Source organism: Microbacterium sp. NPDC079176 (assembly GCF_040686675.1).
GTDB lineage: Bacteria > Actinomycetota > Actinomycetes > Actinomycetales > Microbacteriaceae > Microbacterium.
Genome location: NZ_JBFBLM010000002.1, coordinates 255,876 through 310,673, shown reverse-complemented (window position 1 = coordinate 310,673; position 54,798 = coordinate 255,876). Strand labels below are relative to the sequence as shown.

At 67.6% G+C, this 54,798-nt stretch carries 55 protein-coding genes and 1 tRNA gene (1 of these 56 cut by a window edge); 22 read left to right on the top strand and 34 right to left on the bottom strand.

Features of this window, described 5'->3' with window-relative positions:
- Positions 1-47 precede the first annotated feature (47 nt).
- Positions 48-1,646 carry an ABC-F family ATP-binding cassette domain-containing protein gene (locus AB0P11_RS05515; protein ID WP_053096429.1) on the bottom strand — a complete coding sequence of 533 codons (1,599 nt, stop codon included), beginning with the start codon at positions 1,644-1,646 and terminating at the stop codon, positions 48-50.
- Between the two features lie 197 nt (positions 1,647-1,843).
- Between AB0P11_RS05515 and AB0P11_RS05510 the strand changes: the two genes are divergently transcribed.
- The 4 genes from AB0P11_RS05510 (at position 1,844) to AB0P11_RS05495 (ending at position 5,827) form a co-directional block, all read left to right on the top strand.
- Complete coding sequence (locus AB0P11_RS05510; RefSeq protein WP_053096431.1) at positions 1,844-2,464, top strand: DedA family protein; 621 nt, start codon at positions 1,844-1,846, stop codon at positions 2,462-2,464.
- Positions 2,465-2,469: 5 nt separating this feature from the next.
- Positions 2,470-3,735 carry a sensor histidine kinase gene (locus tag AB0P11_RS05505; RefSeq protein ID WP_363520408.1) on the top strand — a complete coding sequence of 422 codons (1,266 nt, stop codon included), beginning with the start codon at positions 2,470-2,472 and terminating at the stop codon, positions 3,733-3,735.
- Positions 3,732-4,400 (top strand): response regulator transcription factor, encoded by a 669-nt coding sequence (locus AB0P11_RS05500; protein ID WP_053096436.1) that lies wholly within the window; start codon positions 3,732-3,734, stop codon positions 4,398-4,400. Before AB0P11_RS05505 ends, AB0P11_RS05500 begins: the two co-directional genes overlap by 4 nt.
- A 110-nt stretch (positions 4,401-4,510) precedes the next feature.
- Positions 4,511-5,827: an acyltransferase gene (locus AB0P11_RS05495; protein ID WP_363520404.1), complete on the top strand. Its 1,317-nt coding sequence runs from the start codon at positions 4,511-4,513 to the stop codon at positions 5,825-5,827.
- On the opposite strand, the gene AB0P11_RS05490 is transcribed toward AB0P11_RS05495, so the two are convergent.
- The 3 genes from AB0P11_RS05490 to AB0P11_RS05480 are packed head-to-tail and all read right to left on the bottom strand — an operon-like array spanning position 5,774 to position 7,633.
- A complete protein-coding gene (locus tag AB0P11_RS05490) occupies positions 5,774-6,325 on the bottom strand; it encodes an energy-coupling factor transporter transmembrane component T (protein ID WP_363520401.1) in 552 nt (183 codons plus the stop codon). The genes AB0P11_RS05495 and AB0P11_RS05490 overlap by 54 nt on opposite strands.
- A gap of 38 nt (positions 6,326-6,363) precedes the next feature.
- Positions 6,364-7,056, bottom strand: a complete 693-nt coding sequence (locus AB0P11_RS05485) for an energy-coupling factor ABC transporter ATP-binding protein (protein WP_285363221.1) — start codon at positions 7,054-7,056, stop codon at positions 6,364-6,366.
- Positions 7,046-7,633, bottom strand: a complete 588-nt coding sequence (locus tag AB0P11_RS05480; protein WP_363520399.1) for a biotin transporter BioY — start codon at positions 7,631-7,633, stop codon at positions 7,046-7,048. The genes AB0P11_RS05485 and AB0P11_RS05480 overlap by 11 nt, the downstream gene beginning before the upstream one ends.
- A 57-nt stretch (positions 7,634-7,690) precedes the next feature.
- Between AB0P11_RS05480 and AB0P11_RS05475 the strand changes: the two genes are divergently transcribed.
- Positions 7,691-8,305, top strand: a complete 615-nt coding sequence (locus AB0P11_RS05475) for a TetR family transcriptional regulator (protein ID WP_363520396.1) — start codon at positions 7,691-7,693, stop codon at positions 8,303-8,305.
- Here AB0P11_RS05475 and AB0P11_RS05470 read toward each other — a convergent pair.
- Genes AB0P11_RS05470 through sufB form a run of 7 tightly spaced genes read right to left on the bottom strand, consistent with a single transcriptional unit; the run spans position 8,253 to position 14,850 of the window.
- Positions 8,253-9,638 (bottom strand): MFS transporter, encoded by a 1,386-nt coding sequence (locus tag AB0P11_RS05470; RefSeq protein ID WP_363520393.1) that lies wholly within the window; start codon positions 9,636-9,638, stop codon positions 8,253-8,255. The two genes, AB0P11_RS05475 and AB0P11_RS05470, sit on opposite strands and share 53 nt — an antisense overlap.
- The gene (locus tag AB0P11_RS05465; RefSeq protein WP_363520390.1) at positions 9,635-10,789 is read right to left on the bottom strand and encodes an aminotransferase class I/II-fold pyridoxal phosphate-dependent enzyme; all 1,155 of its coding nucleotides are present in this window, start codon (positions 10,787-10,789) and stop codon (positions 9,635-9,637) included. The genes AB0P11_RS05470 and AB0P11_RS05465 overlap by 4 nt, the downstream gene beginning before the upstream one ends.
- Positions 10,790-10,791: 2 nt before the next feature.
- Complete coding sequence (locus AB0P11_RS05460) at positions 10,792-11,121, bottom strand: metal-sulfur cluster assembly factor (RefSeq protein WP_053096448.1); 330 nt, start codon at positions 11,119-11,121, stop codon at positions 10,792-10,794.
- A 10-nt stretch (positions 11,122-11,131) separates the two neighbouring features.
- Positions 11,132-11,902 (bottom strand): Fe-S cluster assembly ATPase SufC, encoded by a 771-nt coding sequence (gene sufC, locus AB0P11_RS05455; RefSeq protein WP_053096451.1) that lies wholly within the window; start codon positions 11,900-11,902, stop codon positions 11,132-11,134.
- Positions 11,903-12,229, bottom strand: coding sequence for a non-heme iron oxygenase ferredoxin subunit (locus tag AB0P11_RS05450; RefSeq protein WP_053096453.1), 327 nt, complete (start codon positions 12,227-12,229; stop codon positions 11,903-11,905).
- Complete coding sequence (gene sufD, locus AB0P11_RS05445) at positions 12,226-13,431, bottom strand: Fe-S cluster assembly protein SufD (protein WP_187249747.1); 1,206 nt, start codon at positions 13,429-13,431, stop codon at positions 12,226-12,228. The genes AB0P11_RS05450 and sufD overlap by 4 nt, the downstream gene beginning before the upstream one ends.
- The gene (sufB, locus tag AB0P11_RS05440; protein WP_053096457.1) at positions 13,432-14,850 is read right to left on the bottom strand and encodes a Fe-S cluster assembly protein SufB; all 1,419 of its coding nucleotides are present in this window, start codon (positions 14,848-14,850) and stop codon (positions 13,432-13,434) included.
- 232 nt (positions 14,851-15,082) lie between these two features.
- Here sufB and AB0P11_RS05435 point away from each other — a divergent pair, with 232 nt between their 5' ends.
- Positions 15,083-16,186, top strand: coding sequence for a COX15/CtaA family protein (locus tag AB0P11_RS05435; protein ID WP_056278886.1), 1,104 nt, complete (start codon positions 15,083-15,085; stop codon positions 16,184-16,186).
- Positions 16,187-16,258: 72 nt separating this feature from the next.
- Positions 16,259-16,702, top strand: coding sequence for a hypothetical protein (locus tag AB0P11_RS05430; RefSeq protein WP_363520385.1), 444 nt, complete (start codon positions 16,259-16,261; stop codon positions 16,700-16,702).
- On the opposite strand, the gene AB0P11_RS05425 is transcribed toward AB0P11_RS05430, so the two are convergent.
- Positions 16,648-17,553, bottom strand: coding sequence for a heme o synthase (locus AB0P11_RS05425; protein ID WP_363520853.1), 906 nt, complete (start codon positions 17,551-17,553; stop codon positions 16,648-16,650). The two genes, AB0P11_RS05430 and AB0P11_RS05425, sit on opposite strands and share 55 nt — an antisense overlap.
- A gap of 366 nt (positions 17,554-17,919) precedes the next feature.
- Between AB0P11_RS05425 and tkt the strand changes: the two genes are divergently transcribed.
- Genes tkt through pgl form a run of 6 tightly spaced genes read left to right on the top strand, consistent with a single transcriptional unit; the run spans position 17,920 to position 26,019 of the window.
- Complete coding sequence (gene tkt / locus AB0P11_RS05420) at positions 17,920-20,016, top strand: transketolase (protein ID WP_285363381.1); 2,097 nt, start codon at positions 17,920-17,922, stop codon at positions 20,014-20,016.
- The gene (gene tal / locus AB0P11_RS05415; protein WP_053096462.1) at positions 20,013-21,125 is read left to right on the top strand and encodes a transaldolase; all 1,113 of its coding nucleotides are present in this window, start codon (positions 20,013-20,015) and stop codon (positions 21,123-21,125) included. Before tkt ends, tal begins: the two co-directional genes overlap by 4 nt.
- Entirely contained in the window at positions 21,122-22,729 is a 1,608-nt protein-coding gene (locus AB0P11_RS05410; RefSeq protein ID WP_295101028.1) for a glucose-6-phosphate isomerase, read from the top strand. Before tal ends, AB0P11_RS05410 begins: the two co-directional genes overlap by 4 nt.
- A gap of 22 nt (positions 22,730-22,751) precedes the next feature.
- Complete coding sequence (gene zwf, locus AB0P11_RS05405; RefSeq protein WP_053096466.1) at positions 22,752-24,302, top strand: glucose-6-phosphate dehydrogenase; 1,551 nt, start codon at positions 22,752-22,754, stop codon at positions 24,300-24,302.
- The gene (locus AB0P11_RS05400; RefSeq protein WP_056278888.1) at positions 24,299-25,234 is read left to right on the top strand and encodes a glucose-6-phosphate dehydrogenase assembly protein OpcA; all 936 of its coding nucleotides are present in this window, start codon (positions 24,299-24,301) and stop codon (positions 25,232-25,234) included. The genes zwf and AB0P11_RS05400 overlap by 4 nt, the downstream gene beginning before the upstream one ends.
- Complete coding sequence (gene pgl / locus AB0P11_RS05395; RefSeq protein ID WP_200955172.1) at positions 25,234-26,019, top strand: 6-phosphogluconolactonase; 786 nt, start codon at positions 25,234-25,236, stop codon at positions 26,017-26,019. The genes AB0P11_RS05400 and pgl overlap by 1 nt, the downstream gene beginning before the upstream one ends.
- Before the next feature lie 12 nt (positions 26,020-26,031).
- Here pgl and AB0P11_RS05390 read toward each other — a convergent pair whose 3' ends face one another.
- The gene (locus AB0P11_RS05390) at positions 26,032-27,015 is read right to left on the bottom strand and encodes a DMT family transporter (RefSeq protein ID WP_053096472.1); all 984 of its coding nucleotides are present in this window, start codon (positions 27,013-27,015) and stop codon (positions 26,032-26,034) included.
- Between the two features lie 61 nt (positions 27,016-27,076).
- Between AB0P11_RS05390 and def the strand changes: the two genes are divergently transcribed.
- Both def and AB0P11_RS05380 read left to right on the top strand, forming a co-directional pair.
- Positions 27,077-27,643 carry a peptide deformylase gene (gene def / locus AB0P11_RS05385; RefSeq protein ID WP_072591388.1) on the top strand — a complete coding sequence of 189 codons (567 nt, stop codon included), beginning with the start codon at positions 27,077-27,079 and terminating at the stop codon, positions 27,641-27,643.
- 122 nt (positions 27,644-27,765) lie between these two features.
- Positions 27,766-28,278: a septum formation family protein gene (locus tag AB0P11_RS05380; protein ID WP_233277329.1), complete on the top strand. Its 513-nt coding sequence runs from the start codon at positions 27,766-27,768 to the stop codon at positions 28,276-28,278.
- Between the two features lie 147 nt (positions 28,279-28,425).
- Here the strand turns inward: AB0P11_RS05380 and AB0P11_RS05375 are convergent.
- From AB0P11_RS05375 to dusB, 5 genes are all read right to left on the bottom strand, one after another.
- A tRNA-Asn gene (locus AB0P11_RS05375) sits at positions 28,426-28,501 on the bottom strand.
- Positions 28,502-28,597: 96 nt separating this feature from the next.
- The gene (locus tag AB0P11_RS05370) at positions 28,598-29,371 is read right to left on the bottom strand and encodes an ATP-binding cassette domain-containing protein (protein WP_187249757.1); all 774 of its coding nucleotides are present in this window, start codon (positions 29,369-29,371) and stop codon (positions 28,598-28,600) included.
- A gap of 36 nt (positions 29,372-29,407) precedes the next feature.
- A complete protein-coding gene (dnaG, locus tag AB0P11_RS05365; RefSeq protein WP_056278891.1) occupies positions 29,408-31,273 on the bottom strand; it encodes a DNA primase in 1,866 nt (621 codons plus the stop codon).
- On the bottom strand, positions 31,273-32,667 hold the full coding sequence (locus AB0P11_RS05360; protein ID WP_187249759.1) for a deoxyguanosinetriphosphate triphosphohydrolase: 1,395 nt from the start codon (positions 32,665-32,667) through the stop codon (positions 31,273-31,275). Before AB0P11_RS05360 ends, dnaG begins: the two co-directional genes overlap by 1 nt.
- Positions 32,657-33,811, bottom strand: coding sequence for a tRNA dihydrouridine synthase DusB (gene dusB / locus AB0P11_RS05355; RefSeq protein ID WP_053096491.1), 1,155 nt, complete (start codon positions 33,809-33,811; stop codon positions 32,657-32,659). The genes AB0P11_RS05360 and dusB overlap by 11 nt, the downstream gene beginning before the upstream one ends.
- A gap of 59 nt (positions 33,812-33,870) precedes the next feature.
- Between dusB and AB0P11_RS05350 the strand changes: the two genes are divergently transcribed.
- Complete coding sequence (locus tag AB0P11_RS05350; RefSeq protein ID WP_053096494.1) at positions 33,871-34,365, top strand: glutathione peroxidase; 495 nt, start codon at positions 33,871-33,873, stop codon at positions 34,363-34,365.
- Here AB0P11_RS05350 and AB0P11_RS05345 read toward each other — a convergent pair.
- Positions 34,362-35,054, bottom strand: a complete 693-nt coding sequence (locus tag AB0P11_RS05345) for a DsbA family oxidoreductase (RefSeq protein ID WP_053096496.1) — start codon at positions 35,052-35,054, stop codon at positions 34,362-34,364. The two genes, AB0P11_RS05350 and AB0P11_RS05345, sit on opposite strands and share 4 nt — an antisense overlap.
- A gap of 53 nt (positions 35,055-35,107) precedes the next feature.
- On the opposite strand from AB0P11_RS05345, the gene AB0P11_RS05340 reads away from it, so the two are divergent.
- A complete protein-coding gene (locus AB0P11_RS05340; protein WP_363520375.1) occupies positions 35,108-35,719 on the top strand; it encodes an AAA family ATPase in 612 nt (203 codons plus the stop codon).
- On the opposite strand, the gene AB0P11_RS05335 is transcribed toward AB0P11_RS05340, so the two are convergent.
- Both AB0P11_RS05335 and recO read right to left on the bottom strand, forming a co-directional pair.
- Positions 35,659-36,462 (bottom strand): isoprenyl transferase, encoded by an 804-nt coding sequence (locus tag AB0P11_RS05335; protein ID WP_363520372.1) that lies wholly within the window; start codon positions 36,460-36,462, stop codon positions 35,659-35,661. The two genes, AB0P11_RS05340 and AB0P11_RS05335, sit on opposite strands and share 61 nt — an antisense overlap.
- Positions 36,459-37,205 carry a DNA repair protein RecO gene (gene recO / locus AB0P11_RS05330; protein WP_053096502.1) on the bottom strand — a complete coding sequence of 249 codons (747 nt, stop codon included), beginning with the start codon at positions 37,203-37,205 and terminating at the stop codon, positions 36,459-36,461. The genes AB0P11_RS05335 and recO overlap by 4 nt, the downstream gene beginning before the upstream one ends.
- 34 nt (positions 37,206-37,239) lie before the next feature.
- On the opposite strand from recO, the gene AB0P11_RS05325 reads away from it, so the two are divergent.
- Positions 37,240-37,935 (top strand): TRIC cation channel family protein, encoded by a 696-nt coding sequence (locus AB0P11_RS05325; protein WP_053096504.1) that lies wholly within the window; start codon positions 37,240-37,242, stop codon positions 37,933-37,935.
- Between the two features lie 69 nt (positions 37,936-38,004).
- Here the strand turns inward: AB0P11_RS05325 and leuA are convergent, their stop codons facing one another.
- Positions 38,005-39,759: a 2-isopropylmalate synthase gene (leuA, locus tag AB0P11_RS05320; protein WP_053096506.1), complete on the bottom strand. Its 1,755-nt coding sequence runs from the start codon at positions 39,757-39,759 to the stop codon at positions 38,005-38,007.
- A 196-nt stretch (positions 39,760-39,955) separates the two neighbouring features.
- Between leuA and AB0P11_RS05315 the strand changes: the two genes are divergently transcribed.
- Complete coding sequence (locus AB0P11_RS05315) at positions 39,956-40,594, top strand: hypothetical protein (protein ID WP_285363232.1); 639 nt, start codon at positions 39,956-39,958, stop codon at positions 40,592-40,594.
- Here AB0P11_RS05315 and AB0P11_RS05310 read toward each other — a convergent pair.
- The 12 genes from AB0P11_RS05310 to lepA all read right to left on the bottom strand — a co-directional run bounded on the left by AB0P11_RS05310 (position 40,591) and on the right by lepA (position 52,603).
- The gene (locus tag AB0P11_RS05310) at positions 40,591-41,541 is read right to left on the bottom strand and encodes an NADP-dependent oxidoreductase (protein WP_363520366.1); all 951 of its coding nucleotides are present in this window, start codon (positions 41,539-41,541) and stop codon (positions 40,591-40,593) included. The genes AB0P11_RS05315 and AB0P11_RS05310 overlap by 4 nt on opposite strands.
- 80 nt (positions 41,542-41,621) lie before the next feature.
- Positions 41,622-42,518, bottom strand: a complete 897-nt coding sequence (gene era, locus AB0P11_RS05305; protein ID WP_053096511.1) for a GTPase Era — start codon at positions 42,516-42,518, stop codon at positions 41,622-41,624.
- The gene (locus AB0P11_RS05300; protein ID WP_053096513.1) at positions 42,511-43,806 is read right to left on the bottom strand and encodes a hemolysin family protein; all 1,296 of its coding nucleotides are present in this window, start codon (positions 43,804-43,806) and stop codon (positions 42,511-42,513) included. The genes era and AB0P11_RS05300 overlap by 8 nt, the downstream gene beginning before the upstream one ends.
- Positions 43,803-44,261, bottom strand: coding sequence for an rRNA maturation RNase YbeY (ybeY, locus tag AB0P11_RS05295; protein WP_053096515.1), 459 nt, complete (start codon positions 44,259-44,261; stop codon positions 43,803-43,805). The genes AB0P11_RS05300 and ybeY overlap by 4 nt, the downstream gene beginning before the upstream one ends.
- A 16-nt stretch (positions 44,262-44,277) precedes the next feature.
- On the bottom strand, positions 44,278-45,303 hold the full coding sequence (locus tag AB0P11_RS05290) for a PhoH family protein (protein WP_230100781.1): 1,026 nt from the start codon (positions 45,301-45,303) through the stop codon (positions 44,278-44,280).
- Between the two features lie 61 nt (positions 45,304-45,364).
- Positions 45,365-45,712, bottom strand: coding sequence for an HIT domain-containing protein (locus AB0P11_RS05285; RefSeq protein ID WP_363520361.1), 348 nt, complete (start codon positions 45,710-45,712; stop codon positions 45,365-45,367).
- 44 nt (positions 45,713-45,756) lie between these two features.
- A complete protein-coding gene (locus tag AB0P11_RS05280) occupies positions 45,757-46,485 on the bottom strand; it encodes a 16S rRNA (uracil(1498)-N(3))-methyltransferase (protein ID WP_363520358.1) in 729 nt (242 codons plus the stop codon).
- A 14-nt stretch (positions 46,486-46,499) separates the two neighbouring features.
- The gene (gene dnaJ / locus AB0P11_RS05275) at positions 46,500-47,615 is read right to left on the bottom strand and encodes a molecular chaperone DnaJ (RefSeq protein ID WP_053096522.1); all 1,116 of its coding nucleotides are present in this window, start codon (positions 47,613-47,615) and stop codon (positions 46,500-46,502) included.
- Between the two features lie 39 nt (positions 47,616-47,654).
- Positions 47,655-48,686 (bottom strand): heat-inducible transcriptional repressor HrcA, encoded by a 1,032-nt coding sequence (hrcA, locus tag AB0P11_RS05270; protein WP_053096524.1) that lies wholly within the window; start codon positions 48,684-48,686, stop codon positions 47,655-47,657.
- 106 nt (positions 48,687-48,792) lie between these two features.
- Positions 48,793-50,010 carry a radical SAM family heme chaperone HemW gene (gene hemW / locus AB0P11_RS05265; protein WP_363520354.1) on the bottom strand — a complete coding sequence of 406 codons (1,218 nt, stop codon included), beginning with the start codon at positions 50,008-50,010 and terminating at the stop codon, positions 48,793-48,795.
- A gap of 16 nt (positions 50,011-50,026) precedes the next feature.
- Positions 50,027-50,680, bottom strand: coding sequence for a DUF1990 family protein (locus tag AB0P11_RS05260; protein ID WP_053096528.1), 654 nt, complete (start codon positions 50,678-50,680; stop codon positions 50,027-50,029).
- Between the two features lie 69 nt (positions 50,681-50,749).
- Complete coding sequence (gene lepA, locus AB0P11_RS05255) at positions 50,750-52,603, bottom strand: translation elongation factor 4 (RefSeq protein ID WP_053096530.1); 1,854 nt, start codon at positions 52,601-52,603, stop codon at positions 50,750-50,752.
- 240 nt (positions 52,604-52,843) lie between these two features.
- Here lepA and AB0P11_RS05250 point away from each other — a divergent pair, with 240 nt between their 5' ends.
- The 3 genes in view from AB0P11_RS05250 to AB0P11_RS05240 are tightly spaced (each overlapping or abutting the next) and all read left to right on the top strand, a layout consistent with a single transcriptional unit that may run on beyond the window.
- The gene (locus tag AB0P11_RS05250) at positions 52,844-53,827 is read left to right on the top strand and encodes an ABC transporter permease (protein WP_053096532.1); all 984 of its coding nucleotides are present in this window, start codon (positions 52,844-52,846) and stop codon (positions 53,825-53,827) included.
- Positions 53,827-54,750, top strand: coding sequence for an ABC transporter permease (locus tag AB0P11_RS05245; RefSeq protein WP_053096534.1), 924 nt, complete (start codon positions 53,827-53,829; stop codon positions 54,748-54,750). The genes AB0P11_RS05250 and AB0P11_RS05245 overlap by 1 nt, the downstream gene beginning before the upstream one ends.
- On the top strand, positions 54,747-54,798 hold the 5' portion of the coding sequence (locus AB0P11_RS05240; protein WP_187249765.1) for an ABC transporter ATP-binding protein. Its footprint extends 1,880 nt past the window's final position; only the first 52 of its 1,932 coding nucleotides appear in the window; the start codon lies at positions 54,747-54,749; the stop codon falls past the right edge of the window. The genes AB0P11_RS05245 and AB0P11_RS05240 overlap by 4 nt, the downstream gene beginning before the upstream one ends.

Here is a 54,798-nt window from a genome sequence, read left to right as displayed (position 1 = left end):
CCTGTCGACTATGCCACTCCCGTCGGACGTGGCCCACCCCGGACGCGTTAGGCGAGCTCGATGAGGTCCTGGTACTCCTGGCTCCAGAGGTCCTCGACACCGTCGGGAAGGATCAGCACGCGCTCCGGGTTGAGCGACTGCACCGCACCGGGGTCGTGCGAGACGAGGACCACTGCACCCTCGTAGTGCGCGAGAGCACCGAGGATCTCCTCGCGAGACGCGGGATCGAGGTTGTTGGTGGGCTCATCGAGCAGCAGCAGGTTGGCGGAGGAGACCACGAGGGTCGCCAGCGAGAGACGCGTCTTCTCGCCGCCCGAGAGAACCCCGGCGGGCTTGAGCACATCGTCGCCGGTGAAGAGGAAGGATCCGAGCACCTTGCGCGCTTCCATCTCGGTGATGTGCGGAGCGGCCGAGACCATGTTCTCGAGCACCGAGCGGTTCACGTCGAGGTTCTCGTGCTCCTGCGCGTAATAACCGACCTTGAGCCCGTGGCCCGGCTCGAGCTGGCCCGTGTCCGGCTCGTCGACTCCGGCGAGCATCCTCAGCAGCGTGGTCTTGCCCGCACCGTTGAGTCCGAGCACGACGACCTTCGATCCGCGGTCGATCGCGAGGTCGACATCCGTGAAGATCTCGAGCGATCCGTACGACTTCGACAGCCCCGTCGCCATCATCGGGGTCTTGCCGCAGGCGGCGGGCTTGGGGAAGCGGAGCTTCGCCACCCGGTCTTCCTGGCGGACCTCGTCGAGACCCGCGAGGAGCTTCTCGGCGCGCGCGATCATCTGGTGAGCGGCAGCGGCCTTCGACGCCTTCGCACCGAAGCGGGCCGCCTGCTGCTGCAGCGTGGTGGCCTTCTTCTCGGCGTTGGCTCGCTCCTTCTTGCGGCGCTCCTCGTCGGCCACCCGCTGGCGCAGGTAGTTCTTCCAGTTCATGTTGTAGGTGTCGATGATCTGGCGGTTCGCGTCGAGGTAGAAGACGCGGTTGACGGTCTCGCCGACGAGCTCGACGTCGTGGCTGATCACGATCAGCCCGCCCTTGTAGTTCTTGAGGAACTCGCGCAGCCACACGACGCTGTCGGCGTCGAGGTGGTTGGTCGGCTCGTCGAGGATCATCGTCTCCGCATCCGAGAACAGGATGCGCGCGAGCTCGATGCGACGACGCTGTCCGCCCGAGAGCGTCGAGAGCGGCTGATCGAGGATGCGGTCGGGCAGCGAGAGGTTGTTGGCGATGGATGCCGCCTCGGCTTCTGCGGCGTATCCGCCCTGTGCCTCGAACTGCTCGGTGAGGCGCGCATAGCGCTTCATCGCCTTCTCGGCCACGGCGGGGTCTTCCGAGCCCATGGCCAGCGAGGCCTCGGTCATGCCGAGATTCAGCTGTCCGAGTCCGCGGGCATCGAGGATCCTCGTGCGCGCCAGATCCTCCGGGTTGCCCGAACGGGGATCCTGGGGCAGGTAGCCGAGCTCTCCGGAGCGCGTCACCGTGCCCCCAGAGGGAAGGACGTCGCCGGCGAGCACCTTGGTGAGCGTGGTCTTGCCTGCACCGTTGCGGCCGACGAGACCGATCTTGTCTCCGTCGCTCACACGGAACGACACGTTCTCCATCAGGAGGCGTGCGCCCACGCGGATCTCGAGTTCGTGCACGGCAAGCACAGGCGGGATGTCCGTTCTTTCAAGGGGGTTCAGGCCGAGGGGCCAAACTCCCAGTATAGATCGCTCGGCTGGGTGTTCAGTCGACGTACGGATCGTGGTGCAGTCGTCGGCCTGTGCACAGATCTACCTCTGCGGGTGGATGCGATCGATACCTCAGGGTGATGCCCTGCGTGCCCTCCGCTTTCTAGCCTGCTGAGGTGGACGTCATCAACGAGCTCATCCTGCAGACCGTCGCCTCCCCCTGGCTGTATGCCGTGCTGCTCGCGGTGACGATCATCGACGGCTTCTTCCCGCCTGTTCCGAGTGAGACCGTGCTCGTGGCGGCAGCCGCCGTGCTGGCATCCTCAGGAGAGCCATGGGCGCTGATCCCGCTCGGGCTCGTCGCCGCCGTCGGCGCGACCATCGGCGACAACATCGCATTCGTGCTCGGTCGTCGACTCGGCACGACCCGCTGGGCGTGGATGCGTCGACCGCGGATCGCCTCGGCCTTCGCCCACGCGGAACGCGCCCTCGACCAGCGCAGTGCGGCTCTGATCCTCGGCGCTCGATACATCCCTGTCGGCCGTGTCGCTGTGAACATGTCGGCGGGCGCGCTGCGATTCCCCTGGAGGCGTTTCCTTCCCCTGAGCGTCGTGGCCGGTCTCAGCTGGAGCGCGCTGAGCCTGGCGATCGGGCTGCTCGCCGGATCATGGATCGAAGATCAGCCCCTCGCCAGCGCCGGGATCGGCATCGGGGTCGCTCTCATCATCGGACTGGTCATCGACCGCGTCACCGCTGCCCGGCGTCGACGCGCCCCCGTCCCGCAACTGGCAGGATGACACTCATGGCACGTCGCCTGCCCCGCACACCCCGCACACCGCGGACTCCCCGCATCAGCCGTCGAACGGCCGCGCTCGCCGCGCTCGCCGTGGCGAGCCTGGCGCTCTTCGCGGTGCTCGTGTCGCTGCAGACCGTGCTGTACGGCACCGCGTTGCCGCTGACGTTCATCCTCGGCGCCGCACTCTGCTCGGCGCCGCTGCTCTCCCTGCGGTATCCGCGGTGGGCGATCGCGATGTTCTGCTCTGCGGCGTTCGCGCTCCCGCTGCTGGTCGTGCCCGATCAGGCGACCGAGGCGCCGTGGCCGTGGTCGGTGCCCGCGCTCGTCACCTTCGTCCTCTTCGTGGGCGTCGTGACCTTCGTCCACGGCGCGCGCCTGGGCGTCGTCCCGCTCGGCGTCGGCGCGCTGCTCTCCCTCACGGCCCCGCTGCTGCGCCCCGAGATCGTCGCCACTCCGGCGACGGCAGGCAGCGCCACGGCAGATCTCATCGTGACCACGTCTGTGGCCGCAGCCGTGTTCCTGGTCGCCATACTGGTCGCAGGACGCGTGAGGGTATCTGCCGAGCTCACGAAGGAACGGGAGCATTCAGCCCTCGAAGAGTCCCGCCGCGCGCTCGTCGAGGAGCGCACCCGTATCGCTCGCGAACTGCACGACGTCATCGCCCACAGCATGTCGGTCATCCAGGTGCAGGCGTCCACTGCTCGATACCGACTCCCCGAGATCGGCGACGCGGCGACGTCGGAGTTCGAGAGCATCGCGGCCACAGCGCGGGGATCGCTCACCGAGATGCGGCGGATGCTGGGCGTGCTGCGCACCGAGGATCAGGCGGCCGAGCTGGCGCCGCAGCAGAGCATCGACGACATCCCGGCCCTCGTCGACACGATCCGGCGCGCCGGCGTGACGGTGGGGCTCGAGATGACGGGCGCGTTCACCGACGCCCCGCAGGCCGTGCAGATCGCCGCCTTCCGCATCGCGCAGGAGGCGCTCAGCAACGCGGTACGGCACGCGTCCGGCGCCGCCGTCACGGTGCGCCTGCAGGCGGATCTCCACGCCATCGGCATCCGCGTCCGCAACGGCCGCGCCACCACTCCACCGGCTCACCCCAGCGGAGGCTATGGACTTCGCGGCATGCGTGAGCGCGTCGAACTGCTCGGCGGGTCCTTCACCGCCGGCCCCACCGCCGAGGGCGGGTGGGAGGTCATCGCCTCCCTCCCGCTGCACGAGCGTCCATCGAGCGAGACCACCGCTCCGATCACCCAGGAGAACCCGTGACGATCAGCGTCCTCATCGCCGACGACCAGGCGATGGTGCGCGCCGGATTCGCCGCTCTGCTCGATGCGCACGAGGGAATCCGTGTCGCAGGCCAGGCGGCCGACGGAGCCGAAGCCATCACCCTCGCTGCCCGCCTCGATCCGGACGTCATCCTGATGGACGTGCGGATGCCGCAGGTCGACGGCATCGAGGCCACTCGGCGCATCCTCGGACCCGCCTACCCTGCGGCTCATGTGCCGAGGATCCTCATGCTCACGACCTTCGACATCGACGACTACGTCTACGACGCGCTCGAGGCCGGCGCGAGCGGATTCCTGTTGAAGGACGCTCTTCCCGAGGAGCTCGTGCACGCCGTGCGCGTCGTCGCCGGCGGCGATGCCCTGCTCGCCCCCAGTGTGACGCGGCGCATGATCGAGCAGTTCGCCGGACGTCGGCCCCGCACCGCGAAGGCGGCGACCTCGCTCGCGGACCTGACCGATCGGGAGCGGGAGGTGCTGGTGCTCATCGGTCGCGGACGGTCGAACAGCGAGATCGCGTCCGACCTCTTCATCGCCGAGCAGACCGTGAAGACGCATGTCGGCAAGGTGCTCGCCAAGCTCCGACTCCGCGACCGCGTGCACGCCGTGATCCTCGCCTACGACACGGGTCTCGTCGAGCCCTCCTGAGCCGCTGCTCCGGGTCACACCGCAGTAGGGGTGCGAACCAGCCCGGAGGGTGATCCCCCGACCGGCACCGCGTCCATACGCTCCTCGGACACCCATCCGAGGAGGACTCCATGGCCATCGTCGAAGCGCCGCCCCGCATCGCTCCCCGCCCCCCGCTGCCGGCCGGTCGTGATGCCGCGATCGACCTGCTGCGAGCGATCTGCGTCGCAGGAGTCGTGCTGCTTCACGCCATCATGGTGGGCGTCACGGTCGCCGACGGCAGCCCGGTCTTCGCGAACGCGAGCGAGGGCACCTCGTGGATCATCCCCATGAGCTGGGTCCTCCAGGTCATGCCGTTGTTCTTCATCATCGGAGGCTTCGCCGGTCACATCGCGTTCCGGCGGTCGCAGGCGCGCGGCGGCACCGCATCCGAGTTCATCGCAGCCCGCGTGCATCGCCTGCTCCGGCCCGCACTGTTCGCCATCGCCGTCGTCGGCGTCGCGCTCGCGGCTCTCCACGTCGCAGGTGTTCCCGCCGACATCATCGCCACCGCCGGCTTCCGCTACAGCCAGCCGCTGTGGTTCCTCGGTGTCTTCCTGGGCTGCCAGGCGCTCCTCCCGGCACTTTCGAGAGCCCACGCACGCAGGCCCCTGGTCACCGTCGCAGCCCTCGTGTGGGCGTCGGTCTGCGTCGATGTGGTCCGGGTGAGCACCGGGGTCGAGGGACTGGGGTTCCTGAATCTCGCGTTCGTGTGGCTCGCGCTCCAGCAGATCGGGTTCTTCCTCGCCGACGGCACGATCGACCGGCTGCCTCGAGCGACTCGGGCCCTGATCGGAGCAGCGGCTCTGACCGCCCTCATCGCAGCGTGCGCGACCGGGGTCTACTCCCCCGACCTCATCGCGAACATCAATCCCCCGACCGCCGCGCTGCTGCTCGTCGGCGTCGTGCACCTGAGCGCCGTCTCGCTTCTGCGCGGTCGCATCGACGCGCTCAGCCACCGGCCGGTCCCCGCCGCGTTCGGCGCCTTCGTCAATCGCCGCACCATGACGATCTACCTGTGGCACATGCCGGTACTGCTCGCCATGGCGGGGATCTCGGCCGTCGCCTCACTCGTCAGCGGAATCGCGCTGCCGGATCCGAGTTCCGTCTCCTGGTGGGTGTCGCGTCCGATCTGGCTCGCCGTCGCCCTGAGTCTGACAGCGGCGATCGCGGCCTCCCTCACCCGCATCGAGACGCAGCCGTCGCCGCGATCCGCTGACAGGACGCACCGGGTCGTGATCGCCGCCGTCCTAGGCATCGCCTCCGTCGTCCTGCTCCTCGTCGTGGGGACGACCGTGCTCACTGCCTCGGTCGCCGCCGGCGGGATGCTGCTGTCCCTGCGCATCGCCCGCCGATCACACGAGACCGCGAGCGGCGAGAGCGTCGCCGACGTCGTCCGCGTGGCGTAGTGTCCTGACCATGAGCGGCACCGCGCCTCGCACGCCGCGACGGATGCCGCGTGCGAGGTGGGCCTCGGTGACCGCATGGGCGAAGCCTGCGACCACCGGAATCATCGTGAGGGTCAGTGAGATCATCATCGCGACGGCATCCGCATCGATGCCCAGTCGGCGCAGCGGTCCCAGCATCCGATGCAGCACCGCGAGCAGATCGCCCATCCGGGTGGTGATCGTGAGAAGCGACGCCAGCAGCAGCAGTGATGCCACCCTGGCCGTGCTGACCCATGCCGTGAGCGGTGTGGCGAAGATCCACAGGGCGACCCCGAGAACCAGGACGAGCCACCGCAGCCGCCACGCCTCGACGAGCAGGGCCGTCACCGGAAGGCCGGCGGCAAGATAGAGCAGGCAGACGACGAGAAGCGCGGCTGTGACGCTCCATCGATCGTGCGGGTAGCCGGACGAGACGAGCGCGAGCACGGCGAAGACGGCGAGCTTGGGGCCCGCCGGCATCCGGTGGACGATACTCGCCCCCGGCCGATAGGACTGGATCACGCGGCCAGCTCGCGATACTCGGCGACCACGTCCGGCGGGGCGCCCGACGCGATGATCGAGCCCGCCTCGAAGAGGACCGCGTGGTCGCACCTCGCTGCGAGCTCGAGGTCGTGGGTGACGATGACGACCTGGGCGGGAAGCGCCAGCAGCAGATCCGAGATCCGTCGGGAGTTGCGCAGGTCCAGCAGGGTCGTCGGCTCGTCGGCGACGATCAGCTGCGGTTCGGTGATCAGGACAGACGCGAGAGCCAGCATCTGCTTCTGACCGCCGGACAGCGCCGACGCCGGCACGTCCGCCCGATCGGTCAAGCCGTGCTCGGCGAGTGCCGCGGCCACACGTCTGTCGACGTCCGCACGAGAGGATCCGCGAAGCGACAGCGCGAGGTCCTCGGCAGGCGTAGGCATGAGGATCTGCGCCTGCGGATCGGTGAAGACGAAACCCACCCGCCGCCGCAGAGCCTTCACATCCCGACGAGAATCGAGACCGTGCACCGTGACGCGCCCTGCATCCGGGAGCACGAGGCCGTTCAGCAGACGCGCGAAAGTGGACTTTCCTGAACCGTTCGCGCCGATGACCGCGATCCTCGCCGTCGTGAGCTCGATGCTCACATCGCGCAGGATCGGCTGCCCCTCCCGCTCCACGGTGACATCGTCGACCGAGATCGATCCGGTCGAGGTCTCAGACCGCACGGACGGATGCCGGCACGGATGGGGCACTCGTGCCGAAAGCTCGAGGGTACGCGCGCCGTAGCGCGAGGACCAGCGCTGTGGCCGCTGCCGCCTTGAGCAGATCGCCGGGGAGGAAGACGAGACTCGCCAGTGCGGTGGGTCCCAGGTCGAGCCCGAGTACGAGCGCGGTGACGGGCACCCCGCAGACGTACACGACCACGATGCCGCCGACGACGACCCCGAGGGCGATCCGCCACCAGCTGGGCCGACCGGTGCGCACGATCAGTCCGATGACGATGACGCCCAGGAGCCACCCGAGCAGGTAGCCGGCTGTCGGACCGACGAAGACGCCGAGACCGCCACGGCCACCGGCGAGGACGGGGAGCCCGACCGCTGCCAGCACCAACACGAGGAGCACCGAGAGCGGGGCCGACCGCGGGCCGAGTACAGCGCCGGCGAGCATCACCCCCAGGGTCTGCGCGGTGATGGGCACCCCGCCGGGGATCGGGATCGTCACCATTCCGAGGACGATGATGAGCGCGGCGAAGATCGCCACCCTCGCGAGTTCGCGACCGAGGTCGTCTGTGTGCCGAGCCATCATCCAAACACCTTCCTGAACACCGTTCACCTGAACGGTGTTCACTATACTGACGGGATGGCCCCGGAGCACAACTCGACCCGTCACGACCGCGACGGCGTCGCGCGCGCTGCACTCGCGCTCCTCGACGAGGTCGGCCTCGCCGACCTCTCGATGCGGCGGATCGCCGGCAGGCTCGATGTGCAGCCGAGTGCTCTCTATTGGCACTTCTCGAGCAAGCAGGAGCTGCTGGCGGAGTTGGCCGATCGCATCACCGCGGGCATCCCGCGCGACGATGCGGACGTGTTGACCACCGCCCGCAGCATCCGCGACGCGCTCTTCACCTATCGCGACGGGGCCGAACTCGTGCTCAGCACGTATGCCCTGCGTCTCGGCTCGTCGTATGCGCACACCGCACTGGAAGCCGCGCTGACGCGCCACGGCCGGTCGGACGCACCGGAACGAGCAGCCGCACTCCTGCACTTCGTGCTCGGCCATGCGACTCTCGTTCAGCAGCGGATGCACGCCGACAGCCACGGAGCAGCGCTCGACGACCACACGATCGACGTCACAGCGGGACTCGACCGCATCTTCGACCTCGGTGTGGCCGCGCTCGCCGGAGAGTCATCGGGCGCCGACCTCACCGCTCGGGCGACTCCGCGTCCGTCAGCTCCGCGGCGTGACCCAGCCTGAGTCCCGGCACGAACGCCAGGAGCACCAGACCGAGACAGAACGCGAAGACGACGCCGAAGGCGCTCGCACCACCGCCGAGGCTGGCGACGGCGAGACCCGCGAGAGCGATGACGACCGCGGCGCCCGTGGAGTCCGAGATCGACAGAGCTGACGAGTTGAAGCCCTGGTTGCCGGCATCCGAGTACGCGAGCGTGAGCACGGTGAGGCGGGGATAGAGCAGACCCATGCCGCCGCCGGCGAAGGCCCATCCCACCACCACGACGAGCGGCGAGAACCCCCAGAGCGCTGCGAGGAGCACGAACACCAGAGCACAGACCAGCAGCGAGAGGCTGATGACGGTGATCCTCGTGTTGCCGAGACGTTCACCGAACCTCCCCTGCAGCGCGGATGCACCGGCCCAGGCGAACGCGGCGAACATCAAGGCGATGCCCGCCCACGTCGCCGTGAACCCGAACCTCTCCATGAGCAGGTACGGGATGTACGCTTCCGCGGCGAAGAACGCGCCGGCGACGACGCCCCGCATGAGCACGACGCTCGGCAGGCCCCGGCCGGCGCGCAGAGTGCGTCGAGGGAGCAGCGGCAGCACGGCCACGGCGATGACGGCCACCGAGCCCAGTGCGACCGACCATCCGATCTGCGCGGTCATCTCGGCCGTGAAACCGATCAGCACGGCGAACACCGCGACGACGACGGCGAGCATCAGACGAGTCACGAGAGCTCGACGGTCCTGTGGTTCGCCATGCCCGAGGTCGACGCCGCGCAACCGGATCGCGATCATGAGAAAGGCGGCCGTCGTCAGCACGGCCACCCCGAGGAATGCCCACCGCCAGTCGAGGTACTCGGCGACGGCACCCGCGAGGAACGGGCCGATCATCGACGGCACCACCCAGGCCGCGGCGAACGCCGCGAAGACCCTTCCGTGCAGGTGGGGCGGATACAGGCGGGCCACCACGACGTATAGGGCCACCGTCTGTCCGCCCGCACCGAGCCCCTGCACCAGGCGGCCGACGAGGAACTGATCCATCGTCACCGCGAACCCCGACAGCAGAAGGCCGGCGATGAACAGCGACACGGCGGCGTACAGCGCACCCCGGGGCCCGCGAGCGTCCGACCAGGCACCCGCGGCGACCATCCCGATCACGCTCGTCGCCAGTGTCCCCGCGAAGGCCACCGCATACAGCGCCTGGCCGTCGAGCGCCTCGCTGACGATCGGCATGACGGTCGTCACCGCCAGAGCCTCGATCGCCGCCAGGAAGATCAGCGCGACCGCGCCGGCGGTGACCCAGAGGCGTTCCCGGTCCCAGATCGACGATGTCGCGCGATCGACCGTCATCGATCCACGAGCGTCGCGATGCGCTCGATGGCCTCGGTGATGATCTCCGGACTCGTCCCGAAGTTCAACCGCACGAATCCCCTGCCCTGCTCGCCGAAGGCGGGGCCGAAGTGCAGGGCCACCTTCGCCTCCTTGAGGATCCGACGCGCGGGGTTGTCGCCCCATCCGAGAGCCGAGAGATCGATCCAGGCGAGGTAGCCGGCATCGGGCATCCGGTAGCGGGCACCGGGGAGCTTCGATGCGAGCAGGTCCTCGAGGAGTACGCGGTTCGCGTCGAGTGTCGCGAGCAGCCCGTCCAGCCACTCATCGCTCTCCTCCGAGAAGGCGGCGACAGCCGCGAGCAGACCGAACTGACCGGTGCGCCACTCGACCTCGATCGGCAACCCGCGCACGACCGCGCTCGTCGAATCGGAAGCGGTCACCATGAGGGCGCACTTGAGGCCGGCCAGATTGAAGGCCTTGCTCGCGCTGACGACCGCATACCCCACGCGCTCGGCGGCCTCGCCCGTGCCGAGGAACGGCGTGAAGCCGGTTCCCGGCTGGGCGAGCGGTGCGTGGATCTCGTCGGAGACCACCGCCGCGCCGAACTCGTCGGCGATCTCGGCCAGCGCCGCGAGCGCGTCGCGACTGTGGACGGTGCCCGTCGGGTTGTGCGGATTGCAGAGCAGGATCGCGGTCGCGCCGTCCTCGAACGCTGCACGGACGCCGTCGAGATCGAGTTCCCACCCCATCCCCGTGTCGATGAGAGGCACCCGTTCCACCTCGGCGCCGGCCTCGGACACCAGGTCGAAGAACGGCGGGTACACGGGAGGGGTGACGACCACGCGCTCTCCCGGCTGCGTCACGCGGCGGAGAATCTCGACGATGCCCATGCTCACATCGGCCGTGGTGCGCATCCGCGTCGGATCCGCCTCCCAGCCGAAGCGACGGCGTGCGAACGCCGCGTAGGTGTCGGGCAATGGTGTCCGCGAGGCGATGTACCCCGTGTCTCCGAGCTCGACGGCGCGACGCAACGCGTTCGAGACCTCCGGTGCGAGCGGGAAATCGGTCTCCGCGACGAAGAGCGGAAGCACGTCGGCGGGATACTCCCGCCACTTCTCGCTGCTACGTCGTCTGAGCTCCGCCAGAGGCAGAGCCGTGACTTCGAGCATTCTCAGATCGCGAAGCCGAGGGCGCGCATCATGTCGCGCCCGTCGTCTGTGATCTTCTCCGGACCCCACGGCGGCATCCACACCCAGTTGATGCGGAAGCGGTCGACGACGTTGTCCAGAGCCTGCGCGGTCTGGTCCTCGAGCACGTCCGTCAGGGGGCAGCCGGCGCTGGTCAGCGTCATGTGGATGACGAGAGCATCGTTCTCGTCATCCCAGGCGAGGTCGTAGATGAGGCCGAGGTCGACGACGTTGATCCCGAGTTCCGGGTCCATGACGTCTTTGAGCGCCTCGGTGACCTCGTCGTACTTCGCGTCCGTGAGGGTGGCTGTCATGCGAATCAGCCTACGCCTCGATGGGGGCTGCGGGGTCGAGGAAACGGTCGTATCCCTCTTCCTCGAGCCGGTCTGCAAGCTCAGGGCCGCCCTCTTCGACGATCTTGCCCGCGACGACCACATGCACGAAGTCCGGACGGATGTAGCGGAGGATACGGGTGTAGTGCGTGATCAGCAGCACGCCGAGTCCGGTCGACTCCTTGGCGCGATTGACGCCTTCCGAGACGATCTTCAGCGCGTCGACGTCGAGGCCCGAGTCGGTCTCGTCGAGAATCGCGAACTGCGGCTTGAGGACCTCGAGCTGCAGGATCTCGTGACGCTTCTTCTCGCCACCGGAGAAGCCTTCGTTGACGTTGCGCTGAGCGAACTTCGGGTCCATGCGGAGGTTCGCCATGGCCGCCTTGACGTCCTTGGTCCAGCCGCGGATCGCCGGAGCTTCGCCGTCGAGTGCCGTCTTGGCGGTGCGGAGGAAGTTCGTCACCGTCACGCCGGGGATCTCAACCGGGTACTGCATCGCGAGGAACAGGCCGGCGCGCGCGCGCTCGTCGACGCTCATCGCGAGCACATCCTGGCCGTCGAAGGTGATCGAGCCGGAGGTCACGGTGTACTTCGGGTGGCCGGCGATCGTGTACGCGAGCGTCGACTTGCCCGAGCCGTTGGGGCCCATGATCGCGTGCGTCTCACCGGTGTTCATGGTGAGGGTGATTCCGTTGAGGATCGGGGTGGTACCCGCCTCGGTCTCGACCGTCACGTGCAGGTCGCGGATTTCGAGAACAGACATTCAGACTTCCTTCGTCACAGTCGGGTCGATGAGCACGTCGTCGCCGTCGATCTCGACGACGTAGACCGGAACGGGCTCATAAGCAGGGAGGTTCTGGGGCTTGCCGGTGAGCAGCGAGAACGCGGAGCCGTGGGCCCAGCACTCCACCGTGTCACCTTCGACGAAGCCTTCGGCGAGAGAGATGTCGCCATGCGTGCAGGTGTCCCCGATGGCGTGGATCACGCCTTCGGAGTCCTTGATCACGGTGATCGGGACGCCGTTCGGCTCGACGCGGATCGGCATGTCCTGCTCGAGTTCCGCGACGCCGCACACGCGCTCGGCGCTCATGCGTTCACCTCGGCGAGCTCCGTCTCGATCGCGTCGAGCAGCTCGGTCTCCAGTGCCGGGATCCCCAGGCGCTGAACGATGTCGGTGAGGAATCCGAGCACGACGAGTCGGCGCGCTTCCTCTTCGCTGATGCCGCGGGCCTGCAGGTAGAACAGCTGCTCGTCATCGAAGCGCCCCGTGGCGCTGGCGTGGCCGGCGCCGAGGATGTCCCCGGTCTCGATCTCGAGGTTCGGGATCGAGTCGGCGCGTGCACCCTCGGTGAGCACCAGGTTGCGGTTCGCCTCGTAGGAGTCGGTGCCCGTCGCGTCGGCGCCGATGAGCACGTCGCCGATCCAGACGCTGTGCGCTCCCTGCCCCTGGAGCGCACCCTTGTAGAGCACGTCGCCCTTGGTGTGCGGGCCCTTGTGGTGCAGGTAGACCTGGCTCTCGAGGTGCTGCCCGGCATCGGCGTAGGACAGTCCGTAGAGGTACCCCTCGGATCCGCCGCCGGCGAGCTCGACGCTCGGGTTCACGCGCACGACTCCGCCGCCGAAGCTGATCACGAAGTGCTTGAGCGTGGCATCCGCATCGACCCTGGCCTGATGCGCAGAGGTGTGCACGGCCTCGTCCTGCCACTGCTGCAGGCTGATGACAGTGAGCTTCGCGCCATCGCGGACGATGATCTCGACGTTCTGCGAGTACTGCGCGGCTCCGGTGTGCTGGAGCACGACGGTGGCCGAGCTGTGCTCGAGTGCCTCGATCACGATGTGGGCATCGGCGCGCAGTTCGGCGCCGAGGCCCTCGATCGAGACGAGGATCGGCTCAGCGACCTCTTCTTCACGCGGGATGCGGATGTGCAGCGCTTCGGACGAGCCCTGCCAGGCGACGGCCGCCGTGATGTCCTCGGCCAGGAAGACCTCTCCGCGCGGGGCATCACCCGCGGCGAGCGGTGCCGCCACGTACTTCTCGCCGTCACCGAACGAGTAGCGCACGCCCTCGGTCGGACCTGCCACCTCGAAGAGGGCGGAGAGCTTGGCCACCGGAGTGTGCTTCCAGTTGACCTCGCGGCCGGTCGGCGAACCGAAGTCGGCTGGTTCGAAGGAGTGCGGACGCTCCGAGCGGGTCTGCACCGGGACGAATCCGGCATCCGAGACCTGAGCTGCGGGGTCGATGTGCGCGTTCGTGTGCTGCGCCTCGCTGGGCGCTGTCGTCGAGGCCGCCATTTAGCCGACCGATCCTTCCATGCCCATTTCGATGAGCTTGTTCAATTCCATCGCGTACTCCATGGGCAGTTCGCGCGCGATCGGCTCGATGAAGCCGCGCACGATCATCGCCATCGCCTCGTCCTCGGGCATGCCGCGGGACTGCAGGTAGAAGAGCTGCTCCTCGCTGACCTTCGAGACGGTGGCCTCGTGGCCCAGCTGCACGTCGTCGACCCGGATGTCGATGGCCGGGTACGTGTCGGAGCGCGATTTCGTGTCCACCAGCAGCGCGTCGCAGCGCACGGTGTTCGCGGAGTGGTGCGCGTTCGCGTCCACCCTCACCTCGCCGCGGTATCCCGCACGTCCGCCGCCACGGGCGATCGACTTGGAGACGATCGACGACTGCGTGTACGGAGCCATGTGGATCATCTTCGCGCCGGCATCCTGGTGCTGGCCGGGACCCGCGAAGGCGACCGAGAGGGTCTCGCCCTTGGCGTGCTCGCCCATCAGGTAGATCGACGGGTACTTCATCGTCACCTTGGAGCCGATGTTGCCGTCGACCCACTCCATCGTCGCGCCCTCATGGGCGACGGCGCGCTTGGTGACGAGGTTGTAGACGTTGTTCGACCAGTTCTGGATCGTCGTGTACCGAACGCGGGCGTTCTTCTTCACGATGATCTCGACGACGGCCGAGTGCAGCGAGTCCGACTTGTAGATCGGAGCGGTGCAGCCCTCGATGTAGTGGACGTAGCTGTCCTCGTCGGCGATGATCAGGGTCCGCTCGAACTGGCCCATGTTCTCGGTGTTGATGCGGAAGTACGCCTGCAGCGGGATCTCGACGTGCACGCCCTTGGGGACGTAGACGAACGAACCTCCCGACCACACGGCGGTGTTGAGCGCGGCGAACTTGTTGTCGCCGGCCGGGATCACGGTGCCGAAGTACTCCTCGAAGAACTCGGGGTGCTCGCGGAGCGCGGTGTCGGTGTCCATGAAGATGACGCCCTGCTCCTCCAGATCCTCGCGGATCTGATGGTAGACGACCTCTGACTCGTACTGCGCTGCGACGCCGGCGACGAGGCGCTGACGCTCGGCCTCGGGGATGCCGAGGCGCTCGTACGTCTCGCGGATCTCAGCCGGGAGATCCTCCCAGGACTGGGCCTGCTTCTCGGTCGAGCGCACGAAGTACTTGATGTTGTCGAAGTCGATCTCGCTGAGGTCTGCACCCCAGGTCGGCATCGGCTTGCGACCGAAGAGCTGATAGCCCTTGAGTCGGGTCTTCAGCATCCATTCGGGCTCGTGCTTGAGCGCCGAGATCCCTCGGACCACCTCTTCGGAGATACCGCGCTTGGCGATGGCTCCGGCGGCATCTTCGTCATGCCACCCGAATTCGTACACCCCCAGGCCGTCAAGCTCCGGGCGGTCGATCAGCACATCCGACATCACACACTCTCCTCACAGGTCCCAAACGGTGTCATCCGCCCCGACACACCTGATCCCCGTCGAGTCTGCGGGAGCGGGTGCCGTTGGTGGGCCCTCATCACCGGCGCATCCATCGCGCCTAAACTGTTAGCGATGCTTCAGCGCGGTCAGCGCTCATCACAACAATCCGATTCTACAGGTTCCGCCTGAAGACAGGGCCGCTCGCCGTGTCCGGCGCGGTTCGGAGAGACTTATGCCCGAGACGACGATCTCCTCCCCCACGAACGCGGCAGCGTCGACGCATGCGATCCTCTGGGGACGAGCGCTTCGCGTCTTCGCCTGGCTCTCATTCCTCGCGCAGACCATCATCATCGGTACCGGCGGTGCCGTGCGGCTGACCGGATCAGGCCTCGGATGCTCCGAGTGGCCGCTCTGCACGCCGGAGTCGCTCGTCCCGATCTATGCCGATCAGGGAATCCACGGCATCATCGAGTTCGGCAACCGCGTCATGACGGGTGTGGTCGGCGTCATCGCCCTCGCCGTCCTGCTGCTCGTGCTGGCGCGCACCGGGGGGAAGGCCACGGTGTTCTCGGCCCTCCGCTTCGCCGCCGCCGGAATCGTGGCGGCCGGGGTCGTCTTCTTCGTCTTCACGCTCGTCGACCTCCCCGCCACGCCCTTCGCGATGGCGGCTCTGCTCGTGACGGTCATCGCCGCCACGGTCAGATCGGTCAGGGTGACGACCGAAAGGCGGGATCTCGTCATCCTCGCCTGGGTCGTGCTGATCGGCGTCGTCGCGCAGGCTCTTGTGGGCGGCATCACGGTGCTCACGGGACTGAACCCCTTCATCGTCGGATTCCACTACGTGTCGTCCCTCCTCCTTGTGTGCGTGACCGCGGCCTTCCTGGTCAGGCTCTACGCCGCGCCCGGACCGCGTGAGCGCGCGGTGCCGACCTGGTTCGCGGCACTGAGCCACATCACCGGTCTCGCCCTCGCCGTGACGATCCTGTTCGGCGTGCTGACCACCGGTTCCGGGCCGCACTCCGGCGACGCGGCCGTCGAGCGCCAGGGATTCGACGCCACGGTGCTCGCCCACGTGCACTCCTGGCCGGGATACATCCTCGCCGCGCTCGTCGTCACCTTGACGATCGCCGCGTGGGTCCTGCACCTACGACCGCGCAGATGGCTGCTCGTGCTCGTGCTGGCGATCCTGGTGCAGGTCGGCGTGGGCGTGTGGCAGGCGCGCGAAGGCCTCCCGCCGGTGCTCGTGGGAATCCACATGGTGCTCGCCTCGCTCTCGGCGGCTGCGTACACCGTGGTGGTGCTGAACCTGAAGAAGCCGGCCGCTGCGGAGGCTTGACCCCCGCTGCGCACAGGGGATGCATAGCCCGGGCATCAGCGGCTCATCAGTTCGTCGTGCACCGTTGCGGACATGAACAAGTCATTGACACGCAGCATCGGCTTCTGGCTCCTCCTCGTGCTCTCGCTCGCTTCAGCGGGAGTGGGCGGGTGGCTGATCGCCGGCCAGGTCGGCACCATGACGAGCACTCTGCTCGACGGCACGGCGACCGGCATCGAGGTCTACGTGGGGCAGTCGCTCGTCGTCGTCGGAGCCGCGCTTCTGGGCGCCGGCGTCATCGGCGTGCTGATCGCCGTCGGTCTGAGTGCGGTGCAGGCGCTCCTGCCTTCTCCTGCGCCCGCAGTCGTCGGGCCGATCGATGGGACGAACGAGTCAGCTGAGGCCGATGATGCCGACCCCATCGACTCCGAGATCCCCGCGACAGCGGCGGACGACGAGCTGGTCGGCGACGCCGAGCAGGATCAGAACGGCAGCAGCGGGTCGACCGCGACGGCCACGAAGATCAGCGTCAGATAAGTGATCGAGGCGTGGAAGACTCGCATCGGCCGCGCCTCGTTGCCTCGCACCGCCTGGTTGTACAGGCGGTGCGACTCATAGATGAACCAGCCGCCGAACACCGCGGCGGAGACGCCGTAGACGAGGCCCATGTTCGCGATCGGGATCAGCAGCAGCGAGCAGGCGACGGTCGCCCAGGCATAGAGGATGACCTGGAGGCCGACCTGTGAGGCGTTGCGGGTGACACCGAGCATGGGCACGTCGACGTCGTCGTAGTCGTCCTTGTACTTCATCGACAGCGGCCAGTAATGCGGCGGCGTCCAGAGGAAGATGAGCGCGAACAGGATGAACGCGGGCCAGTCGAGCGAGCCGGTGACGGCAGCCCAGCCGATGAGCACCGGGAAGCACCCGGCGATGCCGCCCCAGATGATGTTCTGCTCGGTGCGTCGCTTGAGGATCATCGTGTAGATGACGACGTAGAAGAAGATGGCGGATGCCGACAGCGTGGCCGCCAGCCAGTTCGTGGTGAACCACAGCCATACGGTCGAGACGACGGCGAGCGTCCAGGAGAAGGTCAGCGCGCCTCGCGGGCTGATCTCGCCGGTCACCAGCGGACGGTTCTCCGTGCGATGCATGTGGGCATCGATGTCGCGGTCGAGGTACATGTTGAACGCCGCGGCCGAGCCGGCGCTCAGCGAGCCGCCGATCACGGTGGCCAGCACCAGCCACATGTCGGGAAGACCGCCCTGAGCGAGGAACATCACCGGGACGGTCGACACCAGCAGCAGTTCGAGGACGCGCGGCTTGGTGAGGGCGACGTACGCCTTCACGGTGCGACCGATGGACTTCTTCACAACGGTCTGATCAGACATCGTCGAGATCTCGATCGCCTCCTCCACACGCGTCACGACAGCGTTTCCCAGTCTAGGGCACGCCGGGCGCAGGGCTCGCCCGCCCCGATGATCAGCGCTCCACCGACCCTCGCATCCGGGCTCCCGGGACGCGACGGGATCGCGTTCCAGGACTCCTGATCCGCAGTTCCACCGCTCATCGCAAGCCTCGACGAAGGCATGGAATTACTGGACGGGCGGAGCGTTGTAAAGGGGGGTAACGAGTCGAACCTCGGCGCTATGCTGAAATGACTCGCGCGTCCGGCGCACATCACAAACCCCTCCGTATCGTTGCGGACTGCGATCGTGCAATCCGGCGCTCTCGAACAGTTGCAGAAGGGCTTCACAGTGTCGGAATTGCAGTGGGATGAGATCGACCGACGCGCGGTGGACACCGCGCGTCTTCTGGCTGCGGATGCCGTGGAGAAGGTCGGCAACGGCCACCCCGGCACCGCGATGAGCCTGGCTCCGGCCGCGTATCTCCTCTATCAGCGGGTGCTTCGTCACGACCCAACCGACACCGACTGGCTGGGTCGTGACCGTTTCATCCTCTCGGTCGGACACTCCTCTCTCACCCAGTACGTGCAGCTCTACCTCGGCGGCTTCGGCCTCGAGCTCGACGACCTCAAGGCGCTCCGCACCTGGGGCTCGCTCACCCCGGGTCACCCCGAATACGGTCACACCAAGGGCGTCGAGATCACCACCGGCCCGCTGGGCCAGGGACTCGCTTCCGCCGTCGGCTTCGCGTACGCCGCTCGCTACGAGCGCGGCCTGTTCGACCCCGAGGCAGAGGCGGGCACCAGCCCGTTCGATCACTTCGTCTACGTGATCGCCGGTGACGGCGACCTCCAGGAAGGCGTCACCAGCGAGGCCTCCTCGCTCGCGGGCCACCAGGAGCTCGGCAACCTCATCGCGATCTACGACTCCAACCAGATCTCGATCGAGGACGACACGAACGTCGCCTTCACCGAAGACGTCGCCAAGCGCTACGAGGCCTACGGCTGGCAGGTCCAGCTCGTCGACTGGAAGAAGACCGGCGAGTACGTCGAGGACGTCGCCGAGCTCAACGCGGCGATCGAGGCCGCGAAGGGCGAGACCTCGAAGCCGTCGCTCATCATCCTGAAGACGATCATCGGCTGGCCCTCGCCCGGCAAGCAGAACTCCGGCAAGATCCACGGCTCCGCGCTCGGTGGCGACGAGCTCGCCGCAACGAAGAAGGTCCTGGGCTTCGACCCCGAAGAGCACTTCTCCATCGCCGACGACATCATCGCCCACACCCGCGCACTCGCGGATCGCGCCGCGGAGACCCGCGCCGAGTGGCAGAAGTCGTTCGACGCGTGGGCCGCGGCCAACCCTGAGCGCAAGGCGCTGCTCGACCGCCTCGAGGCGAAGGAGCTGCCGGCCGACATCACCTCGGCGCTCCCCGTCTTCGAAGGCGGCAAGGACGTCTCCACGCGTGCGGCCTCCGGTCAGGTCATCAACGCACTCGCCGCCGAGCTCCCCGAGCTCTGGGGCGGATCGGCCGACCTCGCCGAGTCGAACCTCACCACGATCAAGGACTCGAAGTCCTTCATCCCCGCCGAGTGGTCGACCCACGAGTGGTCGGGCGACCCCTACGGCCGCGTGCTGCACTTCGGCATCCGCGAGCACGCCATGGGCGCCATCGTCAACGGCATCGTGCTGCACGGCCCGACGCGCGCCTTCGGCGGCACCTTCCTCATCTTCAGCGACTACATGCGCCCGCCGGTGCGTCTGGCCGCGCTGATGAACGTCCCCAGCATCTTCGTCTGGACCCACGACTCCGTCGCCCTCGGAGAGGACGGCCCGACGCACCAGCCCGTCGAGCAGATCGCGACGCTCCGCGCCATCCCGAACTTCACCCTGGTGCGTCCGGCTGACGCCAACGAGACCTCGGCCGCCTGGCTCGAGATCCTCCGACGCCACGAGGGCCCCACCGGCATCGCGCTGACCCGTCAGAACATCCCGGTGTTCGAGCGCGGCCAGGGTGCAGCCGACGGCGACCTCTTCGCCTCGACAGACGGTGTCTCGAAGGGTGCATATGTGCTCGCCGAGGCGCCGAACGGCACCCCCGACGTGATCATCATCGCGACCGGGTCCGAGGTCCAGCTGGCGGTCGACGCCCGGGCGGCCCTGGCCGAAGAGGGCGTCAACGTCCGCGTCGTGTCGGCTCCCTCGCTCGAGTGGTTCGACGAGCAGGACGAGGCGTACCGCGAGTCGGTCCTGCCGAAGGCCGTCACCGCCCGCGTCTCGGTCGAGGCCGGCTCCGTCCTCAGCTGGCGCGGCATCGTGGGCGACCGCGGCCGTTCGGTCGGCATCGACCACTTCGGCGCCTCCGCCGACTACAAGACCCTGTTCCAGAAGTTCGGCATCACCACCGAGGCCGTCATCGCGGCCGCACGCGAGACCATCAAGGAGAACGCATGAGCACCCCCACCGCAGACCTCGCAGCAGCCGGTGTCAGCATCTGGCTCGACGACCTGTCCCGCACCCGCATCTCGTCCGGCAACCTCGCCGAGCTGATCGAGTCGCGCAACGTGGTCGGCGTGACCACCAACCCGACGATCTTCGCGAACGCGATCACCGACAAGAACAACACCTCGTACGACGCTCAGGTCACCGAGCTCGCAGCGTCGGGCGCCACGGCGGAAGAGGCCGTGTTCGCCGCGACCACGCAGGACGTCGCCGCCGCTCTCGACGTCTTCCGCCCCGTGTGGGAGAAGTCGGGCCACGTCGACGGCCGCGTCTCCATCGAGGTCTCCCCCGACCTCGCGCATGACACCGAGGGCACCGTCGCACAGGCCAAGCAGCTGTGGGCAAAGGTCGACCGTCCGAACCTGCTCGTGAAGATCCCCGCGACGAAGGCGGGCCTGCCTGCCATCACCGAGGCGATCGCATCGGGCATCAGCGTCAACGTCACCCTGATCTTCAGCCTCGAGCGCTATGCCGAGGTCATCGACGCCTACCTCACCGGTCTCGAGCGCGCGCACAGCGCCGACTTCGATCTGTCGAGCATCCACTCCGTGGCCTCGTTCTTCGTGTCGCGCGTCGACACGGAGACCGACAAGCGCCTCTCGGCGATCGGCACCGACGAGGCCGAGGCGCTCAAGAGCAAGGCAGGCCTCGCGAACGCGCGTCTCGCCTACGAGCTCTACGAGCAGAAGTTCGCCGAGAAGCGTGCGCAGGACCTGATCAAGCTGGGCGCCAACCCGCAGCGTCCGCTGTGGGCGTCGACCGGCGTCAAGGACCCGGCCCTGCCCGACACGCTCTACGTCACCGAGCTCGTGGCGAAGGACGTCGTCAACACGATGCCGGAGAAGACGCTCGAGGCCACCTTCGACCACGGCGTCGTCACCGGTGACACGATCACGGGCGGCTACGACGAGGCTCGCGCCGTGTTCGCCGGTCTCGCCGACCTCGGCATCGACTTCACCGACGTCACCCAGGTGCTCGAGGACGAGGGCGTCGCCAAGTTCATCGACTCCTGGCACGATCTGCTGACGCAGGTGGCTGAGGGCCTCGAGGCGCAGCGATGACCTTTGCGATCCACGCCTCGGGCGCGGCTCGGGTCGCGATCGACGAGACGGTTCCCGCTCTCGTCCACGACCTGGTCGCCTCGCGGGTGACCGGCGGCGACGCAGCCCTGTGGGGTCCCGCCGCCGAGTCCGAGGCGTCGATCCGCCTGGGCTGGGTCGAGGCGGTATCCGTCTCGCGCCCCCTCGTCGCCGAGATCGTCGCCCTCCGCGCCGATCTGCACGCGAAGGGTGTGAACCGCGTGGTGCTCGCCGGCATGGGCGGCTCATCGCTCGCCCCCGAGGTGATCGCCCAGACCGCCGGTGTCCCGCTGACGATTCTCGACTCGACCGCGCCGAGCCAGGTGCTCGCCGCGCTCGACGAGGGCCTGGAGAACACCGTGCTGGTCGTCTCCTCGAAGTCCGGCTCGACCGTCGAGACCGACTCGCAGCGTCGCACTTTCGAGGCCGCGTTCCGCGACGTGGGCATCGACCCGCTCGAGCGCATCATCGTCGTGACCGACCCGGGCTCGCCGCTCGACGTCTCCGCCCGTGAAGCCGGCTACCGCGTGTTCAACGCCGACCCGCACGTCGGCGGACGGTACTCGGCCCTCACCGCCTTCGGCCTCGTACCGTCGGGGCTCGCGGGCGCTGACATCGCCGAGCTCCTAGACGAGGCCGAGGCCTCGCTCCTCGAGGTCGCCATCGACTCGGCCGACAACCCGGCACTCCGGCTGGCCGCGGCGATCTCCGCCACCACGCCGCGACGCGACAAGCTCGGTCTCATCACCGACGGCACGCACATCAACGGGCTCCCCGACTGGATCGAGCAGCTCATCGCGGAGTCCACCGGCAAGGACGGCACCGGCATCCTTCCCGTCGTCCTGCTGCCCGTGTCGCCGGAGCTCGACTCCCGACCCGCCGATCTCCAGATCGTGCGGCTCGTCGACGACGCGAACGAGTTCCACCTGCGCGAACGTCACGAGGGCGAGATCCTCGTCAGCGGTTCGCTGGGTGCGCAGCTCATCGTCTGGGAGTACGCGACCGCCATCGCCGGGTATCTGCTCGGCATCAACCCGTTCGACCAGCCCGACGTCGAGTCGGCGAAGGTCGCCGCCCGTGGACTGCTGGATGCACGTCCCGCTCCGACGGCACCGGCGTTCGTCGAGAACGGCGTCGAGGTCCGCGTCTCCGACCCCGCTCTCGCGGCGTCGGGAACCGTCGAGGGCGTGCTCGACGCGCTGTGGGCTGCACTACCGGAAGACGGCTACGTGTCGATCCAGGCATACGTCAACAGGCTCGACGTCCCGCAGCTGCAGGGTCTCCGCGAGCTCGTCGCCGCCGACTCCGGTCGGCCGACGACGTTCGGATGGGGACCCCGATTCCTGCACTCCACCGGCCAGTATCACAAGGGCGGGCCGGCGCAGGGCGTGTTCCTGCAGATCCTGGAGCGCACGGATGTCGACCTCGAGATCCCCGAGCGCCCGTTCACGTTCGGACAGCTCATCGAGGCACAGGCCGCCGGCGATGCCGGTGTCCTCGCCGAGCACGGCCGTCCGGTCGTCTCCCTGACGATCACCGATTCGTCGGCCGACGTCCTCACCCTCTTCGAAGCCGCACAGAAGTAACAGCCAGGAGAATCCCCCACCGATGTCTGTTCCCATCTCGCGCGGGCACAACCCGCTGCGTGACCCCGATGATCGCCGCCTCAACCGGATCGCCGGGCCCAGCGCCCTCGTGATCTTCGGTGTGACCGGAGATCTGTCACGCAAGAAGCTCATGCCCGCCGTCTACGATCTCGCCAACCGCGGACTCCTGCCTCCCGGATTCGCTCTCGTGGGCTTCGCCCGTCGAGACTGGGAGGACCAGGACTTCGCCCAGGTCGTGTATGACGCCGTGAAGCAGCATGCACGCACTCCCTTCCGCGAAGAGACGTGGGCGCAGCTGCTGCAGGGCATCCGCTTCGTCTCGGGCGAGTTCGACAACCCCGAGTCCTTCCGCAAGCTGCGCGACACGGTCGATCAGCTCGACGTGGAACGCGGCACGATGGGCAACCACGCGTTCTACCTGTCGATCCCGCCGAAGGATTTTCCCCTCGTCGCGAAGCAGCTCAAGGACTCCGGCCTCGTCGGAGCGAATGACGACGACGATGAGCGCTGGCGACGCGTCGTGATCGAGAAGCCGTTCGGCCACGACCTCGAGTCGGCGCGCGAACTCAATGCCGCCCTCGAGGTGGCGTTCTCCGCCGACTCGATCTTCCGCATCGACCACTACCTCGGCAAGGAGACGGTCCAGAACATCCTGGCCCTGCGCTTCGCGAACGAGCTGTACGAACCGATCTGGAACCGCAACTACGTCGACCACGTGCAGATCACGATGGCCGAGGACATCGGCGTCGGTGGCCGTGCGGGCTACTACGACGGCGTCGGTGCGGCGCGCGATGTCATCCAGAACCACCTGCTGCAGCTGCTCGCGCTCACCGCCATGGAAGAGCCGATCAGCCTGTCCGCCGAGCACCTGCGTGCCGAGAAGGAGAAGGTTCTCGCTGCGGTCCACGTGCCGGAGGATCTCTCGCTCGCGACCGCCCGCGGGCAGTACGCGGGCGGCTGGCAGGGTGGCGAGCAGGTGACCGGATTCCTCGACGAGGACGGGATGAACCCCGAGTCCGCGACCGAGACCTATGCCGCGATCAAGCTGGAGATCGACACCCGACGCTGGTCCGGCGTCCCGTTCTACCTCCGCACCGGGAAGCGTCTGGGGCGTCGTGTGACCGAGGTCGCCGTCGTGTTCAAGAAGGCACCGGAGCACCTCTTCGGCCGCTCGAACACGGCAGAGCTCGGCCAGAATGCGCTCGTCATCCGCGTCCAGCCCGATGAGGGCGTCACGATCCGCTTCGGATCGAAGGTGCCCGGAAACGGCACCAACGTGCGCGATGTCACCATGGACTTCGGTTATGGCCACGCGTTCACCGAGGCGAGCCCCGAGGCGTACGAACGTCTGATCCTCGACGTGCTCCTGGGCGACCCGCCGCTGTTCCCGCGCCATGAGGAGGTCGAGCTCTCCTGGAAGATCCTCGACCCCGTGGAGAAGTACTGGGCAGCCGAGGGCGGCCCGGTCGACCAGTACGCACCCGGTTCGTGGGGTCCGGCATCCGCCGACGACCTCCTTGCCCGTGATGGACGAGTGTGGAGACGCCCATGATCATCGACCTTCCCGACACGACCGTCAGCCAGGTCGCCAAGCAGCTCGTCAAGGTGCGCGAAGAGGGCGGCGCCGTCGCACTCGGCCGTGTGCTCACGCTGATCATCTCTGCACGCAACGGCGTCGCAGAGGCAGCGATCGACGCGGCAAACGACGCGTCCCGCGAGCACCCCATGCGTGTCATCGTTCTCACCACGGGTGAGGGCGAGTCGCGTCTCGACGCTCAGATCCGCGTCGGCGGTGACGCCGGCGCCTCCGAGGTCGTCGTCCTCCGGGCCTACGGGGACGCCGCCAGCAACGAGGAGAGCCTGGTCACAGGTCTGCTCCTGCCCGACGCCCCCGTCGTCGCCTGGTGGCCCGAAGAGGCGCCGACATCGCCGGCCTCGTCTCCCCTCGGCAAGATCGCGCAGCGCCGCATCACGGATGCCGCGACCGCACCCGATGTTCGCGACCGCCTGGGACTGCTCGGCGAGACCCACGCGCCCGGCGACACCGACCTCGCGTGGACCCGTCTCACGCACTGGCGCGAGCAGCTCGCCGCCGTGCTCGATCAGCCGCCGTTCGAAGAGGTCACCGCGGTCGAGGTGCGCGGTGGATCGGCCTCGCCGTCGACCGCGCTTCTCGCCGCATGGCTGCAGATGGCCCTCGACGTCCCGGTGACCTGGTCGTACGAAGACCCCGAGAACTGGCAGGAGGGCATCAAGTCGGTGCGTCTGCGCCGCTCGTCGGGCGACATCCTGCTCGAGCGCCCCACGCCCGGGCTGGCCGTGCTCACGCAGCCCGACCAGCCCGACCACGACCTGCACCTGCCGCGCCGCACGCTGCGGGAGTGCCTCGCCGAGGAGCTGCGTCGCCTCGACCCCGACGTCCTGTACGGTCGAGTGATCACCGAGGGCTGGGAGAAACTGGGTCCGCCCCAGACAGGAGAATGATGTCGACGAAGACAGCGCCCGCAGAGAAGCGGGTCGTGGTCGAAGCCACGCCCGCAGCACTTGCCGCGAGCGTGGCCGACAGATTCCTGACGCGCCTTCGTGCGCGCACGCGCAACGGCCGCATCGCCCACATCGCCCTCACCGGCGGTTCGATGGGCGGTGCGGTTCTGCGTGCGACGCGCGACGACCCCAGGTCGGCTCAGATCGACTGGTCGCTGGTGCACTTCTGGTGGGGCGATGAGCGGTTCGTCGCTCGCGACGACGCCGATCGCAATGCGCTGCAGTCGCGTGAGGCCCTGCTCGACCACATTCCCGTCCCCGCCGAGAACATCCACGAGGTCGCTGCTGCGGACGAGGGGCTGACCCTCGACGAGGCCGCGGCGGCGTACGCGGCGGATCTCGCGCGCTACGGGACCGACGAGCACCCGTGGCCGTCGTTCGCGGTCTGCTTCCTCGGCGTGGGGCCCGACGGCCACATCGCCTCACTCTTCCCCGATCGCCCCGAGGTCACCGTGACGGACGCCGCCGCGCTGCCGGTTCGCGACTCTCCCAAGCCTCCGCCGGAGCGTGTCACGCTGACGCGCCCGGTGCTCAACGCGTCGAAGCGTGTCTGGCTGGTCCTCACCGGCGCGGACAAGGCGTCGGCGCTCGGACTCGCCCTCGCGGGAGCGAGCTACACCAACGTTCCAGCCGCGGGCGCCAAGGGCCGCAAGCGCACCGTCTTCTTCGTCGACGAGGCCGCTGCGTCAGAGGTCTCGCCCGACCTCATCGACCCGGCGTACTGAAGTCGAGAGAACTCAGGCCTCGGGGTCTTTTGTCGCGTCGTCACTGCCGCGCGTGATCCCGAGGTCCTGGCTGTCGCTCAGCACCTGCGGGTGATACCGCGCGAGGTTGACGACGCCCCAGATCGCGATGGCACCGGCCACGGCGAAGATCACGAGGACCCACGGCGGTGACGCCGCGGCCTCTCCGAGCACGACCATGCCGATGAGCACGGCGACCATGGGGTCGACGACCGTCAGTCCGGCGATGACGAGATCCGGCGGCCCCGAGCTGTAGGCGGACTGGACGAAGTACGCTCCGACGGCGCCGGCCGCGATCAGCGCGATGACGCACACGAGGGTGATCCACTCGAAGTTGCCGGCGCTGATCCGGCTGATGACGGCTTTGGCGAGAGTGGCGACGAAACCGTAGAGGATGCCGGCGCCGATGACGTAGAACAGAGCGCGCATGCGGTGGCGGAGCACCAGCCAGCAGGCGCCGAGCACGATGATGACGACCAGCAGGATCGCCAGGATCGTGAAGAGCTCGGTGTCGGTGATCTCCTTCTCCGTGGCGTAGATCGCTGCGAAGAAGACGAACAGGAAGATGCCGCCCACACAGCAGACGATCGCGATGATCGACTTCCTGGTCGGCGAATGACCCGAGATCCGTGCGTTGAGCAGCGTGGTGATGACGAGCGCGATGGCGCCGAGCGGCTGCACGACCATCAGCGGCGCTTGAGAGAGCGCCGCGAGCTGACACACGATCGCCAGGCCGAGCATCAGCGTTCCGGCTATCCAGGAGGGCCGGGTGAGCAGGCCCTTCATCTGGCTCATGCTCAGACCGCTGGCTCCGTCGGATCCGCTGAGCCGCTCCACCTTCTCGACGCCACGATGCTGATACTGCGCGCCGAGAGACATGAAGACGGCACCCGCAAGCGCGAGGGGGATGCCGAGGAGCAGTTTCGGGTTCTGGAAGACACCGACCAGCTGCTCGGTGACGTCTTCCGCCCCAGTCATCCATACGGAGATGCTCACCCTTCGACCCTACCCGGCGATGTGCGCCGAGTAGGGTTATGGCGTGGCTGTTCTTCCTATTCGCATCATGGGCGACCCCGTCCTGCACTCCCCCGCTTCCGTCGTCGAGGAGATCTCCGACGACATCCGCACGCTCGTCGCCGACATGTTCGAGACGATGGACAGGGCCCCGGGCGTCGGTCTCGCCGCACCCCAGGTCGGCGTGCCGCTGCGCATCTACACGTACGCGTACGTCGACGATGACGAGCAGCCGTGGCGTGGCGTGATCATCAACCCGGAGCTCTGGATGGTGCCGCTGGAGCCCGGCGAGCCGGACGACGAGCTGGAGTCCGAAGGCTGCCTCTCGTTCCCGGGTGAGCGATTCCCGCTGCGGCGCTCGGAGCGGGTGCGGGTCTCAGGCGTCGATCTCGACGGGGCGCCTGTGGAGATCGCGGTCGACGGCTGGCGCGCCCGCATCATGCAGCACGAGTTCGACCACCTCGACGGCATCCTCTACATCGACCGCCTCTCGGACGGCGACTGGAAGACCGTCCAGAAGATCGCGAAGAAGCGCGGGTGGGGCAAGCCCGGCGCGAGCTGGGTCCCCGGCATCGACGATCTGGAAGCCTGACCTTCCCTCCCAGCCCGCTCACAGTCTTCTCGGAGTTGCATCACAGACTCCGGCCCGGATACCGTGCTTGAGGTGGTATTTCAATATGCCACTCACCAAGAGGCTCTGGAGGGGACGAAATGATGAAGATGCGCACGCGACGCGCACTGGCGCTGGCAGGTTCTGCTGTGGCGCTGTCGGTCGCACTGACCGGCTGCAGCGCGCTGAACGGCATCCTGGGGGGCGGTTCGGGCGACGCCGACCGCGACGAGGACACCGGACAGGTGACCGAGAGCTCGAACATCGACATCTTCTCGCTGAAGCTCGGCGACTGCAAGATGGCGAGTGCAAGCGGTCTCATCGAGGACGCCGACGTCGTCCCGTGCGACCAGCCGCACGATGAAGAGGTCTACTACGAGATCACGATGGACGACGGCGAGTTCTCCGAGGAGAACATCGACGCCGCGTCGCAGGAGTGCATCGGCGACGCCTACACGAGCTTCGTCGGTGTCGCCTTCGAGGCCTCGGTGCTCGAGGTCTACCCGATCACGCCGACCCAGCAGACCTGGGACGAGCTGAACGACCGCGTCGTGCAGTGCGTGATCTCCGACCCCGCCGGCCAGACCACCGGGTCACTCAAGGGCGCAGCGCGCTGATCTCGCTCTGATCACCGAACGAGGCTCCGTCATTCGACGGGGCCTCGTTCGCGTCTCCGGAGGTCACCATCGAATGACTTCGAAGAGACAGTAGCGGGGACTCGCACCGCAGAAAGGGAAAAGCCCCTCCGAAGAGGGGCTTTTCATTGGCTCCCCGGCTTGGACTCGAACCAAGAACCTGCCGGTTAACAGCCGGCTGCTCTGCCAATTGAGCTACCGAGGAATGTGCTCCGCTGTGCGGGCAACTCGTCAATCCTAGCAAACTCCGGAGCGTGCTCGTGACACGGGCCGCAGGTCGGGCGTGTCGTCCGCGCCCCTGTCAGTGGCCCGAATCCGCCTCGGCGTTGGGCGCCCACAGCAGGTCCTTGCCGACACCGCGGGCGACCACGTGACCCCCGCGCAGCATCAGAGTCTCCGCATTCAGCTCACGGATGAAGTCGGCGTCGTTCGTCACCAGCAGCGCGCCCATCCCCTGCTCCTTGCGCCGACGGGTGATCGCGTCGAACACCACGGGCCGCACCTCGAGATCGAGGTTGGCGAGGATCTCGTCGGCGATGAGCACCCAGGGCTCGAGCACGAACGATCGCGCAATCGCCACACGCTGACGCATGCCTGCGCTCAACTCGTACGGGAACCTCGCGGCTGTTCCGAGAGGCAGGTGCAACTCGTCGAGCAGCGTCGCGACGCGGATGGAGAGCGCCTGGGTATTGACCCGCTTCTCGCGGATCAGGATCGGCTCTGAGATGATCTCGCTCACCGTGAGCTGGGGAGGGAGGTCGGCACCGGCGCCCTGCGGAACGAATCCCGTGCGGTAGGTCAGCAGGCGATGCTTGCGTCCCGGCCGGCGGATGTCGACTCCGCACACCTGAGCGCTGCCTCCGACGACCCGGACCGACGGATCCGTGGATCCTGCCAGCGCCGCGACGAGCGTCGACTTGCCCGAGCCGGTCGGGCCGGCGACGCAGATGAGCTCGCCCGGTGCGAGAGCGAAGCTCACCCCGTCGATCGCGCGGGTGGGGCCGCTGTGCCCGATTCGATCGATGACCAGATCAGAGCTGTCGATCGCGTTGGTCGATTCGGGCCGGGAGGACATTCCTCCATCCTGCCTTGCCGCGCCTGACAGCCGGCGTTACGACTCGGCGAACCGCTGACGCTCGACGTCGATGTCGCGAAGACGCATCCGCAGGGCGCGCCCGCCGTCCGAGTCCGCGGGAACCCGCTGCACGGCGCCGAGGAGCTCCTGCTTCTCGTGCTCGAGGATGCGCATGATGAGCCGCTTGGCGAGATCGGTCGTCGAGGCGACGGCGCCGTCTTCGTTGCGAGCCGGGAACGGCGTCATCAGCAGCTCGCCCGCGAGCGATCGGTAGGGTTCGCGCACCGAGTTCACGGCATCCGTCACCCAACCGGCGCGGGTGCGGTCAGCCGCGGCCGCGACGGCCTCGCGCACGGCGTCGAGCCCCGGCGTGCGGAACGGAGCGCTGAGGGCGCGGGTGAGCAGCGCCTGATCGATCTGGTGACCGTACTGCAGGGCGCCCATCAGCGCGTCGCGTTCGACCGCGACATCCGCGGTTCGCGGCAGGCTCGCAAGAGTGACCGGAGCCATGCCCGGCGCCACTGTGGCGGGGTCGATCGTGGTCTCGTGCCTGGCCGCCTCGTGCCGCGCGGACTGCGCTCCCCCACGTGCGGCACGTTCGACCTCGTTGCGCACCTCGGTCGGGTCCATGCCCAGCCTTCGCGCGAGCACCCGCTCGTATCCGGGTCGCAGCAGACGATCGCGAATCTCCGCCACGATCGGCGCTGCCGCGCGCAGCGCGCCCACCCGGCCCTCGACCGTCGAGAGGTCGAAGCCGCTGAGCTTCCTGTCGATCGCGAACTCGAACATCGGCTGCTTGGTCTCCATGAGGGAGCGCACGGCGGCATCACCGCGCTGCAGCCTGAGGTCGCACGGGTCGAGGCCGTCGGGCGCCACCGCCACGAACGTCTGCGCGTTGAAGCGATCGTCCTCGGTGAAGGCGCGAAGCGCGGCCTTCTGACCTGCCTCGTCGCCGTCGAAGGTGAAGACCACCTCTCCGGAGGCGTTGTCGTCGCCCATCACCCGGCGGAGCACCTTGATGTGATCGGTTCCGAACGCCGTGCCGCACGTCGCGATCGCGGTCGTGAGGCCGGCGAGGTGACACGCCATGACATCGGTGTATCCCTCGACCACCACGACCCGGCGGGGATCGCCCCGCGAGATGTCGCGCTTGGCGAGATCGAGGCCGTACAGGACCTGGGCCTTCTTGTAGATCGGCGTCTCAGGCGTGTTCAGGTACTTCGGCCCCTGGTCGTCGTCGAAGAGCTTGCGCGCACCGAACCCGATCGTCTGACCGGAGACGTCGCGGATCGGCCAGACGAGGCGGCCACGGAAGCGGTCGTAGACGCCGCGCTGACCTGTCGACACCAGACCGGCAGCACTCAGTTCCTCGCGCGTGAACCCCTGAGCCGTGAGGGCTTTCAACATCTTGTCCCACCCGCGCGGCGCGAAGCCGACGCCGAAGTGCGCGGCAGCACCGGCGTCGAAGCCGCGCTCCCCGAGGAACCGGCGTCCGGCCTCCGCATCGGCGGTGAGCAACTGGCCGCGGAAGTACTCGGCGGCAGCGGTGTTGGCCGCATAGAGACGACTGCGTCCGCTCGTCTCCGGTGCCGACCCGCCGTCTTCATAGTGCAGCGCGTAGCCGAGGCGGCCGGCCAGTCGCTCTACGGCCTCGGTGAAGCTGACGTGGTCCATCTCGCGCAGGAACGAGTAGACGTCACCCGATTCACCGCATCCGAAGCAGTGGTAGTAGCCGACCTGGGGCCGCACGTGGAAGCTGGGGCTCTTCTCGTCATGGAACGGGCACAAGCCCTTCAGCGAACCCACTCCGGCGGACTTGAGTGCGACGCGCTCCCCGACGATGTCGGCGATGTTCGTGCGGGCCTTGACCTCGTCGACGTCGGCCTGGCGGATGCGGGGCATCAGCCGACCCCTTCGATGACCGCCTGACGCGGCGTGTGCTGACGAGCACCCGGTCGCGCATGTCTCGGAGTCCAGATCCCGACCTCTGCAGGGTCGATCTCGCCGACGAGCCTGTTGTGCCAGTCGATCGCGCTCTGATCGGTGAGGCTCGCGATCTGATCGACGATCACGCGGGCGCGTTCGGCGTCGCTCGTCGCCGCGAGGAAGTCCGCCGAGAAGGCGGGCTCGAGCACGTCCGCGCCGGCAGACCACAGCGCGTCGGTCGACCAGAGGGCATCGGCCAGACGCTTCAGCACCCGCCGCTGCTCTTTGTACACGCCCTTGCGGGCATCGATCGTGACGATCGCCTGCCCCATGATGCCCTTGAGCACGGCGATCTCAGCCTCGATCACCCGCGGCACCACGACGTGAGCGTTGTAGCGCACGAGAGCGGGGCCGGAGTATGCCTCACGCGTCGCCGACACGGCTGCTCTCGCGAAGCGGCCGATGAAGTCGCTCGTCAGGTTCTTGAGCCGGGCGAGGTCATGCCGCGATCGGTCGAAGGACTGCAGCCACATCGGCTGGGAGGCGAGTCGATACAGGGCATCGGCGAGGTCGTCGCGGGTGAAGTCGTACCCGACCCACTGCTGGATGCGGTCGATGAGCGCCTCATGCTGACGCGGATCGGACAGCTGCGCGACATCGACGTAGCCGTTGACGATCGCATCCTCGAAGTCGTGCACCGAATAGGCGATGTCATCGGACAGATCCATGATCTCCGCCTCGATGCAACGTCGGCGTCCGGGGACTCCCTCGCGCAGCCACCGGAAGACCGCCTCGTCCTCGGGATACACGCCGAACTTGAGTCGACCTCCCGGGTCGGGCACGGGGCTGTCGGCGGTCCACGGGTACTTGCAGGTCGCGTCGAGGCTGGCTCGCGTCAGGTTGAGTCCGACAGAGCGGCCGTCGTCGTCGATCGCCTTGGCCTCGAGACGGCTCAGGATGCGCAGCGACTGCGCATTGCCTTCGAACCCGCCGATCGGCTCGGCCCACTCGTTGAGCGCACGCTCGCCGTTGTGCCCGAAGGGAGGGTGTCCGAGATCGTGACTGAGGCACGCGGTGTCGACCACATCGGCCGAGACTCCGAGTGCGGTGGCGAGTTCGCGGCCGACCTGGGCGACCTCGAGCGAGTGGGTCAGACGATTGCGGGCGAAATCGGCTGTGCTGGCCGGGCTGAGCACCTGGGTCTTCGCGGCCAGGCGACGCAGAGCCGCCGAGTGCAGCACGCGCGCACGGTCGCGGGCGAAGTCGTCTCGTTCGGATCGATGGGTCTCGGCGAAGAATCGCTCGGCATCGCGCGGGTCGTATCCGTCCGAGCGTCCGCGAGCCGGGTATGCCTGAGGATCAGCCGCCACTGTTCTCGATCTCCGCCCCTCGCATCATCTCTGAGGCCGATGCCGCGAGTTCCCGCGACTCCAGCCACTTGTCCGGCAGCGCCGGGCGTTTCGGGCGACCGGACCGACCGCGCTGTCCTTCGGCATCGGCGCCGGGGTACGGCGCCGAATGATCGAGCTGGCCGAGCAGCTCGTCGATCTCGGCGAGGCTGGATGCTGTCGCGAGCCCCGTCCGGATGTCGCCGCCGACCGGATAGCCCTTGAAGTACCACGCGACATGCTTGCGGACATCGCGGCATCCGCGGTCCTCATCCTCGAAGAACTCGACCAGCAGCTCGGCGTGGCGACGGAAGGCATCGGCCACGAACCCGAGGGTCGCGTCGACCGGATGCGATTCCGCGCCGAAGGCCGCCGCGAGCTCGCCGAAGAGCCAGGGACGACCGAGGCATCCACGTCCGACGACGACTCCGTCGCAGTCGGTCTGCTGCATCATGCGCACGGCGTCGTCGGCCGACCAGATGTCGCCGTTGCCGAGCACGGGGACGCTGGTGACAGCCTGCTTGAGCTCGCCGATCGCGTTCCAGTCCGCGAAGCCGGAGTAGAACTCGCTCGCCGTCCGCGCATGCAGCGCGATGGCCGAGACACCGGCGTCTTCGGCAGCGCGCCCGGCGTCGAGGAACGTGAGGTGGTCGGGATCGATGCCCTTGCGCATCTTGATGGTCAGGGGCACGTCGCCCGCCGCCTTGACCGCCTGGGTGACGATCTGCGAGAAGAGAGAGCTCTTCCACGGCAGCGCCGCTCCCCCGCCCTTGCGCGTGACCTTGGGGACCGGGCATCCGAAGTTCAGGTCGATGTGGTCGGCGTGGTCTTCGGCGACGATGATGCGGACGGCCTCGGAGATCGTGTGCGGGTCGACGCCGTAGAGCTGGATCGACCGCGGAGTCTCGGACTCGTGGTGGCGGATGAGTCGCATCGTGGTCTCGTTGCGCTCGACCAGCGCGCGCGAGGTGATCATCTCGCTCACGTAGAGCCCCGCACCGTATTCGCGGCACAGCCTGCGGAACGCGGTGTTCGTGATACCCGCCATGGGTGCGAGGACGACCGGCACGTCGAGGGCGATCGGACCGATGTTGAGGGTGCGAGCTGAGGCGGTGGCGAGAGTCATGTCCCCTCCATTCTCCCAGACACGGAGCCGGTCTCGGCGCATCGACCTAAGCTGTGAATATGACCGATCCCGCAGTCCGTTCCATCCCCTTCACAGACGCCGACGGCAACGAGAAGACACTCGATGATCTGGGTGCCGATGTCGTCCTCGTCGTGAACGTCGCCTCGAAGTGCGGCCTCACTCCGCAGTACGAGCAGCTCGAGGAGCTGCAGCGCCTGTACGGCGACCGCGGGTTCAGTGTCGTCGGGTTCCCCTGCAACCAGTTCTTCGGGCAGGAGCCGGGATCGGTCGATCAGATCCTCGAGTTCTGCTCGACCACGTACGGTGTGACCTTCCCGATCAACGACAAGGTGAAGGTCAACGGCAAGAACGCCACCGATCTCTACAAGACGCTCAAGGAGACCCCGGATGCCGGCGGCAAGGCGGGTCGCGTCGAGTGGAACTTCGAGAAGTTCCTGGTGCTTCCCGACGGAGAGGTCGTCCGCTTCCGTCCGAAGCAGAAGCCGAACGACCCCGAGATCGTCGGCGCGATCGAAGCCGCGCTGACCCGCTAGACCGCGGCCGTCTCGGCTTCCGGCTCGGTCTCACCGCGCTTGGCCCAGAGGTCACGCAGGACGTTCTCGAACGCTGCGGGCGGCTGCGCTCCGCTGATTCCGTACTGACCGTCGATCACGAAGAACGGCACGCCCTGGATCCCATAGGCCTGGGCCTGCGCCTGGTCCTGGCGGACGTCGGCGAGGTGACGAGCGGACACCAGCGCTTCTCTCGTGTCGTCCGGGTTCAGTCCGACCTCGACCGCGAGTTCGACCAGGTCGTCGATACGGCCGACGTGCTTGCCCTCGGTGAAGTACGCGGACATGAGCCGCTCCTCCATCGCGTGCTGCACACCCTGCGCCTTCGCGAAGTGAAGGAGCTCGTGCGCCTTCACGGTGTTGGTGTGCTGAAGGAGGTCGAAGCGGTACGCGAGCCCGGCGTTCTCGGCAACTCCGGTGACGTGCGACAGCATCTGCTCGACCTGGTCGCGCGGCATCCCCTTGTGACCGGCGAGGAAGTCGATCTCATCCCCGTCGAAGTCGACCGGGGTGTCGGGCGAGAGCTCGAACGAATGGAAGGTGATGTTCACCTGCGGCGCATCGTCGTCGCCGGAGACGGCTTCGAGACCCTTCTCGAGGTTGCGCTTGCCGATGTAGCACCACGGGCAGGCGATGTCGGACCAGATGTCGATCGAGATGGCTTCACTCACATTGACATCCAACCGTATGCACCTATGGGCTATTCCGTCGTTAGGATTCTCAGATGCTCTCCGCCGACGATCCGCTGCCGCTTCGGCCGGAGAGAGTGCTGATCGCCGGTGTCACAGGATCGGGCAAGACGACGCTCGCACGACGCATCGCCGACCTCTGGGATCTGCGTCACGTCGAGATCGACGGACTCTTCCACGGTGAGAACTGGACTCCACGGCCGTCCTTCCTCGACGACGTCCGCGCCTTCGCTGCGGAGGACCGCTGGGTCACCGAGTGGCAGTACACGAGCAAGGGAACCGATGAGATCCTCGCTCCTCGTGCGAAGGTCGTGATCTGGCTGGACTACCCGTATCGCGTGGTCCGGGCACGTCTGCTGCGGCGCACGCTCGGGCGCAGCATCCTTCGCACCCGCATGTGGAACGGCAACGTCGAGAAGCCGATCTGGCGGATGTTCTCGGGAGATCCCGAGGAGAACATCATCGCCTGGCAGACGCTAACGCTGCACAAGTGGACCGAGCGGATGCCCGACGTCGTGAGCGAGCAGCCCCATCTTCTCATCGTCCGGCTGCGCCACCCGCGAGAGACGGAACGGTGGCTGCGGGCTCAGGCGGAAGCGTCAGGGATGTCGATCGCCCCGCCGAAACGACGGTCGCGGGACAGGTAGACCCCGATCGCGCGCCAGAGCTCCTCGCGAGAGAAATCGGGCCAGAGCGTGTCGAGGAACACCATCTCGGCATACGCCGCCTGCCAGAGCAGGAAGTTCGAGGTGCGCTGCTCGCCGGAGCTGCGCAGGAACAGGTCGACGTCGGGCATGTCCGGCACGTAGAGGTTGCGACGGATCATCTTCTCGGTGATCGCGTTCGGCTTCACCCGTCCCGCCGCGACATCGGCGGCGATCGCGCGCATCGCGTCGACCAACTCGATACGCCCGCCGTAGTTCACGCACATGGTGAGGGTGAGCACGTCATTGTTCTTCGTGAGCTGCTCCGCGTACTGCAGCTCTTTGATCACGCTGCCCCACAGCCGGGGCTTGCGTCCAGCCCATCGCACGCGCACGCCCCACTCGTTGAGCTGATCACGTCGACGGTGCAGCACGTCGCGGTTGTACCCCATGAGAAAGCGCACCTCCTCGGGAGACCGGGCCCAGTTCTCAGTCGAGAACGCATAGACGGAGAGATGCTTGACCCCTGCCTGGATCGCACCGGCGACGACGTCGAGGAGCACCTCCTCCCCCGCCTTGTGCCCCTCGACGCGGTTCAGTCCGCGGCGGTTCGCCCAGCGGCCGTTGCCGTCCATGACGATGGCGACGTGCTTGGGCACCGCTCGGAACGCCGGCGGGTGGACGCCCGTCCAGTCGAGCGGACGATAGGCGACGGCATCCTTGTGGGTGTAGGGCTTGGGGCTCACCGTGCTCCTTCTCGAGGGATGTCGGCCACGAGGTGGGCCAGCGAGCGGATGCCGCGCTCCAGGTGCCACTGCGCATAGGCAGCGACGAGGCCTGATGCCGCGGCGTTGTCCGCGTGAGGCGCGGCATCGATCGCCTCCCACTCTCCGGTCATGAGGGATCGCAGCAGCGACAGGGTCTTCTCTGCCACCTTCGGACTTCCGGCCGGCGCGCAGTTCACGCATACGGCGCCTCCGAGCTGACCGACGAAGTGCGCGTGCGGGCCGGGGGCGGCGCATCGTGCGCAGTCGCCGAGAGACGGCGCCCATCCCGACAGCGCCATCACGCGCAGAAGGTAGGAGTCGAGGATGCTCCTGGGTGAATGCTCGCCCCGCGAGAGCGCACGCAGCCCGCCCACCAGCAGCAGGTACTGCTCGGGCGTCGCCTCGGAGTCGCTCAGCCGATCGGCGGTCTCGACCATCGCGTTCGCCGATGTGAACCGGTCGTAGTGGGCCGCGATGTCGGAACCGTAGGAGCCGAGCGACTCCGCCTGCTGCACGATGTCGAGCGAACGTCCCTGATACAGCTGCACGTCGGCCACCATGAACGGCTCGAGGCGCGACCCGAACTTCGACGACGTGCGCCGGACGCCCTTGGCCACCGCACGGATCTTGCCGTGCTGACGCGACAGCATGGTGACGATGCGATCCGCCTCACCCAGCTTGTGGGTGCGCAGGATCACCGCTTCGTCTCGGTAGGTGGGCACCGTTCGATTATCCTCCGTGCGGGAGAATAGAGGCGTGACCGAACCGCTCTTCACCATTCCGCTCTGGGCGGACCTCCTCGGCGTCGGCCTCGGCGGCGTGCAGGGCGCGATGTTCGCGTCGGGGTTCCAGGGGCAGCGACGACTCGACTGGCTCGGCGTCGCGATCATCGGCATCATGATCGGCATGGGCGGCGGTCTCATCCGCGACATCCTGCTCGGTCAGACTCCGGCCACGCTGCAGAGCAACTGGTACCTGCTCACGGCCACCGGCGCCTCGCTGCTCGGGATGCTGCTCGCGGGACTCTTCAACCGTCTCAACACCGTCATCGTGGTGCTCGACGCCGTGGTGATCGGCATGTTCGGCGCGTTCGGCACGAGCAAGGCGATCGCCTTCGGCATCCCTCCCGTTCCCGCGGTGTTCATCGGCGTCTGCGCAGCGGTCGGCGGCGGCGTGCTGCGCGACATGCTGATGGGCCTGCCGACCTCGATCATGCATGTCGGCTCGCTCTACGCCGTCGCCGCCGGTGCCGGCTGCGTCTTCATCGCCACCGCGAACGGACTCGGGATGTCGATCACGCTCGCCGCCGTGCTCGGCATCGTCGTCACCGCGGTGATCCGAGTGCTCGCCGTGAGCTTCGACGTCTCGCTTCCGGAGCAACGTCGCCTGTATCGCCGCAAGGTCGCCGCGGAGACCGGAGTGATCCAGGTCGTCAAGCCGAGCCCTGAGTGACCGATCCTCGGCACGGGGCAGACGTAACGCCCCCGCGGTCGATGACCGCGGGGGCGTTCTCGTCGACCCTCAGACCGCTGCCAGCTCCAGCTGGCGCGTGCGGATCGAGCGGTTGACTCCCGAGACGATCGCCTTGAGGGATGCCGTCGAGATGTCTCCGTCGATGCCGACGCCCCACAGGCGCTGATCGCCGACCTGCAGCTCGACATACGCCGCAGCCTGTGCGTCGCCACCTGCACTGAGTGCGTGCTCGACGTAGTCGTAGAGAGTGATGTCGAAGCCCTGACCGCGCAGCACCTCGATGAACGCGGCGATCGGTCCGTTGCCGTTACCGGCGACGGACACCTGCTGATCGTCGTCGCGCAGTGTCACGTCGAGCACCACGTCACCCGACATGTCGCTGCGGGTCTGCGTCGAGAGCAGCTCGAACCGCCCCCACTTGGCCTCGGTGTCGGTGGCGGGCAGGTACTCGTCGTTGAAGATCGACCAGATCTGCTCGCTCGTGACCTCGCCGCCCTCGGCGTCGGTCTTGTTCTGGACGACGCCCGAGAACTCGATCTGCAGCTTGCGCGGCAGGTCGATCGCGTGGTCCGCCTTGAGCAGATAGGCGACGCCGCCCTTGCCGGACTGCGAGTTCACACGGATCACGGCCTCATAGGAGCGTCCGAGATCCTTCGGATCGACCGGCAGGTAGGGGACGGCCCATTCGATGTCGTCGACCGTGACGCCCTCAGCCTCGGCACGGGCAGCCATCGCCTCGAAGCCCTTCTTGATCGCATCCTGGTGCGACCCGCTGAACGCGGTGAAGACCAGGTCGCCCGCCCACGGCGACCGCTCGGGCACCGGCAGCTGGTTGCAGTACTCGACCGTGCGCTTGACCTGGTCGATGTCGCTGAAGTCGATCTGCGGATCGATGCCCTGCGTGAAGAGGTTGATGCCCAGCGCCACGATGTCGACGTTTCCGGTGCGCTCGCCGTTGCCGAACAGGCAGCCCTCGATGCGGTCGGCCCCGGCCATGTAGCCGAGCTCGGCCGCCGCGATCGCCGTGCCACGGTCGTTGTGCGGGTGCAGCGACAGGATCACGTTCTCGCGGTGCGCCAGGTTGCGGCTCATCCACTCGATCGAGTCGGCGTAGACGTTCGGCGAGGCCATCTCGACGGTCGCCGGCAGGTTGACGATGACCTTGCGGTCGGGGGTGGGCTCGAAGACCTCGATCACCTGGTTGCAGACGTCGACGGCGAACTCGAGCTCGGTTCCCGTGTAGCTCTCGGGCGAGTACTCGTAGTAGACCTTCGTGTCGGGGATGGTCTTCTCGTACTGACGGCAGAGCCGAGCACCCTCCAGCGCGATGTCGATGATGCCCTGCTTGTCAGTGCGGAAGACGACCTCGCGCTGCAGCACGCTGGTCGAGTTGTAGAGGTGCACGATCGCCTGCTTGGCCCCGGAGATCGACTCGTACGTGCGGGCGATCAGATGCTCGCGCGCCTGAGTCAGCACCTGGATGGTGACGTCATCCGGGATCAGGTTCTCTTCGATGAGCTGACGGACGAAGTCGAAATCGGTCTGGCTCGCCGAGGGGAATCCGACCTCGATCTCCTTGTACCCCATGCTGACGAGGAGTTCGAACATGACGCGCTTGCGCTCGGGCGACATCGGGTCGATGAGCGCCTGATTGCCGTCGCGGAGGTCGACTGCGCACCAACGGGGCGCCTCGGTGATGCGGGCGTCCGGCCAGGTGCGGTCGGGCAGGTTGACCGTGATCTGCTCGTGGTACGGCCGATACTTGTGGATCGGCATCGCAGACGGGCGCTGAGTGTTCTGCATGATGGGGCTTCTTCTCTTCGTCAGAATTGTGAACGGGCCAACACAAGCGCCGCGACGAGGAAGGCCCTAGCTTTAGGACTCGTCGCGGCAGCTAAGAAGAAGCAGACCGCCGAAAGGCATGCGGCCATGGTAGCAGGGATGCCGATCCGCTCCGAGCCGCCGTGAGACGATCACGCGTCACGAGACACTGTCAGGCATGAGCACATCGCACAGCCGCATGCTTCTCGCCGCCGTCGCCGTCATCGGGATGTGCGGCCTCGCCGCCTGCTCGTCCGGTTCCGGAGCTGCATCCGCGCCGACGAGTTCGGCCTCACCGACCTGGGATGCCGCGAGCGTCCCACCGCCGGAAGGACGGGTGATCGGCACCGGCACGGTGCTCGATGTGGACGGTGAGCCTCGGCTCTGCCTCGGAATCGTCGCCGAGTCGTATCCACCGCAGTGCTCGGGCCTTCCCCTCGACGGCTGGACCTGGGACGGGGTAGACGGGAGCGAATCCAGCGGCGACACCACGTGGGGAACCTACGCGGTGTACGGAACCTTCGACGGCGAGCGATACGCGGTCACCGATCCTCCGATCATGCTCGCCCTGTACGACCCTGTCCGACCGGAGGATCCCACGGGCGGTGTCCCAGGCGCGAGCTCCGAGGCTGAGCTGGCGCAGGTGTCCGACGAGCTGTCGAATGCCGTGGGACGCGATGCGCTCACCCTGTGGACCGAACGCGGCTATGTCTGGATGCAGGTCGTGTGGGACGACGGGTCGGTGCAGAACGCGATGGATGCGGCCTACGGCGATGGGGTGGTGGTCGTGACCTCGGCGCTGCGCGAGATCGATTAGGACGACGGGATCAGAGCGAGCTTTCCGCCGGGGTGCCCTTCGGCGAGCAGAGCGAGTGCCGCCGGAGCCTCCTCCAGGGCGAACGTCCGCGCCACGGGAACGATCAGATCTCCGTTCTGAGCGAGAGCGATCAGTTCCCCGCGCACCTCGTCCCGGAATCGGGCGCTGACGGGCATCGAACCGGCGATCACCCGGATGCCGTCGGAGGCGGCCCTGCCCATCGCTGCGATCGTGACGATGCGCTGGCGGTCTGCGACCAGCTCGAGGGACACGTCCACGGCCTCGTCCGTGCCCACCGCGTCGAGGGCTGCCGAGACGCCCGCCTCGCCCGCGGCCCCCCGGACCCGATCCGCCAGGCCGGCCCCGTATCGCACGGGGAATCCCCCGAGACGACGGACGACGTCGAACCGCTCGGCGCTCGCGGTGCCGATCACTCGGATCCCCCGCAGCGCGGCCTGCTGCAGCACGCTCACTCCCACCGCTCCCGACGCGCCGTGCAGGAGGATCGTCTCCCCCGGTGCCGCGCCGGTCACCCAGAGCATCTCAGCGGCCGTGGTGCCGGCGAGCAGCAGATTCGCGGCTTCCGCGTGCGTGAGTGTGGTCGGCTTCGCGAAGGCCTTCTCGGCAGGCACGGTCAGCTCGGTCGCGTATCCCCCGCGCACGCGGAAGGCGACGACCTCGTCCCCTTCTTTCGCCTCCCCCGAGCCGATCCGCGTGTCGGGTCCGATCGCGCTGATCGTGCCCGAGACCTCGTAGCCGATCGGCACAGGCAGCTGCACGCCCTGGTGAGCAGACGCGACGTGCTTGGCGTCCGCGGGATTCACCCCGGCGGCCTCCACGCGGATCGTCACCTCACCGCGGCCGGGAGACGGCACCTCGTAGTCGACGAACTCCCATGTCTCAGGCGCGCCCCACGACGATGCGATCCAGTGCTGTGCGAGTGTCATATCGCGACCCTACCCCTGCGGGAGAGTCCTGCGGCCGTGCCGCTGGAGCACCGGATCCTCGCCGCCTCTCGTGTCGAGGGTCAGAAGCCGAGGCGGCCGAGCTGCTTCGGGTCGCGCTGCCATTCCTTCGCGACCTTCACATGGAGGCCCAGGAACACCCTCGTGCCGAGAAGCTCTTCGATCCCGACACGGGCCCGGCGTCCGACATCGGCCAGACGCTTGCCCTTGTGGCCGATGATGATCGCCTTCTGGCTGTCACGCTCCACAACGATGGATGCATGCACATCGGTCAGGTCGGTTCCCTCACGCGGGGCGATGTCGTCGATCACGACCGCGATCGAGTGGGGAAGCTCGTCGCGGACCCCGTCGAGCGCGGCCTCGCGGATCATCTCGGCGATCCGGTCCTCTTCCGACTCATCGGTCGTGACACCCTCGCCGTACAGAGCCGGTCCCTCGGGCATCAGTGCGAGCACCTCGTCGGCGAGCACCTCCAGCTGGTCGTTCGTGAGCGCGGAGATCGGGATCACCGCGTCCCAGTCCTCGCGCAGCGCGTCGACCTCCATCAGTCGCTCGGTGATCTGGTCGCGACTGGCCGCGTCCGTCTTCGTGACGATGGCGATCTTCTTGGCACGACGGTATCCGTCGAGGGATGTCGCGATGCGGCGGTCGCCGGGCCCGACCTTCTCGGTCGCCGGCACGCAGAAGCCGATCACATCGACGTCGCCGAGCACCTGTTCGACGAGGTCGTTCAGGCGCTCGCCGAGGAGCGTACGGGGCTTGTGGATGCCGGGGGTGTCGACGATGACGAGCTGCCCCTGCGGACGGTTCACGATCCCGCGGATCGCCCGCCGCGTCGTCTGCGGCTTCTCACTGGTGATCGCGATCTTCTCGCCCACCAGCGCATTCGTGAGAGTGGACTTCCCGACGTTCGGTCGTCCCACGAAGGTCACGAACCCGCTCCGCGTCTGCTCAGTCATCGTTTCCGTCTCTCTCATCTGCGGCATGACCCGCGTCGTCTGCCGCTCGTTCCACGAAGACGGTCGCGATCCCGCGCCCTCGTCCTCGAGACGCGCCGCCGGTGAGGGTCAATCCCTCGACCGTCGCTGTGGATCCCGGTTGCGGGACCTGTCCGAGTGCCTTGCCCAGCAGACCGCCGATGGAATCGACGTCCTCGTCCTCGAGCTCGAGGCCGAACAGATCGCCGACGTCCTCCAGCGAGAGTCGGGAGCTCACGCGATAGCGTCCGTCGCCGAGTTCGACGACCTCTGCCGATACCTGATCGTACTCGTCGGAGATCTCGCCCACGAGTTCCTCGATGAGGTCCTCCAGGGTCACGAGCCCCGAGATGCCGCCGTGCTCGTCGATCACGAGGCACACGTGCACGGCATCCCGCTTCATCTGCTGCAGGAGGGTCTCGGCGCGCATGGACTCCGGCACGAAGGTCGCGGGTCGCGAGATCGGACGGATGGATGCGGTTCGCCAGGCGTTCTCGTCGCGGAAGGCGAACAGCACCAGGTCCTTCAGATAGAGCACTCCGACCACGTCATCGGCGTCGTCGTCGACCACAGGCATTCGGGAGACGCCCCGCTGCAGGAACAGCGTCATCGCCTCGCTCGTGGTCGCCGTCGCATCGACCGTCACCATCTCGGTGCGCGGCACCATCACCGCACGCACGAACTGGTCGGTGAAGTCGAATACGGAGTGGATGAGGTCGCGGTCGTCAGCCTCGATCAGATCGTTCGAGGCGGCCTCGTCGACCATGCTCAGCAGCTGCTCCTCGGACGTGAACGAGCTGCGTCCCCGCCCGGGGGTCACCCGGTTGCCGAGCACCACGAGTCCGTGAGCGAGTGGCCCCAGGATGATGCGCAGCCCGCGGACGATGCGTGCGTTGGCCCGGAGCATGCCCTCGGCGTGGTGCCGCCCGAAGGATCGAGGGCTCGCCCCCACCAGCACGAAGCTGATACCCGTCATGAGCAGCGCTGCGGCCAGCATCGCCCACCAGATGTTGTCGAACAGGATGCTGAACGCCACCGTGACGAGCACCGCGGCCGCCGTCTCGGCGAGCACGCGGATGAATGCGACGGCGTTGACGTGTGCGTCAGGGTCGGCGGCGATGCGCACCAGCTGGGGGCCGTTGCGCCCCTCCGCGCCCATCTCCTCGATGTCCGACCGGGACGTGACGCCGAAGGCGGCGTCGATCGCCGCCATCAGGCCGCCGAAGGCGACGAGCAGGACAGCGCCTGCGAGCAGGAGGGCCGCGGTCATCGTCGACGTTCAGCCGCGGCGAAGCCCTGGATGAGCTCCTTCTGCAGTCCGAACATCTCGCGCTCCTCGTCGGGCTCGGCGTGATCGAAGCCGAGGAGGTGCAGCAGACCGTGGGTGGTGAGCAGGATCAGCTCGTCCATCAGGGTGTGGCCGGCGGCCTGGGCCTGAGCCTCGGCGACCTGAGGACACAGCACGATGTCTCCCAGCAGCCCCGGGGCCGTGGGGCGATCCTCGGTGCCCGGGCGCAGCTCGTCCATCGGGAAGCTGAGCACGTCGGTCGGACCGGGCTCATCCATCCACTGCACGTGGAGGGCCTCCATGGCAGCCTCGTCGACGAGCACGATCGCGACCTCGGCGTCCGGGCTGACATGCATCTGCGCGAGGTTGAAGTCGGTCAGGCGCTGCAGCACGGTCTCGTCGACGTCGATGGCCGACTCGTTGTTGATCTCGATCATTGCTGTGCTCGTTTCATCAGGAGAGGCCTCGTTTCGGCATCCGGTCTCGGGGTCCTGGTCGCTGTGCGCCCCGCCGGTCGGCACGGTTGGCGAACTCCGCCGCCTGCTCGCGCTCGTAGCGCTGGGCGGTGCGCCGCTCGTCATACTCGCTGTAGGCGTCGACGATCCGTCCGACCAGCGAGTGACGCACCACGTCGTCGCTCGTGAGCCGCGCGAAATGGATGTCGTCGATGCCGTCGAGCACGCGGGTGACGAGCCGGAGTCCCGAGGATCCCTGCGGGAGATCGACCTGGGTGATGTCACCGGTGACGACCATTTTCGACCCGAAGCCGAGACGCGTGAGGAACATCTTCATCTGCTCGGGAGTCGTGTTCTGCGCTTCGTCGAGCACCACGAACGAGTCGTTGAGCGTGCGGCCGCGCATGTAGGCGAGAGGGGCGACCTCGATCGTGCCCGTCGCCATCAGACGAGGGACGATCTCGGGGTCCATCATCTCGTTCAGCGCGTCATAGAGCGGGCGGAGGTACGGGTCGATCTTGTCGGTGAGCGTGCCGGGCAGGAATCCGAGCCGCTCTCCGGCCTCGACCGCGGGGCGGGTGAGGATGATGCGGGTGACCTCTTTGCGCTGCAGGGCCTGGACGGCCTTGGCCATCGCGAGGTAGGTCTTTCCGGTACCGGCCGGGCCGATGCCGAAGACGATCGTGTTCTCCTCGATCGCGTCGACGTACTCCTTCTGCCCCAGCGTCTTGGGACGGATGACCTTGCCCCTGGTCGACAGGATCGCCTCTCCGAGTACCTCGCTCGGGCGAGGGCCGCCGTCGTTGCGCAGCAGGCGGGCCGAGCTCGTCACGTCGCTCGGGGCGAGGTCGTGGCCTGCCTTGGTCATGGTCATCAGCTCGTCGACCAGGGTCTTCGCCTTCGCGACTGCCTCCGGCGCGCCGGTGAGCGTGATCTCGTTGCCGCGCACGAGCACCTGGACGTCGCGGTGCTCCTTCTCCAGCATCCGGAGCAGTCGATCCTGCGGACCGAGGAGCTGCACCATGGCGACGCCGTCGGCGTAGATCTTCTCGACGGCGGTGTCGGATGCGGTCAGGTCGTTTTCGTCAGAAGCCAACGAGCTTGCTCTCCTCGATGTTGCCGAGCACATGGGCGTGCACGTGGAAGACGGACTGGGCGGCGCTGGCGCCGTTGTTGAAGATGAGGCGGTATTCGCCGTTCGCATGCTCGGAGGCGAGCTGCTTCGCAGCCGCGACGATCTCCGCGAGCAGACCGGGGTCGCCCTCGGCGAGCTCCGTGACGTCGCGGTAGTCCTCGGTCTTGGGGATCACGAGCGCGTGCAGCAGTGCCTGCGGGTTGATGTCCCGGATCGCGAACACGCGGCCGGTGTCGAGCAGGATCTCACCCGGGATGTCGCCGTTGAGGATGCGCGTGAAGATCGAGGGCTCGGACATGCTCCCAGTCTACTGACCGCAGCACTGCCGGGTCCGTAGCCTGATCACCAGCGGCTGAGTGCGACCGACAGCACGGCGATCGCAGCCGGGCCCGCCGTGGACGTGCGCAGCACGGTGTCTCCGAGCAGCACACGCTCGGCGCCGGCATCCGACAGCTTCGAGAGCTCGTCGTCGGAGATACCGCCCTCGGGCCCGACGACGAGGACGATGTCCCTGCCGTCCGGCTCGAGCTCGGACAACCGCACGGGGGCGGTCGGGTCGAGAAGCAGCACCCGCTGAGATGCGGCGCGTCTCGCGAGGTCGACGGTCGACGCCGGAGGCGCCACCTCCGGGACCCACGCCCGGTGAGCCTGCTTCGCCGCCTCGCGGACGATCGTCGCCCACCGCTCGCGCCCCTTGACGGCCTTGGGACCATCCCATCGGGACACGCTTCGACTCGCCTGCCACGGCACGATCTCATCGACGCCGAGCTCGCATGCCGCCTGCACGGCGAGCTCGTCGCGATCGCCCTTCGCGAGAGCCTGCACGAGCACGATGCGAGGGCTGGGCGCGGGGTCGACCGATCGCTCGGCCACGCGCACGTCGACGCGGGACGGAGACACCTCTTCGGCGACGCCGGTCAGCCACACCCCCGAGCCGTCGCCGACCGTCACCGCCTCGCCGACGCGGAGCCGTCGGACGACGGCGGCGTGCTTCGCCTCGGCGCCGGTGAGCGACACGAGGTCGCCGACCGCGGCATCCGAGGAGTTCTCGACGAGGAAGTGGAGTGCCATGAGCGCCGTCCGGATCAGTGCGAACGGAAGCGGTCGCGGAGCTTCGAGAACAGCCCCTGCTGGAACTGCGCCAGCTGCGGGCCCGGTGCCTTGGTCTTCTTCGCGAAGTCCTCGATGAGCGCGCGCTGCGCGGAGTCGAGCCGGGTCGGAGTGACCACCTGCACGCCGACGCGGAGGTCGCCGCGCTGGTTGCCCCGCAGCGGCGTGATGCCGCGGCCCTTGATCGTCAGCACGTCGCCGGACTGGACGCCCGAGCGGATCTCGAGATCGACCTCGCCGTCGAGACCCTGGATCGTGGTCTCGGTGCCGAGGATCGCATCCGGCATCGACACCTCCAGCGTCGCCAGCAGGTCGTCGCCGTCGCGGCTGAAAGACGGGTGCGGGTTCACGGTGACCTCGACGTACAGGTCGCCGTTCGGGCCACCCGCCTTGCCGACCTCGCCAGAGCCCGGCAGCTGCAGGCGCAGCCCGGTCTCGACGCCGGCGGGGATGTCGAGCGAGACGGTGCGACGCGAGCGCACCCGCCCCTGGCCGCCGCAGGTGCCGCACGGATACGGGATCGTCGTGCCGTAGCCCTCGCAGGTGCCGCAGGGCTGAGAGGTCACGACGTTGCCGAGCAGGCTCCGCACCTGACGCTGAACGTGGCCGGAGCCGCCGCAGATGTCACAGGTGACGGGCGACGTGCCCTCCTGGCAGCACGAGCCGTTGCACGTCTCGCACAGCACGGCCGTGTCGACCTCGATGTCGCGGTGCGCACCGAAGACGACGTCGCCGAGATCGAGGGTCACCCGGACGAGGGCGTCCTGTCCACGTTCGCGGCGTGACCGCGGACGCGCGCCCCTTCCACCGCCTTGGCCCGCGCCGAAGAAGGTCTCGAAGATGTCACCGAAGCCGCCGAAGCCCTGGAAGTTGCCGGCGGCGCCGTCTCCGCCGCCCATGTCGTAGCGGCGACGGGAATCGTCGTCGCTCAGGACGTCGTATGCATGCGTGACGAGCTTGAACTGCTCGGCCGCGTCCTCACCCGGATTCACATCGGGGTGGAGCTGACGAGCGAGGCGTCGGTACGCCTTCTTGATCTCGTCGGTGGAGGCGTCACGAGAGACGCCGAGTACCTCGTAGTGGTCTGCCACAATGGCCCTTCTGCGTGTGCTGTTCTCTGGGCGGCCGCGTCAGCGGGCCGCCTCGTCTTCGTCGAGCATCCGAGACAGATAGCGGGCCACGGCCCGCGCCGCCGCGAGATTGCTCGGATAGTCCATGCGCGTCGGCCCCATCACGCCGACTCGCGCCGTGCCGCTGGGGGCGGCGTAGTTGCTGGCCACGATCGATGCCTCGCCGAGGCCGAAGGACGCGTTCTCGGTGCCGATGCTGGCGGCGAGACCGTGGGAGTCCGCCTCCATCTCGCTCATCAGCCGCAGCAGCGTCACCTGCTCCTCGATCGCCTCGAGCAGAGGGTGGATGCTGCCGCGGAAGTCCTGCTCGCGTCGAGCCAGAGTCGCTGCTCCGGCCATCACCAGGCGCTCCTGACGGAAGGCGCCGAGCTCGTCGATGACGATCGTCGCGAGAGCGCGCAGTACGACGTCATGACTGTGTGCGTCGTCCGCGAGAAGCGCTTGCAGCCGCTCAGCGGCGTCGCTCACCGCCCGGCCCGTGATCAGGGCGGAGAGGCGAGCACGCAGCAGCGCCATGTCGGCGTCGTCGACGTCGACGGGCAGCGGGGCGATGCGCTGCGAGACGCCGCCCGCGTCGGTGACGAGCACGATGAGCAGACGATTCGGCGCCAGCGCCACGAGTTCGAGATGCGTCAGATGCGCGCGCGCGAATGACGGGTACTGCGCCAGCGCGACCTGCCCCGTGAGCTGCGTGAGCACTCGGACCGTGCGCACCATCAGGTCGTCGAGGTCGGAGGGAGCGGTGAGGAAGGACTCGATGGCCGTGCGCTGCGCGACCGACAGCGGCCGCAGCTGGGCGAGATGATCCACGAACACGCGGTAGCCCTTGTCGGTGGGAACGCGACCGGAGGAGGTGTGCGGGGCGGCGATCAGCTCTTCGTCTTCGAGCAGTGCCATGTCGTTGCGGATCGTCGCCGCGGACACGCCGAAGGAGTAGCGGTCGACGATCGATCGGCTGCCGACGGGTTCATGGGTCTCGACGTAGTCCTGCACGATCGCGCGGAGAACCTGGAGGCCTCTTTCGCTGACCATCGCAACTCCCTCCCTCTTGGCACTCACTGGCTACGAGTGCCAATTCTACCCGCCGACGCCGACCACGTGCTGATCCGGCACGATGTCCGGACTCAGCGGTCGCCGATCAGTCGGTGAGCTCACGCACGACGGCATCGGCGAGCAGGCGCCCCCGCAGTGTGAGCTGCACGCGTCCGCGAACGGCAGCGGCCGGGTCGACGAGCCCATCCGCGATCAGACCCGCGACGCGTGTCCTCTTGTCCGCGGCGAGGTCGCTGACGGCGATGCCCTCGCGGATGCGACTCAGCAGCAGGATGCGCTCGAGCGTCGTCGACTGCTCGTCCGGCCGCTCCGTGCCGGCGGCGGGAGACTCCGCTGCGGCGAGCCGCTGTGCATACGCGGCCGGATGCTTGACGTTCCACCACCGCAGGCCGGCGACGTGACTGTGCGCGCCGGGACCGAATCCCCACCAGTCGCTCCCCCGCCAGTAGGCGAGATTGTGCCGCGAACGCTGCTCGGGCGAGCGAGACCAGTTGCTGATCTCGTACCAGTCGAAGCCCGCCGCTGCGAGACGCGCATCGGCGAGCTCGTACATGTCGGCCTGCAGGTCGTCGTCCGGCGCCGGGACCTCGCCTCGGCGGATCTGTCGCGCGAGCTTCGTGCCGTCCTCGATGATCAGCGCGTACGCCGAGATGTGGTCCGACTCGAGTGCGAGCGCCGCATCGAGCGACGCCTCCCAATCACCGATCGACTCACCGGGGGCGCCGTAGATGAGGTCCACGCTCACGGCGAGGCCAGCGTCCTTCGCCGCGGCGACCGCTGTCGTCACGTTCTCGGGGCGATGAGTGCGGTCGAGAGCGGCGAGCACATGCGGCACTGCCGACTGCATGCCGATCGACAGCCGCGTGACGCCGGCATCCGCGAGGGTCCGCGCGACCTCGGGCGTCACCGTGTCGGGGTTCGCCTCGACCGTGATCTCGGCGCCGTCGACGAGGCCGAACGCGTCGGTCGCCGCACCGAGCATCCGGGCGAGATCCCCCGCGGGCAGGAGAGTCGGCGTGCCGCCGCCGAGGAACACGGTGTCCATCGGGCGCAGCGCGCCCGCATCCGCGAGAACGCGCCTCGCCAGGGCGATCTCGGTGATGAGCGTCGAGGCGTAGTCCTCCTGCTTCGCGCCGCGGAGCTCTCCCGAGGTGTAGGTGTTGAAGTCGCAGTAGCCGCACCGCACCCGGCAGAAGGGGACGTGCAGATATGCGGAGAAGGGCACGGAGGAATCGATCGGCAGATCGGAGGGCAGATGTCCGTCTGCCGGTGCCGGATCGCCGAGTGGAAGCGGACCGGCCATCAGAGAGGTGCGACCATCAGACCGGAGTCGCGTACAGCGGCGAGATCGCCCGCAGATAGCGTGCGAACAGTTCCCGGCGACGGCGCTTCACCAGCGGCGGGACGACGCGGTAGAGCAGGGAGTTCGGCGCGTCGAAGGCACGGACGGAGAACCACACCTCGTCGTTGTCCTCACGCCAGTCGATGTCGAAGGACTCCTCACCGCGCACCACCGAGCCTCCGACCGTGCCCAGCACGAATCCGATCCGGCGCTTCTCCTCGGTCACGGAGATCACGCGCAGCTCGGCATCCGCCCGCATGCCGGCAACCCGCCCATGCAGACGCAACGTCATGCCCGGGCCGGCGAACGGGGTGCCTTCCGCGTCGAAGCGCTGTTCGACGTCGTTCTTGCTCGGTGCGATCGGAGTGCCCTCGGCGTCGAAGCTGACACCGGCGTAGGCGGGACCGGGCGCGGGACGCACATCCTCGATGCTGAGGCCCGCCGCGCGCTGCGCGGTCCAGGTCAGCAGCGCTTCGCCCGCGGACTGGAAGCGGTCATGACCGCTGCCGATCCGCCAGGAGTTCTCCGCCGGGATGCTGCGCTCCGGCGGGTACTGCATCAGATCGGGCGCGTGGGTCGCACCCACGGCCGCATAGTCAACCGTGTCGTCTCGGAAAGTCCCGCGCCGCATGCGTTCCAGCCTACTTCCCGTTCCCTGGACGATCACCCTCCACGCCGGGAACAGCCCGGCCCGAAGGTCCTACTTCTTGTCCTTGCCCTCGACGTCGCCGGAGAGCGCTGCGATGAACGCCTCCTGCGGCACTTCGACACGACCGACCATCTTCATGCGCTTCTTGCCCTCTTTCTGCTTCTCGAGGAGCTTGCGCTTGCGGCTGATGTCACCGCCGTAGCATTTGGCGAGCACGTCCTTGCGCAGCGCCCTGATCGTCTCGCGGGCGATGATCCTGGCGCCGATGGCGGCCTGGATCGGCACCTCGAAGTTCTGGCGAGGGATCAGCTTGCGCAGTCGCTCCGTCATCAGCGTGCCGTAGGCGTAGGCCTTGTCGCGGTGCACGATCGAGCTGAACGCGTCGACCTTGTCACCCTGCAGCAGGATGTCGACCTTGACCAGGTCCGCCTCCTGCTGTCCGGCGGGTTCGTAGTCGAGCGAGGCATAGCCCTGGGTCTTGGACTTGAGCTGGTCGAAGAAGTCGAAGACGATCTCACCGAGCGGCATCATGTAGCGGAGCTCCACGCGCTCCTCGGAGAAGTACTCCATGCCCAGCAGCGCTCCGCGACGAGACTGGCAGAGCTCCATGACCGTGCCCACGTAGTCCTTGGGCAGCAGGATCGCGGTCTTCACCATCGGCTCCGACACCGAGCCGATGCGACCGTCGGGGTACTCGCTCGGGTTCGTCACCGTCACGGTCTCGCCCGTGTCGCTCGTGAGCACCTCGTAGATCACGCTGGGTGCGGTGGTGATGAGGTCGAGGCCGAATTCTCGCTCGAGACGCTCGGTGATGATCTCGAGATGCAGGAGTCCCAGGAACCCGCAGCGGAAGCCGAAACCGAGGGCGACCGAGGTCTCAGGCTCGTACTGCAGCGAGGCGTCGGAGAGCTTGAGCTTGTCGAGCGCCTCCCGGAGCTCCGCGTAATCGCTGCCGTCGATCGGGTAGATCCCCGAGAAGACCATCGGCTTCGGGTCGGTGTAGCCCGGCAGAGCCTGGGTCGAGGGCCTGCGTGCCGTCGTGATCGTGTCACCGACCTTCGACAGACGGACGTCCTTCACACCGGTGATGAGGTAGCCGACCTCGCCGACGCCGAGCCCCTTGGACGGCACCGGTTCGGGGCTCGACACGCCGACCTCGAGCGCTTCGTGGTTGGCACCCGTCGACATCATCTGAATGCGCTCGCGGGGCGACAGGCTGCCGTCCACCATGCGGACGTAGGTGACGACCCCGCGGTAGGCGTCGTAGACGGAGTCGAAGATCATGGCGCGGGCCGGAGCATCGGCGTCTCCGACGGGTGCGGGGATCTCCTTGACCAGTCGGTCGAGCAGCTCCTCGACGCCGACACCGGTCTTGCCCGAGACACGGAGCACGTCCTCGGGCTTGCCGCCGATGAGCGATGCCAGCTCCTTGGCGTACTTGTCGGGGTCGGCCGCCGGCAGGTCGATCTTGTTCAGCACCGGGATGATGTGCAGGTCGTTCTCGAGCGCGAGGTAGAGGTTCGCCAGAGTCTGGGCCTCGATGCCCTGGGCGGCGTCGACGAGCAGGATCGCGCCCTCGCAGGCGGCGAGAGACCGGGACACCTCGTAGGTGAAGTCGACGTGCCCCGGGGTGTCGATCATGTTGAGCGCGAAGGTCTCGCCGTCGATCTCCCACGGCATCCGCACGGCCTGGCTCTTGATGGTGATGCCGCGCTCACGCTCGATGTCCATGCGGTCGAGGTACTGCGCGCGCATGTCGCGATCCGAGACCACGCCGGTGATCTGGAGCATGCGGTCGGCGAGGGTCGACTTGCCGTGGTCGATGTGCGCGATGATGCAGAAGTTGCGGATCTGCGCCGAAGGCGTCGCGGCAGGCTGAAGCGGAGTGAGAGCGCGTGGTGACATGTCCTGACGATTCTACGGTGAGGCGAGGCTTATGCCCGCTTCGTGCGATCCGGTGATATTCTGCCGAGGTTGCCCGGGAGCCATCCGTGACACCGGATCCCGTGAGCGATAAGACTCCGTCACAGACCAAGTGCAGGCGTCGTGTCGCGCAGATCGGCTGATGGTGATTGACTGTCTTCCCGGCTCAGCGTTGCGTCGGCGGATCCCGCGCGCGTCTGTAAAAGAGAAAGAATCATCACCTTGATCAAGTATCTGTTGCGCCGCCTGCTGGGATGGGTGCTGATGATCGTCATCGCGACGAACATCACCTACTTCCTCGCGTGGCTGTATCTCGATCCCGAGAACAACTACGTCGGACGTCGACCTCCGCTTTCGCCCGATCAGATCGATGCGCTGCTGAAGCCTCGCAACCTCAGCGAATCGGTCCCCCTGATCGAACGATGGTGGACCTGGTTCTCCAGCATCCTCTTCCGCTGGGACTGGGGAGTCGGCCCCACAGGCGAGTCCGTCAACGAGCAGGTCGCATACCGCGTCTGGATCAGCGCCGAGCTCGTGCTCGGGGCGACGATCATCACGACCATCCTGGGCATCGCCCTCGGTGTCTACACGGCATCCCGTCAGTACAAACTGGCCGACCGCATCGGTCAGGGCACGAGCATCATCACGATGAACATCCCCACGGTCGTTGCGGGATTCGCTCTGGTTCTGCTCGCGATCAACTTCAACAACGCGGTCGGCACGACCGTCTTCTACGTCGTCGGATCCTCCAGTCAGGGGGTCGAGGGATTCTTCCCCGTCCTCATAGACGTCCTCCAACATCTGACGCTCCCCACACTCGGCCTGGTGCTCACGGGCTACGCGTCCATCCACTTCCTGCAGCGCTCGCTGCTGCTCGACAACATCAAGGCGGACTATGTTCGCACCGCCCGTGCCAAGGGACTCACCAAGCAGCAGGCCATCCGCAAGCACGCGCTGCGGACGTCGCTGATCCCCGTCACGACGCAGGTCGCGTTCACGATCCCCGCGGTCTTCACCGGAGCGGTGCTGACCGAGACGATCTTCAACTGGAACGGAATGGGTCGGTACTTCATCCAGACCCTGAACAACAACGACATTCACGGCGTGGTCGCAGTCGCGGCGTTCGGCGCCCTGATGACGGCGATCGGCGCGATCCTCGCTGACGTCGCCGTGGTCGTCCTCGATCCGAGAGTGCGGGTGAGCTGATGTCCCTGGAAGCCATCGGGGTGTCCCCCGAGATCGCCGAGCCGGAGAAGCCGAAGAACCGCAAGCGCACCTCGATGCTGACGCTGTACACGCGTCGGTTCCTGCGCAACCGCGGTGCCTTGATCGGCGTCGTCATCCTCGCGCTTCTGGTGGTGTTCGCGATCGTGGGACCGCTCATCGCGCCGTACTCGCACACTGACCTCGACTTCCTCGCACTGCGCCAGGCTCCCTCGGCCGAGCACTGGTTCGGGACGAACGGTTCGGGCAACGACAACTTCGCCCAGGTCGCCGTCGGTCTTCAGCGCTCCATGATGATCGCTGCCCTCGTGGCCATCGGCACCACGGTCGTCTCTGCACTCATCGGTGCCACCGCCGCCTACTTCGGCGGCCGGTACGAGCGGATCATGCTCGCGATCATCCACTTCATGATGGTGGTCCCGAACTTCCTGATCCTCGCGATGATCTCGAACGACGCCGGCGGGAACTGGCTGGTGATCTCGCTCGTCATGATCTTCGTCGTCGGCTGGTTCTTCCCTGCCCGGATCATCTGGACCCTGTCGCTGTCGATCCGCGAGCGCGAGTACGTGCATGCCGCTCGCTACGCCGGGCTCTCGGGGATGCGGATCGTCCTGCGTCACATGCTCCCGAACATCGGGTCGCTGCTGGTGATCAACTTCACGCTCGGCGTCGTGTCCGCCGTCCTCACCGAGACCGCGCTCTCGTTCCTCGGCTTCGGTGTGAAGCTGCCCGACGTCTCGCTCGGCGCCCTGATCGGCTACGGCTCCAGCACTCTGGTGAGCGCACCGTGGCTCTTCTACTTCCCTGCAGCGGCGCTCACCCTGCTCACCGTTTCGATGGCTCTCATCGCCGACGGTCTGCGCGACGCCCTGGATCCGACCTCTGCGGCTGGAGGTCGCGCATGAGTACTGTCCTTTCCGTCCGAGACCTCAAGGTCAGCTTCCCGTCGGAAG

Excerpts from the sequence above, each read along its gene's own strand:
- AB0P11_RS05435 (WP_056278886.1), top strand. The coding sequence starts at position 15,083 with ATGCCCGAGACGACGATCTCCTCCCCCACGAACGCGGCAGCGTCGACG.
- hemW (WP_363520354.1), bottom strand. The coding sequence starts at position 50,010 with ATGGCCGGTCCGCTTCCACTCGGCGATCCGGCACCGGCAGACGGACAT.
- AB0P11_RS05470 (WP_363520393.1), bottom strand. The coding sequence starts at position 9,638 with ATGACGGTCGATCGCGCGACATCGTCGATCTGGGACCGGGAACGCCTC.
- AB0P11_RS05425 (WP_363520853.1), bottom strand. The coding sequence starts at position 17,553 with ATGTCTGATCAGACCGTTGTGAAGAAGTCCATCGGTCGCACCGTGAAG.
- era (WP_053096511.1), bottom strand. The coding sequence starts at position 42,518 with ATGACTGAGCAGACGCGGAGCGGGTTCGTGACCTTCGTGGGACGACCG.
- AB0P11_RS05285 (WP_363520361.1), bottom strand. The coding sequence starts at position 45,712 with ATGTCCGAGCCCTCGATCTTCACGCGCATCCTCAACGGCGACATCCCG.
- dnaG (WP_056278891.1), bottom strand. The coding sequence starts at position 31,273 with ATGCCCCGCATCCGCCAGGCCGACGTCGACGAGGTCAAGGCCCGCACG.
- AB0P11_RS05380 (WP_233277329.1), top strand. The coding sequence starts at position 27,766 with ATGAAGATGCGCACGCGACGCGCACTGGCGCTGGCAGGTTCTGCTGTG.
- AB0P11_RS05460 (WP_053096448.1), bottom strand. The coding sequence starts at position 11,121 with ATGACAGCCACCCTCACGGACGCGAAGTACGACGAGGTCACCGAGGCG.
- dusB (WP_053096491.1), bottom strand. The coding sequence starts at position 33,811 with ATGACTCTCGCCACCGCCTCAGCTCGCACCCTCAACATCGGTCCGATC.
- AB0P11_RS05430 (WP_363520385.1), top strand. The coding sequence starts at position 16,259 with ATGAACAAGTCATTGACACGCAGCATCGGCTTCTGGCTCCTCCTCGTG.
- AB0P11_RS05495 (WP_363520404.1), top strand. The coding sequence starts at position 4,511 with ATGGCCATCGTCGAAGCGCCGCCCCGCATCGCTCCCCGCCCCCCGCTG.
- AB0P11_RS05450 (WP_053096453.1), bottom strand. The coding sequence starts at position 12,229 with ATGAGCGCCGAGCGCGTGTGCGGCGTCGCGGAACTCGAGCAGGACATG.
- lepA (WP_053096530.1), bottom strand. The coding sequence starts at position 52,603 with ATGTCACCACGCGCTCTCACTCCGCTTCAGCCTGCCGCGACGCCTTCG.
- AB0P11_RS05390 (WP_053096472.1), bottom strand. The coding sequence starts at position 27,015 with ATGACTGGGGCGGAAGACGTCACCGAGCAGCTGGTCGGTGTCTTCCAG.
- AB0P11_RS05410 (WP_295101028.1), top strand. The coding sequence starts at position 21,122 with ATGACCTTTGCGATCCACGCCTCGGGCGCGGCTCGGGTCGCGATCGAC.
- sufB (WP_053096457.1), bottom strand. The coding sequence starts at position 14,850 with ATGTCGGATGTGCTGATCGACCGCCCGGAGCTTGACGGCCTGGGGGTG.
- AB0P11_RS05245 (WP_053096534.1), top strand. The coding sequence starts at position 53,827 with ATGTCCCTGGAAGCCATCGGGGTGTCCCCCGAGATCGCCGAGCCGGAG.
- AB0P11_RS05310 (WP_363520366.1), bottom strand. The coding sequence starts at position 41,541 with ATGACACTCGCACAGCACTGGATCGCATCGTCGTGGGGCGCGCCTGAG.
- zwf (WP_053096466.1), top strand. The coding sequence starts at position 22,752 with ATGTCTGTTCCCATCTCGCGCGGGCACAACCCGCTGCGTGACCCCGAT.
- AB0P11_RS05505 (WP_363520408.1), top strand. The coding sequence starts at position 2,470 with ATGGCACGTCGCCTGCCCCGCACACCCCGCACACCGCGGACTCCCCGC.
- ybeY (WP_053096515.1), bottom strand. The coding sequence starts at position 44,261 with ATGATCGAGATCAACAACGAGTCGGCCATCGACGTCGACGAGACCGTG.
- AB0P11_RS05370 (WP_187249757.1), bottom strand. The coding sequence starts at position 29,371 with ATGTCCTCCCGGCCCGAATCGACCAACGCGATCGACAGCTCTGATCTG.
- AB0P11_RS05260 (WP_053096528.1), bottom strand. The coding sequence starts at position 50,680 with ATGCGGCGCGGGACTTTCCGAGACGACACGGTTGACTATGCGGCCGTG.
- AB0P11_RS05475 (WP_363520396.1), top strand. The coding sequence starts at position 7,691 with ATGGCCCCGGAGCACAACTCGACCCGTCACGACCGCGACGGCGTCGCG.
- AB0P11_RS05340 (WP_363520375.1), top strand. The coding sequence starts at position 35,108 with ATGCTCTCCGCCGACGATCCGCTGCCGCTTCGGCCGGAGAGAGTGCTG.
- sufD (WP_187249747.1), bottom strand. The coding sequence starts at position 13,431 with ATGGCGGCCTCGACGACAGCGCCCAGCGAGGCGCAGCACACGAACGCG.
- sufC (WP_053096451.1), bottom strand. The coding sequence starts at position 11,902 with ATGTCTGTTCTCGAAATCCGCGACCTGCACGTGACGGTCGAGACCGAG.
- AB0P11_RS05480 (WP_363520399.1), bottom strand. The coding sequence starts at position 7,633 with ATGGCTCGGCACACAGACGACCTCGGTCGCGAACTCGCGAGGGTGGCG.
- AB0P11_RS05280 (WP_363520358.1), bottom strand. The coding sequence starts at position 46,485 with ATGGCACTCCACTTCCTCGTCGAGAACTCCTCGGATGCCGCGGTCGGC.
- AB0P11_RS05400 (WP_056278888.1), top strand. The coding sequence starts at position 24,299 with ATGATCATCGACCTTCCCGACACGACCGTCAGCCAGGTCGCCAAGCAG.
- leuA (WP_053096506.1), bottom strand. The coding sequence starts at position 39,759 with ATGCAGAACACTCAGCGCCCGTCTGCGATGCCGATCCACAAGTATCGG.
- AB0P11_RS05290 (WP_230100781.1), bottom strand. The coding sequence starts at position 45,303 with ATGGTGCAGCTCCTCGGTCCGCAGGATCGACTGCTCCGGATGCTGGAG.
- hrcA (WP_053096524.1), bottom strand. The coding sequence starts at position 48,686 with ATGGTCAGCGAAAGAGGCCTCCAGGTTCTCCGCGCGATCGTGCAGGAC.
- tal (WP_053096462.1), top strand. The coding sequence starts at position 20,013 with ATGAGCACCCCCACCGCAGACCTCGCAGCAGCCGGTGTCAGCATCTGG.
- AB0P11_RS05490 (WP_363520401.1), bottom strand. The coding sequence starts at position 6,325 with ATGCCGGCGGGCCCCAAGCTCGCCGTCTTCGCCGTGCTCGCGCTCGTC.
- AB0P11_RS05465 (WP_363520390.1), bottom strand. The coding sequence starts at position 10,789 with ATGCTCGAAGTCACGGCTCTGCCTCTGGCGGAGCTCAGACGACGTAGC.
- AB0P11_RS05350 (WP_053096494.1), top strand. The coding sequence starts at position 33,871 with ATGACCGATCCCGCAGTCCGTTCCATCCCCTTCACAGACGCCGACGGC.
- pgl (WP_200955172.1), top strand. The coding sequence starts at position 25,234 with ATGTCGACGAAGACAGCGCCCGCAGAGAAGCGGGTCGTGGTCGAAGCC.
- AB0P11_RS05300 (WP_053096513.1), bottom strand. The coding sequence starts at position 43,806 with ATGACCGCGGCCCTCCTGCTCGCAGGCGCTGTCCTGCTCGTCGCCTTC.
- AB0P11_RS05315 (WP_285363232.1), top strand. The coding sequence starts at position 39,956 with ATGAGCACATCGCACAGCCGCATGCTTCTCGCCGCCGTCGCCGTCATC.